General features: G+C 56.1%; 55 protein-coding genes, 1 tRNA gene and 1 riboswitch (2 of these 57 cut by a window edge). Of the genes, 37 read left to right on the forward strand and 19 right to left on the reverse strand.

Annotation, left to right across the window (positions count from 1 at the left end; all coding sequences use genetic code 11):
• Positions 1 to 234, reverse strand: the start of a protein-coding gene (gene nudF / locus DG357_RS19385; RefSeq protein ID WP_028014443.1) for an ADP-ribose diphosphatase. Its footprint begins 399 nt before the window's first position; the window shows 234 of its 633 coding nt (coding positions 1–234); its start codon is at positions 232 to 234; its stop codon lies off the left edge, out of view.
• A 204-nt stretch (positions 235 to 438) separates the two neighbouring features.
• Between nudF and tolC the strand changes: the two genes are divergently transcribed.
• The 3 genes from tolC to DG357_RS19400 all read left to right on the forward strand — a co-directional run bounded on the left by tolC (position 439) and on the right by DG357_RS19400 (position 3907).
• Positions 439 to 1917, forward strand: coding sequence for an outer membrane channel protein TolC (tolC, locus tag DG357_RS19390; RefSeq protein WP_028014444.1), 1479 nt, complete (start codon positions 439 to 441; stop codon positions 1915 to 1917).
• 161 nt (positions 1918 to 2078) lie between these two features.
• The gene (locus tag DG357_RS19395) at positions 2079 to 2744 is read left to right on the forward strand and encodes a DUF1190 family protein (protein WP_028014445.1); all 666 of its coding nucleotides are present in this window, start codon (positions 2079 to 2081) and stop codon (positions 2742 to 2744) included.
• A 2-nt stretch (positions 2745 to 2746) separates the two neighbouring features.
• Positions 2747 to 3907, forward strand: coding sequence for a glutathionylspermidine synthase family protein (locus DG357_RS19400; protein WP_047364600.1), 1161 nt, complete (start codon positions 2747 to 2749; stop codon positions 3905 to 3907).
• A gap of 37 nt (positions 3908 to 3944) precedes the next feature.
• On the opposite strand, the gene ygiD is transcribed toward DG357_RS19400, so the two are convergent.
• A complete protein-coding gene (ygiD, locus tag DG357_RS19405) occupies positions 3945 to 4733 on the reverse strand; it encodes a 4,5-DOPA-extradiol-dioxygenase (protein WP_048959959.1) in 789 nt (262 codons plus the stop codon).
• Between the two features lie 130 nt (positions 4734 to 4863).
• Between ygiD and zupT the strand changes: the two genes are divergently transcribed.
• The 5 genes from zupT to DG357_RS19430 all read left to right on the forward strand — a co-directional run bounded on the left by zupT (position 4864) and on the right by DG357_RS19430 (position 10857).
• Entirely contained in the window at positions 4864 to 5637 is a 774-nt protein-coding gene (zupT, locus tag DG357_RS19410) for a zinc transporter ZupT (protein ID WP_028014448.1), read from the forward strand.
• Positions 5638 to 5968: 331 nt separating this feature from the next.
• The gene (locus DG357_RS19415) at positions 5969 to 6529 is read left to right on the forward strand and encodes a fimbrial protein (RefSeq protein WP_045261131.1); all 561 of its coding nucleotides are present in this window, start codon (positions 5969 to 5971) and stop codon (positions 6527 to 6529) included.
• 73 nt (positions 6530 to 6602) lie between these two features.
• Positions 6603 to 9041, forward strand: coding sequence for a fimbria/pilus outer membrane usher protein (locus tag DG357_RS19420; RefSeq protein ID WP_088204282.1), 2439 nt, complete (start codon positions 6603 to 6605; stop codon positions 9039 to 9041).
• Positions 9042 to 9050: 9 nt separating this feature from the next.
• Positions 9051 to 9812, forward strand: coding sequence for a fimbrial biogenesis chaperone (locus DG357_RS19425; RefSeq protein WP_048959459.1), 762 nt, complete (start codon positions 9051 to 9053; stop codon positions 9810 to 9812).
• A complete protein-coding gene (locus DG357_RS19430) occupies positions 9796 to 10857 on the forward strand; it encodes a fimbrial protein (RefSeq protein ID WP_088204283.1) in 1062 nt (353 codons plus the stop codon). The genes DG357_RS19425 and DG357_RS19430 overlap by 17 nt, the downstream gene beginning before the upstream one ends.
• Positions 10858 to 10902: 45 nt before the next feature.
• Here DG357_RS19430 and ribB read toward each other — a convergent pair whose 3' ends face one another.
• Positions 10903 to 11556 carry a 3,4-dihydroxy-2-butanone-4-phosphate synthase gene (ribB, locus tag DG357_RS19435; protein WP_028017147.1) on the reverse strand — a complete coding sequence of 218 codons (654 nt, stop codon included), beginning with the start codon at positions 11554 to 11556 and terminating at the stop codon, positions 10903 to 10905.
• Between the two features lie 106 nt (positions 11557 to 11662).
• Positions 11663 to 11813: riboswitch (FMN riboswitch) on the reverse strand.
• Between the two features lie 121 nt (positions 11814 to 11934).
• Between ribB and ubiK the strand changes: the two genes are divergently transcribed.
• Complete coding sequence (gene ubiK, locus DG357_RS19440) at positions 11935 to 12231, forward strand: ubiquinone biosynthesis accessory factor UbiK (protein ID WP_028014454.1); 297 nt, start codon at positions 11935 to 11937, stop codon at positions 12229 to 12231.
• A gap of 63 nt (positions 12232 to 12294) precedes the next feature.
• On the opposite strand, the gene hldE is transcribed toward ubiK, so the two are convergent.
• From hldE to DG357_RS19455, 3 genes are read right to left on the reverse strand one after another with little or no spacing between them, the layout of a single operon-like run.
• Positions 12295 to 13725: a bifunctional D-glycero-beta-D-manno-heptose-7-phosphate kinase/D-glycero-beta-D-manno-heptose 1-phosphate adenylyltransferase HldE gene (gene hldE / locus DG357_RS19445; protein WP_003862540.1), complete on the reverse strand. Its 1431-nt coding sequence runs from the start codon at positions 13723 to 13725 to the stop codon at positions 12295 to 12297.
• A 40-nt stretch (positions 13726 to 13765) separates the two neighbouring features.
• Entirely contained in the window at positions 13766 to 16621 is a 2856-nt protein-coding gene (gene glnE / locus DG357_RS19450; protein WP_108780348.1) for a bifunctional [glutamate--ammonia ligase]-adenylyl-L-tyrosine phosphorylase/[glutamate--ammonia-ligase] adenylyltransferase, read from the reverse strand.
• Between the two features lie 21 nt (positions 16622 to 16642).
• Positions 16643 to 17944, reverse strand: coding sequence for a CYTH domain-containing protein (locus DG357_RS19455; protein ID WP_028014456.1), 1302 nt, complete (start codon positions 17942 to 17944; stop codon positions 16643 to 16645).
• A gap of 229 nt (positions 17945 to 18173) precedes the next feature.
• Between DG357_RS19455 and DG357_RS19460 the strand changes: the two genes are divergently transcribed.
• Both DG357_RS19460 and DG357_RS19465 read left to right on the forward strand, forming a co-directional pair.
• Positions 18174 to 18794: a TIGR04211 family SH3 domain-containing protein gene (locus DG357_RS19460; RefSeq protein ID WP_028014457.1), complete on the forward strand. Its 621-nt coding sequence runs from the start codon at positions 18174 to 18176 to the stop codon at positions 18792 to 18794.
• A gap of 60 nt (positions 18795 to 18854) precedes the next feature.
• A complete protein-coding gene (locus DG357_RS19465; RefSeq protein WP_088204306.1) occupies positions 18855 to 20096 on the forward strand; it encodes a multifunctional CCA addition/repair protein in 1242 nt (413 codons plus the stop codon).
• 13 nt (positions 20097 to 20109) lie between these two features.
• On the opposite strand, the gene bacA is transcribed toward DG357_RS19465, so the two are convergent.
• On the reverse strand, positions 20110 to 20931 hold the full coding sequence (gene bacA / locus DG357_RS19470) for an undecaprenyl-diphosphate phosphatase (protein WP_028014459.1): 822 nt from the start codon (positions 20929 to 20931) through the stop codon (positions 20110 to 20112).
• 107 nt (positions 20932 to 21038) lie between these two features.
• Complete coding sequence (folB, locus tag DG357_RS19475; protein ID WP_028014460.1) at positions 21039 to 21407, reverse strand: bifunctional dihydroneopterin aldolase/7,8-dihydroneopterin epimerase; 369 nt, start codon at positions 21405 to 21407, stop codon at positions 21039 to 21041.
• A 107-nt stretch (positions 21408 to 21514) separates the two neighbouring features.
• On the opposite strand from folB, the gene plsY reads away from it, so the two are divergent.
• Positions 21515 to 22129 (forward strand): glycerol-3-phosphate 1-O-acyltransferase PlsY, encoded by a 615-nt coding sequence (gene plsY / locus DG357_RS19480; RefSeq protein WP_088204286.1) that lies wholly within the window; start codon positions 21515 to 21517, stop codon positions 22127 to 22129.
• Between the two features lie 92 nt (positions 22130 to 22221).
• Entirely contained in the window at positions 22222 to 23688 is a 1467-nt protein-coding gene (locus DG357_RS19485; RefSeq protein WP_028014461.1) for an MFS transporter, read from the forward strand.
• A gap of 41 nt (positions 23689 to 23729) precedes the next feature.
• Here the strand turns inward: DG357_RS19485 and DG357_RS19490 are convergent, their stop codons facing one another.
• Entirely contained in the window at positions 23730 to 24152 is a 423-nt protein-coding gene (locus tag DG357_RS19490; protein ID WP_063943065.1) for a MarR family winged helix-turn-helix transcriptional regulator, read from the reverse strand.
• Positions 24153 to 24295: 143 nt separating this feature from the next.
• On the opposite strand from DG357_RS19490, the gene DG357_RS19495 reads away from it, so the two are divergent.
• The 9 genes from DG357_RS19495 (at position 24296) to ureG (ending at position 30956) form a co-directional block, all read left to right on the forward strand.
• The gene (locus tag DG357_RS19495; protein ID WP_028014463.1) at positions 24296 to 25309 is read left to right on the forward strand and encodes an alpha/beta hydrolase; all 1014 of its coding nucleotides are present in this window, start codon (positions 24296 to 24298) and stop codon (positions 25307 to 25309) included.
• Between the two features lie 137 nt (positions 25310 to 25446).
• Positions 25447 to 26274, forward strand: a complete 828-nt coding sequence (locus tag DG357_RS19500; RefSeq protein WP_088204287.1) for an urease accessory protein UreD — start codon at positions 25447 to 25449, stop codon at positions 26272 to 26274.
• A gap of 10 nt (positions 26275 to 26284) precedes the next feature.
• Positions 26285 to 26587, forward strand: coding sequence for an urease subunit gamma (locus DG357_RS19505; protein ID WP_003862556.1), 303 nt, complete (start codon positions 26285 to 26287; stop codon positions 26585 to 26587).
• 10 nt (positions 26588 to 26597) lie between these two features.
• Positions 26598 to 26912 carry an urease subunit beta gene (locus DG357_RS19510; RefSeq protein ID WP_088204288.1) on the forward strand — a complete coding sequence of 105 codons (315 nt, stop codon included), beginning with the start codon at positions 26598 to 26600 and terminating at the stop codon, positions 26910 to 26912.
• Positions 26905 to 28608: an urease subunit alpha gene (ureC, locus tag DG357_RS19515; RefSeq protein ID WP_088204289.1), complete on the forward strand. Its 1704-nt coding sequence runs from the start codon at positions 26905 to 26907 to the stop codon at positions 28606 to 28608. The genes DG357_RS19510 and ureC overlap by 8 nt, the downstream gene beginning before the upstream one ends.
• A 9-nt stretch (positions 28609 to 28617) precedes the next feature.
• The gene (ureE, locus tag DG357_RS19520; protein WP_088204290.1) at positions 28618 to 29106 is read left to right on the forward strand and encodes an urease accessory protein UreE; all 489 of its coding nucleotides are present in this window, start codon (positions 28618 to 28620) and stop codon (positions 29104 to 29106) included.
• Positions 29107 to 29115: 9 nt separating this feature from the next.
• Positions 29116 to 29655: a HupE/UreJ family protein gene (locus DG357_RS19525; RefSeq protein WP_063155320.1), complete on the forward strand. Its 540-nt coding sequence runs from the start codon at positions 29116 to 29118 to the stop codon at positions 29653 to 29655.
• Positions 29655 to 30329 (forward strand): urease accessory protein UreF, encoded by a 675-nt coding sequence (locus tag DG357_RS19530; protein ID WP_088204291.1) that lies wholly within the window; start codon positions 29655 to 29657, stop codon positions 30327 to 30329. Before DG357_RS19525 ends, DG357_RS19530 begins: the two co-directional genes overlap by 1 nt.
• 9 nt (positions 30330 to 30338) lie before the next feature.
• A complete protein-coding gene (gene ureG / locus DG357_RS19535; RefSeq protein ID WP_022651876.1) occupies positions 30339 to 30956 on the forward strand; it encodes an urease accessory protein UreG in 618 nt (205 codons plus the stop codon).
• Between the two features lie 47 nt (positions 30957 to 31003).
• Here ureG and tsaD read toward each other — a convergent pair whose 3' ends face one another.
• A complete protein-coding gene (tsaD, locus tag DG357_RS19540) occupies positions 31004 to 32017 on the reverse strand; it encodes a tRNA (adenosine(37)-N6)-threonylcarbamoyltransferase complex transferase subunit TsaD (RefSeq protein ID WP_041908060.1) in 1014 nt (337 codons plus the stop codon).
• 236 nt (positions 32018 to 32253) lie between these two features.
• Here tsaD and rpsU point away from each other — a divergent pair, with 236 nt between their 5' ends.
• The 3 genes from rpsU (at position 32254) to rpoD (ending at position 36328) form a co-directional block, all read left to right on the forward strand.
• Entirely contained in the window at positions 32254 to 32469 is a 216-nt protein-coding gene (gene rpsU / locus DG357_RS19545; protein WP_001144069.1) for a 30S ribosomal protein S21, read from the forward strand.
• 115 nt (positions 32470 to 32584) lie between these two features.
• Positions 32585 to 34330 (forward strand): DNA primase, encoded by a 1746-nt coding sequence (gene dnaG, locus DG357_RS19550; RefSeq protein WP_028014472.1) that lies wholly within the window; start codon positions 32585 to 32587, stop codon positions 34328 to 34330.
• 153 nt (positions 34331 to 34483) lie between these two features.
• Positions 34484 to 36328 (forward strand): RNA polymerase sigma factor RpoD, encoded by a 1845-nt coding sequence (rpoD, locus tag DG357_RS19560; RefSeq protein ID WP_028014473.1) that lies wholly within the window; start codon positions 34484 to 34486, stop codon positions 36326 to 36328.
• Between the two features lie 103 nt (positions 36329 to 36431).
• Here rpoD and mug read toward each other — a convergent pair whose 3' ends face one another.
• Positions 36432 to 36938, reverse strand: a complete 507-nt coding sequence (gene mug / locus DG357_RS19565) for a G/U mismatch-specific DNA glycosylase (protein WP_088204292.1) — start codon at positions 36936 to 36938, stop codon at positions 36432 to 36434.
• A gap of 124 nt (positions 36939 to 37062) precedes the next feature.
• On the opposite strand from mug, the gene DG357_RS19570 reads away from it, so the two are divergent.
• Together DG357_RS19570 and DG357_RS19580 are read left to right on the forward strand one after the other, a co-directional pair.
• Positions 37063 to 37138, forward strand: a tRNA-Ile gene (locus tag DG357_RS19570).
• 320 nt (positions 37139 to 37458) lie between these two features.
• A complete protein-coding gene (locus DG357_RS19580; RefSeq protein WP_088204294.1) occupies positions 37459 to 38628 on the forward strand; it encodes a coiled-coil domain-containing protein in 1170 nt (389 codons plus the stop codon).
• Here DG357_RS19580 and DG357_RS19585 read toward each other — a convergent pair whose 3' ends face one another.
• Positions 38629 to 39393: a siderophore-interacting protein gene (locus DG357_RS19585; RefSeq protein WP_088204295.1), complete on the reverse strand. Its 765-nt coding sequence runs from the start codon at positions 39391 to 39393 to the stop codon at positions 38629 to 38631.
• Between the two features lie 147 nt (positions 39394 to 39540).
• On the opposite strand from DG357_RS19585, the gene DG357_RS19590 reads away from it, so the two are divergent.
• A complete protein-coding gene (locus tag DG357_RS19590; RefSeq protein WP_088204296.1) occupies positions 39541 to 40035 on the forward strand; it encodes a PadR family transcriptional regulator in 495 nt (164 codons plus the stop codon).
• Here the strand turns inward: DG357_RS19590 and DG357_RS19595 are convergent.
• Together DG357_RS19595 and DG357_RS19600 are read right to left on the reverse strand one after the other, a co-directional pair.
• Positions 40032 to 41591, reverse strand: coding sequence for a methyl-accepting chemotaxis protein (locus DG357_RS19595; RefSeq protein ID WP_028014479.1), 1560 nt, complete (start codon positions 41589 to 41591; stop codon positions 40032 to 40034). The two genes, DG357_RS19590 and DG357_RS19595, sit on opposite strands and share 4 nt — an antisense overlap.
• 336 nt (positions 41592 to 41927) lie before the next feature.
• Complete coding sequence (locus DG357_RS19600; protein ID WP_088204297.1) at positions 41928 to 43448, reverse strand: methyl-accepting chemotaxis protein; 1521 nt, start codon at positions 43446 to 43448, stop codon at positions 41928 to 41930.
• A gap of 436 nt (positions 43449 to 43884) precedes the next feature.
• Between DG357_RS19600 and ygjG the strand changes: the two genes are divergently transcribed.
• The 9 genes from ygjG to DG357_RS19645 all read left to right on the forward strand — a co-directional run bounded on the left by ygjG (position 43885) and on the right by DG357_RS19645 (position 53290).
• Positions 43885 to 45264 (forward strand): putrescine aminotransferase, encoded by a 1380-nt coding sequence (gene ygjG, locus DG357_RS19605; protein WP_167401638.1) that lies wholly within the window; start codon positions 43885 to 43887, stop codon positions 45262 to 45264.
• 484 nt (positions 45265 to 45748) lie between these two features.
• A complete protein-coding gene (locus DG357_RS19610) occupies positions 45749 to 46291 on the forward strand; it encodes a fimbrial protein BcfA (RefSeq protein ID WP_028014482.1) in 543 nt (180 codons plus the stop codon).
• A gap of 153 nt (positions 46292 to 46444) precedes the next feature.
• The gene (locus tag DG357_RS19615; protein WP_028014483.1) at positions 46445 to 47152 is read left to right on the forward strand and encodes a fimbria/pilus periplasmic chaperone; all 708 of its coding nucleotides are present in this window, start codon (positions 46445 to 46447) and stop codon (positions 47150 to 47152) included.
• Between the two features lie 49 nt (positions 47153 to 47201).
• On the forward strand, positions 47202 to 49820 hold the full coding sequence (locus DG357_RS19620; protein WP_088204299.1) for a fimbrial biogenesis usher protein: 2619 nt from the start codon (positions 47202 to 47204) through the stop codon (positions 49818 to 49820).
• Complete coding sequence (locus tag DG357_RS19625; RefSeq protein WP_047367092.1) at positions 49821 to 50837, forward strand: fimbrial protein; 1017 nt, start codon at positions 49821 to 49823, stop codon at positions 50835 to 50837.
• 9 nt (positions 50838 to 50846) lie between these two features.
• Positions 50847 to 51389 carry a fimbrial protein gene (locus DG357_RS19630; RefSeq protein ID WP_049137051.1) on the forward strand — a complete coding sequence of 181 codons (543 nt, stop codon included), beginning with the start codon at positions 50847 to 50849 and terminating at the stop codon, positions 51387 to 51389.
• Positions 51390 to 51398: 9 nt separating this feature from the next.
• Complete coding sequence (locus DG357_RS19635; protein ID WP_028014487.1) at positions 51399 to 51929, forward strand: fimbrial protein; 531 nt, start codon at positions 51399 to 51401, stop codon at positions 51927 to 51929.
• Positions 51895 to 52632, forward strand: a complete 738-nt coding sequence (locus DG357_RS19640) for a fimbrial biogenesis chaperone (protein WP_074164169.1) — start codon at positions 51895 to 51897, stop codon at positions 52630 to 52632. Before DG357_RS19635 ends, DG357_RS19640 begins: the two co-directional genes overlap by 35 nt.
• Positions 52633 to 52663: 31 nt before the next feature.
• Positions 52664 to 53290 (forward strand): thioredoxin domain-containing protein, encoded by a 627-nt coding sequence (locus DG357_RS19645; protein ID WP_049137050.1) that lies wholly within the window; start codon positions 52664 to 52666, stop codon positions 53288 to 53290.
• A 45-nt stretch (positions 53291 to 53335) separates the two neighbouring features.
• Here the strand turns inward: DG357_RS19645 and lsrG are convergent, their stop codons facing one another.
• The 5 genes in view from lsrG to lsrC are tightly spaced (at most 11 nt apart) and all read right to left on the reverse strand, a layout consistent with a single transcriptional unit that may run on beyond the window.
• Entirely contained in the window at positions 53336 to 53629 is a 294-nt protein-coding gene (lsrG, locus tag DG357_RS19650) for a (4S)-4-hydroxy-5-phosphonooxypentane-2,3-dione isomerase (protein ID WP_063451107.1), read from the reverse strand.
• Complete coding sequence (lsrF, locus tag DG357_RS19655; protein ID WP_088204300.1) at positions 53626 to 54513, reverse strand: 3-hydroxy-5-phosphonooxypentane-2,4-dione thiolase; 888 nt, start codon at positions 54511 to 54513, stop codon at positions 53626 to 53628. Before lsrF ends, lsrG begins: the two co-directional genes overlap by 4 nt.
• 11 nt (positions 54514 to 54524) lie before the next feature.
• Positions 54525 to 55526, reverse strand: a complete 1002-nt coding sequence (gene lsrB / locus DG357_RS19660; protein ID WP_088204301.1) for an autoinducer 2 ABC transporter substrate-binding protein LsrB — start codon at positions 55524 to 55526, stop codon at positions 54525 to 54527.
• Position 55527: 1 nt separating this feature from the next.
• Positions 55528 to 56505 (reverse strand): autoinducer 2 ABC transporter permease LsrD, encoded by a 978-nt coding sequence (gene lsrD, locus DG357_RS19665; protein WP_047367088.1) that lies wholly within the window; start codon positions 56503 to 56505, stop codon positions 55528 to 55530.
• Positions 56506 to 56920 carry the 3' portion of an autoinducer 2 ABC transporter permease LsrC gene (gene lsrC, locus DG357_RS19670; RefSeq protein ID WP_048958740.1) on the reverse strand. Its footprint extends 617 nt past the window's final position, so only the last 415 of its 1032 coding nucleotides appear in the window; its start codon lies off the right edge, out of view; its stop codon occupies positions 56506 to 56508.

The raw sequence follows: 56920 nt of genomic DNA on the forward strand, positions 1-56920 counted from the left end.
GATCTGCTCCACCAGCACGACTTCGTCACGCACTGGGTCAAAGGGTAGCAAGACAGCCGCATGCCCGCGCTCAAAAATTTCACGTCTGATTTCGCCGCTCATTTCACCGTTGAACAGGCGATGCCTGAAACGGTAAAGATCCATCGAAAAAAAACCGCTATAAAGCGTTTCTCGTGCAATAATTTCTACATCGTTTTTGGCGAATGTCACGGGCAACTTTTCTGGTTTTTGCATGAGTCGAGTCCTGGTAGCAATGGTGATGAAATTGTGAATTTCAAGGCTGTTTGGCTGCCGTTTGTAAGGCTATATGGTAGATTGGTGCAAATTACCGCCAGATGGCACGTAACGCCAACCTTTTGGTGTGGATGATTCTGTTAGAATCGGCAATTATTTTTTAATTAGATCAGCGCTAATACTGCTTCACAACAAGGAATGCAAATGAAGAAATTGCTCCCCATCCTTATCGGCCTGAGCCTGACGGGCTTCAGTGCAATGAGCCAGGCGGAAAACCTGTTACAGGTCTACCAGCAGGCACGTCTGGGCAACCCTGATTTACGTAAATCAGCGGCCGATCGTGATGCTGCGTTTGAAAAGATTAACGAAGCGCGTAGCCCACTGCTGCCGCAGTTAGGTTTAGGTGCAGATTATACCTACAGCAACGGTTTCCGCGACGCTAACGGCGTTAACTCCAATGCTACCAGCGCCTCACTGCAATTAACACAGACGCTGTTTGATATGTCCAAATGGCGCGCCCTGACCCTGCAGGAAAAGAGCGCGGGCATCCAGGATGTGACCTATCAGACCGACCAGCAAACGCTGATCCTGAATACTGCCACCGCGTACTTCAACGTGCTGAGCGCCATTGACGCGCTCTCCTACACCGAAGCGCAGAAACAGGCCATTTACCGTCAGTTAGATCAAACCACCCAGCGCTTCAACGTGGGTCTGGTGGCGATCACCGACGTGCAGAACGCCCGTTCACAGTACGACACCGTGCTGGCCAACGAAGTGACCGCGCGTAACAACCTCGACAACGCGCTGGAATCCCTGCGCCAGGTGACCGGGAATTACTATCCTGAGCTGGCTTCCCTGAACGTCGACAGCTTCAAAACGGATAAGCCGCAGGCCGTTAACGCCCTGCTGAAAGAGGCGGAAAACCGCAACCTGACGTTGCTGCAGGCGCGTCTGAGCCAGGACCTGGCCCGCGAGCAAATTCGTCAGGCGCAGGACGGCCATCTGCCAACCCTGAGCCTGAGCGCGTCCACCGGCGTTTCTGACACGACCTACAGCGGCTCTAAAACCAATTCTGCCCAGTATGACGACAGCAATATGGGTCAGAACAAAGTGGGCCTGAGCTTCTCTCTGCCACTGTACCAGGGCGGTCAGGTCAACTCTCAGGTGAAACAGGCGCAGTACAACTTTGTTGGCGCGAGCGAGCAGTTGGAAAGCGCGCACCGCAACGTGGTGCAGACCGTGCGTTCGTCCTTCAACAACGTGAACGCGTCTATCAGTAGCATCAACGCCTATAAACAGGCCGTTGTGTCTGCACAGAGCTCCCTGGACGCGATGGAAGCCGGTTACTCCGTTGGTACCCGCACCATCGTTGACGTGCTGGACGCGACCACCACGCTCTACAACGCGAAACAGCAGCTCTCCAGCGCACGTTATCAGTACCTGATTAACCAGCTGAACATTAAGCAGGCTCTGGGTACGCTGAACGAGCAAGACCTGCAGATGCTGAACAGCGCGCTGGGCAAACCGGTCTCTACCTCGCCGGACAGCGTTGCGCCGGAGAACCCGGAGCAGGTTGCCGCCGTTGATAACTTCAACGCTAACGGCAGCGCCCCTGCCGCACAGCCAGCGGCCGCGCGTAGCACGGCACCTGCAAGCAGCGGTTCTAACCCGTTCCGTAACTAAGAGTGTTATCACGCCCTCTCTCACCGGGAGAGGGCGCAGCTGAATCACACCCGAACGTAAGCCAACGTAAAGATCCCCCTGATTCCGCCCCTCTTCGCTTCATTTTCAACCACTCATCCACTATCCTGAGCGTTATTACCACTGGGTCCTGGAAGACAAACATGAAACGGACAAAAACGATCAATCACGCGTCGTTCCGCAAAAGCTGGAACGCACGTCATCTCACCCCTGTTGCGCTGGCAGTAACCGCGGTCTTTATGCTGGCAGGCTGTGAGAAAAACGACGAAACGGTTTCGCTGTATCAAAACGCGGACGACTGCTCCGCAGCAACCGGCCAGGCAGCAGAATGTAAAACCGCCTACACCAACGCCCTGAAAGAAGCGGAACGCACCGCGCCGAAATACGCCTCACGCGAAGACTGCGTGGCGGAATTTGGTGAAGGACAGTGTCAGCAGACGCCAGCTCAGGCAGGTACTGCGCCGGAGAATCAGGCGCAGGCGCAGTCCAGCGGCAGCTTCTGGATGCCATTAATGGCAGGCTACATGATGGGCCGCCTGATGGGCGGCGGTGCGGGCTATCAGCAGCAACCGCTGTTTAGCTCGAAAAACCCGGCCAGCCCGGCTTATGGTCAATATACCGATGCCAGCGGCAAAGGCTATGGCGCAGCGACCCCGGGCCGCACCGTGACCGTCCCGAAAACCGCGATGGCACCGAAGCCTGCGACCACCAGCACCATCACCCGCGGTGGGTTCGGTGAGTCTGTGGCGAAACAGACCAGCATGCAGCGTAGTGCAACAGGCACTTCCACTCGCTCAATGGGCGGCTGATCATGGAACGAGTCGGTATTACCGAGCGCCCGGACTGGCGCGAAAAAGCCACTGAATACGGTTTTAACTTCCACACCATGTACGGCGAACCGTACTGGTGTGAAGATGCTTACTACAAACTGACGCTCGACCAGGTGGAAAAACTGGAAGAGGTGACGGCCGAGCTGCACCAGATGTGCCTGAAGGTGGTGGATAAAGTCATCGACAGTGACGAGCTGATGACTAAATTCCGTATTCCGAAGCACACCTGGAGTTTCGTCCGTCAGTCGTGGAAAACGAATCAGCCTTCGCTTTACTCTCGCCTCGATCTGGCGTGGGATGGCGTGGGTGAGCCGAAGCTTTTAGAAAACAACGCGGATACGCCGACCTCTCTTTACGAAGCGGCATTCTTCCAGTGGATTTGGCTGGAAGATCAGATGAACGCCGGAAACCTGCCGGAAGGTAGCGACCAGTTCAACAGCCTGCAGGAAAAGCTGATTGAGCGTTTCGCCGAACTGCGGGAGCAGTTTGGCTTCAATCTGCTGCATCTTGCCTGCTGTCGCGACACGGAGGAAGACAGGGGCACGGTTCAGTATCTGCAGGACTGCGCGGCCGAAGCGGAAGTGGCGACTGAATTCCTCTATATCGAGGATATCGGCCTGGGGGAAAAAGGTCAGTTTACGGATATGCAGGATCAGGTGATCAGCAACCTGTTCAAGCTCTATCCGTGGGAATACATGCTGCGTGAAATGTTCTCCACCAAGCTGGAAGACGCGGGCGTGCGCTGGCTGGAACCGGCGTGGAAGAGCATTATCTCCAATAAAGCCCTGCTGCCGATGCTGTGGGAGATGTTCCCGAACCACCCTAACCTGTTGCCAGCTTACTTTGCCGAAGATGAGTTCCCGCCGATGGAGAAATACGTCGTTAAGCCTATCTTTTCCCGCGAAGGCGCGAACGTCTCCATTATCGAAAACGGTAAAACGCTGGAAGCGGTTGAAGGGCCATACGGTGAAGAAGGGATGATCGTCCAGGAGTTTTATCAACTTCCGAAATTTGGCGACAGCTATACGCTGATCGGCAGCTGGCTTATTAACGATCAACCTGCCGGGATTGGTATTCGCGAAGATCGCGCGTTGATTACGCAGGATCTGTCACGGTTCTATCCGCATATTTTTGTTGAATAAAACTTGCCCGGTGGCGCTACGCTTACCGGGCATGTTTTTACCCCACCTGCACCGACAGCATACTCAAACTGCCCATCTCAATGCCGTCAACCGGAATGGTAACCGGCTCCTGACCGTCCCATGCACCTAACACATACAGCAGCGGCAGGAAGTGCTCCGGCGTCGGGTTAGAGAGCGAACCGCCTTCGTGATCCAGATAGTTCACTAACGGATGCTTCTCAACCGGGCCTTGCCAGGTCAGGTTCGCTTTGACGTAAGCGTTAAAAGCGCTCGCCCACGGGTATGGCGTGTTCTCACCGTGCCAGCGCGCCGTACGCAGGTTATGCACCACGTTGCCGCTTGCCACCAGCATGATGCCCTCATCACGCAGGGTCGCCAGTTTGCGGCCCATTTCCAGATGCCAGGCCGCCGGTTTAGTGCTGTCGATGCTTAACTGCACCATCGGAATATCTGCATCAGGGTACATCTTAATCAGCACGCCCCACGAGCCGTGGTCAAATCCCCAGGCTTCTTTATCCAGCGCCACTGGAACAGGTGCGAGCAACTCTACCAGCCGCTGTGCCAGCGCAGGCGAGCCGGGAGCCGGATAATGCGTATCATACAGCGCCTGCGGGAAGCCGCCGAAATCATGAATGGTTTTAGGCGCTTCCATGGCCGTCACGCCGGTACCACGGGTAAACCAGTGCGCAGACACCACCACAATCGCCTTCGGACGCGGCAATGTCTCCCCCAGATGACGCCAGGCGCGGGTATAAACGTTGTCTTCCAGAACGTTCATTGGGCTGCCGTGGCCTAAAAACAGTGCAGGCATACGAGAAGAAGACATGGTGGTATCCTTAGAGAAGGTGTCAATTTGATGGTTCTACATTACGCGCATTCAGGTGAAGATAAACGCAGATAACCGTGAAGATCATCATCAGGAAATTTGAACGTAAGATATCCCTTAAGGAGAGTGCATGTCAGTACCCTTAATTTTGACCGTGCTTGCGGGTGCCGCGACCTTTATCGGTGCGTTCCTCGGCGTGCTCGGGCAAAAACCGTCTAATCGTCTTCTGGCGTTCTCGCTGGGCTTCGCCGCTGGGATCATGCTGCTTATCTCGCTGATGGAGATGCTGCCAGCAGCGCTTCACACCGAGGGAATGTCTCCGGTTCTGGGCTACGGCATGTTCATCGTTGGTCTGCTGGGCTATTTTGCGCTCGACCGCATGCTGCCCCACGCCCACCCTCAGGATTTGATGCAAAAAAGCGTTACTCCAATCCCCGGCAACATCAAGCGCACGGCGATCCTGCTGACGCTGGGTATCAGCCTGCACAACTTCCCGGAAGGTGTCGCCACGTATGTCACGGCCAGCAGCAATCTGGAAATGGGATTTGGTGTCGCGCTGGCGGTAGCCTTACACAATATTCCTGAAGGACTTGCAGTGGCCGGGCCGGTTTATGCCGCAACGGGTTCAAAACGTACTGCCGTCTTCTGGGCGGGGATTTCCGGGATGGCCGAAATTCTCGGCGGTGTGCTGGCGTGGCTGATCCTTGGAAGCCTCGTCTCCCCTGTCGTGATGGCGGCGATTATGGCTGCCGTGGCCGGGATTATGGTTGCGCTCTCCGTAGATGAGCTGATGCCGCTGGCGAAAGAGATCGATCCTAACAATAATCCCAGCTACGGCGTGCTGTGCGGCATGTCGGTGATGGGGTTAAGCCTGGTGCTGCTGCAAACGGCAGGTATAGGCTGACACGGATGCCCTCATCGATGAGGGCAATTCTTTGATGCGCCCCAGCGCAGCCGTTGCATTTTACACTGTCTGCGGCTCTGTATTTACAATTGGAAATCAAGAGTTTTTATGAATATTTTAATCGCAATATTTCCCAATTAAATTGCGCTTAAAAAGCCGCTGCTGCATGAAATATTAATCGGTTACGATAATAATAAATTATATATTAACCTCCTCTAAAAATATCTTTAAGCCTCATTAATCGTAAAAGCCGCCCTCAACCCGTTATACTTTGCGAGTATTCTGAAAATTAATATTCAGATTATGAATTCAATTGAAAAAGGATATTTTCATGTATATGGGTAAAAAAGTATTGTTAGCGGTTGCGATGGCTGCCATCGTTTCGGGTTCTGCTTTTGCTGATGACCAGGGTTCCGGCAAAATCAAATTCAAAGGCGTGGTCATTGATGCACCGTGCAGCATTGCACCAGACAGCGTTGATAAAGAAGTGGACCTGGGTGAAGTTACCACTGCCGTGATCAACGCTAACAAAAAGTCTACCGCTGTTCCGGTTGATATCAATCTGGAGAACTGCCAGCTTGACGATCCGGCGGACGAAACGGATACGCCAGTGACCAAAGTTGACGTGACCTTCACCAGCGCAGCAACTGACGCTACTGACACCAGCCTGATGAGCAACACCTATGCAAGCGGTGCTCAGAACGTCGGTGTTCGTCTGCTGGACAACAACGAAGCCAACATCACCCTGGGTTCGGCTCAAACGGTCGATCTGCTGGCGGGTTCCACCACTCAGACTCTGCACTTCAAAGCATTAATGGAAGTTGCTCAGGGTAAAACTGCCACAGCGGGTCAGGTTGAAGCGACTGCCAACTATGTGCTGATGTACAAATAAGGCAATGCATCACGATAAAACCGGCTGGCATTATTTGCCAGCCGGTATGTGATATTATTTTGGTAACAGGATGATGACATATAAATTACAATCTAAAATCATCATTGCGTCCCTGTTAATGACGAAGATTGCCTCTGCCACCGAGTTTAATATCAATGCCATTGATAAAGACCAGCGGAGCAGCGTTGACCTCTCCCTTTTTAAAAATGAAATAGCGGTTACCCCTGGCAGCTATTTTGTTACCGTATCAATTAACGACACACCGCTGGCTAACGGCTGGCAGCTTAGCTGGAAAGAGGTAAATAATACGGTACAGGTGTGTATTCCTCCTGAACTGGCGGATACGTTTGCCCTGAAAGAGGAAGTCCGCGACGCCTTACCCGAAAAAGAAGGATGCGTCGACTTTTCCTCCAGACCGGATATCACCTTTAATTTTGAACAAGCGACCCAGACGCTGAAGGTCACCGTACCCCAGGCATGGTTGCAGTACCGCGCCGCCGACTGGATGCCACCCGCAACGTGGGACAATGGCGTACCGGGCGTGATTCTGGATTACAACCTGTTCGCCAGCCACTATCAGCCCAGCGACGGCAGCAGCACCAACAACGCCAACACCTATGGCACGGCGGGCGCGAATATGGGCGCATGGCGCCTGCGCAGTGATTATCAGTACAGCCAAACGCATACCGATGCAGGTTCGGATCATGACGGACGCTTTTCGCGCGTCTACATGTTCCGCCCTCTTCCTTCGCTTGGTGCTAAGCTGACGCTGGGTGAAACGGACTTCCAGTCCTCAATCTTTGACGCTTTTACCTATACCGGCGCCTCCCTGATCAGCGATGAGCGCATGCTCCCCTGGTCGCTGCGTGGCTATGCGCCACAAATTACCGGTATCGCGCAAACCAACGCGACCGTCACCGTCAGCCTGTCCGATCGCGTAATTTATCAAAGCAAAGTCCCGCCTGGCCCCTTTGTTATTCAGGATCTTAACCAGTCCGTTCAGGGAACGCTGGACGTAAAAGTGACGGAGGAAGACGGGCGCGTCAGCACCTTCCAGGTCTCGGCGGAATCGGTGCCTTTTTTAACGCGTAAAGGGCAGGTTCGCTACAAGCTGGCGGCGGGTAAAGCGCGTAAAGACGCCTCTCATGACGTCGAAGACACCGGTTTTATGAGCGGTGAATTCTCATGGGGAATGCTGTCAAACACCTCGCTCTATGGCGGGACGCTTGCCGACGGGGATCATTACCGTTCCATTGCCGCCGGGGTCGGGCAAAATATGGCGCATCTGGGTGCCCTCTCTTTTGACGTCACGCAGGCCACCAGCCAGCTCCCCTTCCAGGATAGCCAGACGGGTTACAGCTACCGTTTTAACTACAGTAAGCGTTTCGATACCACCGGCAGCCAGCTTACGCTTGCCAGCTACCGCTACTCCGATCGGAAATTCCTGAGCTATGCCCGCTTCCTTGATTATGACGACAACGATCGTCAGACAGAAAAGCAGACGCTGAGCGTAACCGCCAGCCAGTACATCAGCTCGTTATCGCTCAACCTCTACGTCAACGTACTGCGTCAGACCTGGTGGAACGAAGCCCCGTCCACGACCGGAAGCATTACCGCAGGCTATAACTTTGATCTGGGGCGCTGGAAAAACCTCGGCGTCACCCTCTCCTGGAGCAAGACGCATTACGAAGATGAAGACGACGATACGCAGTTTTATCTTTCCCTGAGCGTACCGATCGATCCGGATCATCGCCTCAGTTACGATCTGCACAACAGCGATAGCCTGAGCCAAAATGTCTCCTGGTACGACACGTCCGATCGCAATAATACCTGGGGCGTCTCCGCGGGGACGGAGAGTGAACACGCGGACGCGGGCGCACAGATGAGCGGCAACTATCAGCATTATTCACCGTTTGGCGATCTGAATATCTCCGGAAGTTATAAAGCTGATGAATATAACTCCCTGAGCGCCAGCTGGAATGGCTCGTTTACCTCAACGGCCAAAGGCGCGGCGCTGCACCGTCGCAGCTACGGAAACGAACCGCGCGTGATGGTCAGCACCGACGGCGTCGGCAACATTCCGCTGAACATGTCGCGGGATGAAACCAACCGCTTTGGTATCGGCGTTTTACCGTCGGTTTCCAGTTACTCTCCCGCCAGCGTACAGGTCAATCTGGATAACCTGCCTGACGGCGTCGATGTGGACAACCGCATCACGACCACCACCTGGACCGAGGGGGCGATTGGCTACCGCCAGATTGCCACGCGCGCTGGCAACGATATTGCCGGCATTATCCGTACGCCAGCCGGCACTCCGCCGCTGGGCGCGATTGTTCACCTGCTGGAAAGTGACCAGCAAATCGGCATGGTCGCCGACGAAGGCCACGTCTGGCTGGGAGCAGTCGAGCCTGAACAACAATTCCGGGTAACGTGGGGTGACAATCAGCAGTGTCGCTTCTCGCTGCCTTCACACCTTGAAAACAGTATGCAGTTGATACTGCCATGCCAGTAAGAAACCATGATGAAACTGACCTCATTCACTAGCCTGTGCCTGATGTTAATCGGCACCGCATTTACCACCCACGCCGCCGTTAACCTGGACCGCACCCGCATTGTGTTTCCGGAAAGCGATAAGGCCAGCAGCCTCAAGATTGATAACCAGAGCAAAACGTTGCCTTATCTGGCGCTCTCCTGGATAGAAGATGAAAACGGACGCAAGGAGGACAGCCATTTTATGGCGCTTCCGCCGATTCAACGTCTTGAAGCGGGCGCCTCGTCTCAGGTCCGGATTGTGAAGCAGGCCGCGACCGCCCGGTTGCCGAAAGACCGGGAATCGCTGTTTTATTTCAACCTGCGCGAGGTGCCGCCGAAAAGTTCCAGCGCGAGCGAGGAACGCAGCGTCATGCAGGTCGCGATGCAGAGCAGGATCAAACTGTTCTGGCGTCCCAAAGCGATCGCCAAAAAGGCAGGCGATCAGGCAGAAATGCGTATGGAAGTCACCGCAAACGCGAAAGGGCTCACCGTGCATAACCCTACGCCTTATTACATCACGCTGGCGTGGCTGAGCAAAAATGCGAAAACCATGCTGCCCGGTTTTGACAGCCTGATGATCGCCCCGTTTGCGACGGCGACAACCTCTACCGGTGACTATCATGGCAACTACTACAGCATTGGCTACATTGATGATTACGGTGCGCTGAAAAAGGTCGACGCGCAATGTTCAGGTACGGCGAAATGTACGCTCAGCGAGCATAAGGTCGATAAAGATGCGCAAGCTCGCTAATCTGCTGTTCCTGCTGCTGATATCCGCTCTGCCCGTAAGAGAAGCGCTGGCGCTGGACTGCTATCTTGGTGCTTCAGGCGGGCCGGTTGAAGAGACAAAAACCATCTCGCCCTTTGCTATCCCCAGCAACGCGCAGGTGGGGCAGAAAATCTGGGAATCAGATGACATTAAAATCCCGGTCACCTGCGATCACAACGTCAACGGCGGCTTTGAGCCGGAAGACGTATTCGCCTGGGTTAACCCTTATCCTGCCGCAACGGACCCTTACTATGAGCTTGGCGTAACCTACGAAGGGGTGGATTACGATGCCACGGGCCAGCCGAATGGCGTGGACACCCGCCAGTGTCTTGATAACAAGAATATCCTCATCTATACCCCGGATCAGATACGGCAGATGGGCTGGGAAAACCTGATCTGCTCCGGTAACCCGGATGACGTCCATACGACACGCACGTTTATTGCCCGCTTTCGCCTGTTTGTAAAAATTAAGGCGATTCCGCCTCACGGCTACGTGAGTTCGCTCGGCGATTACATCGTGGTGCAGTTTGACGGTAAAGGCGGGGTCAACCAGATGGCCGACGCGAAAAACCTGAAGTATCACATCAACGGCTTGCAAAACATTACCGTTCTGGACTGCGGGGCAACCTTCAGCATCTACCCTGAAAACCAGGAGATCGATTTTGGCACCTTCAGCGCTCGCGACATTGTGAACCAGAAAACGCGCGTTCGTGAATTTACGGTTAAAACCACCAAGGTGCAGGACGCGCAGTGCTCTGATGGATTCAAAATGGACTCGTCATTCTACACGAACGAAAAGCTCAGCGCTGACGATACGGCGCTGTTGATTGGCAACGGGCTAAAACTGCGTATTCTGAACGGAACGGATCCGTTTACCTTCAACCACTATCAGGAGTATGCCGACTTCACCGGGAGTACGTTGCAGTATGAGCAAAAGTACACGGCAGAGCTGTCGTGGGATGAGGGAAAAGCGATCCAGTCCGGACCGTTTGAAACCGTGGTGCTGTTTAAAATTAACTACCACTAGCGACAAAAAAAGCCGGGTTTCCCCGGCTTTTTCACATCAACGGTCTCAGCTGGCCTTGCGCTCGTGCGCCTGACGGTATTCCACCAGATCTTCAATTGTGACAACCGGCATGTTGTGCAGACGCGCAAAGGTGATGCACTCTGGCGCGCGGGCCATGGTGCCGTCATCGTTGGTCAGTTCACACAGCACGCCCGCAGGCTTAAAGCCCGCCAGTGTCACCAGGTCGATCGTCGCTTCGGTGTGACCACCGCGGGTCAGCACACCGCCCGCCTGCGCGCGCAGCGGGAAGACGTGGCCTGGACGATGCAGATCGGAGGGTTTCGCATCATCAGCAATGGCGGCACGCACGGTGGTCAGGCGGTCAGCCGCCGATACACCGGTAGTCACGCCATGCGCCGCTTCAATGGTCACGGTAAAGCCGGTACCAAAGGCGCTGGTGTTGTTCTCAACCATCATCGGCAGCTCGAGCTGCTTACGACGATCTTCGGTAATACACAGGCATACGATGCCGCTGCCGTGACGGATGGTCAGCGCCATCTGTTCAACGGTCATGTTTTCGGCGGCAAAAATCATGTCGCCTTCGTTTTCACGGTTTTCATCGTCAAGCACCATCACACCGCGGCCTTCGCGCAGTGCATCCAGTGCATGTTCAACACGTTGAGTTGAAGTGCCAAAAGAGGAAAGTAGCGTCTGATTCATGGTAAAAAAACCTCATTAACAATATGGTTACCAGAATCAGGGCAGTCTTAGGAGCGCCGTATAAGCGGCAAAAAGATAACGTGAGCGGGCCCATGCCCGACTGGATCGTTACTCTCTCCCATCCGGACTTTAACCGTCGGCCCCGGAATTACACCGGATCTGCTGACCTTTGAGAATTCACCCAAAGCGCTCGCGGGCTTTCAGCGTTAAGCTGATTTACCGCCGGTGGGGAATTTCGCCCCGCCCTGAGAATAAGCGAGATAACTATAACGCTATTGATTAACCTGGGCAATGCATAAGCTTCAAACAAATCTGCTTTATCCTGGGTCATGACGCGCTACAATGTTCATCAACACCGACTTATCAAGGGAAGCCATTATGATTGACCCGAAAAAAATTGAGCAGATCGCGCGTCAGGTTCATGAGTCCATGCCAAAGGGCATTCGTGAATTTGGTGATGACGTTGAGAAGAAAATCCGCCAGACGCTGCAGGCGCAGTTGGTTCGCCTTGATTTAGTCAGCCGCGAAGAGTTTGACGTGCAGACCCAGGTTCTGCTGCGCACCCGCGAGAAGCTGGCGCTGCTGGAACAGCGTCTGAGCGAGCTGGAAAACCGCAATGCGCCGGAAGAAGTGAAGCCGGCACCGGCCATTCCACCGGTGGACGACCAGGAGTAAGTGCGGCCTGATGCCCTCCCCCACAGGGAGAGGGTGAAAAAAACGGGCCAATTGGCCCGTTTTTTACTGACTGTCTTTCTGGATCTTCTTGATGATGTTGGTGGTTGAACACCCGTCCTCAAAATTGAGCACCATCACCTCACCGCCGTTGGCCCAGACCTCTTCGCTACCTGCGATTTGCTCCGGCTTGTAATCGCCGCCCTTCACCAGCAGGTCTGGCAGGATCCCGGCAATCAGGCGCTGCGGGGTATCTTCTTCAAACGACACCACCCAGTCCACCGCTTCCAGCGCGCCAAGCACAATCATACGTTGCTCGAGCGGGTTCACCGGGCGCGTTTCGCCTTTCAGACGTTTGGTCGACGCATCGCTGTTGACCGCCACAATCAGGCGATCGCCCAGCTTGCGCGCATTCGCCAGATACGACACGTGGCCCGCGTGCAGGATGTCAAACACGCCGTTGGTCATCACCACTTTTTCACCGCGCTTGCGCGCGGCGGCAACGGCCACCTTCAGCTCGTCTTCGGTCATGACGCCAAAACCGGTATCCGCACGCCCGCGCACCGCGTTTTCCAGCTCGATGGGCGAAACGGTTGAAGTACCCAATTTACCGACGACCACGCCCGCCGCGGCGTTCGCGAAGTAGCACGCCTCTTCCAGGGAGTTACCCGCCGCCAGCGTTGCCGCCAGCACGCCGATCACCGTATCACCGGCACCGGTCACGTCGTACACTTCCTGCGCCTGGGTTGGCATATGCAGCGGCGCCTTGCCCGGCTGCAGCAGCGTCATCCCCTGCTCGGAGCGGGTGACCAGCAGCGCGGACAGCTCGAAGTCAGCAATGATCTTCATGCCGCGCTCAACCAGTTCTTCTTCCGTTTTGCACTTGCCCGCCACCGCTTCGAACTCAGAAAGGTTTGGCGTCAGCAGGGTTGCGCCGCGATAGCGCTCAAAATCGGTGCCTTTCGGATCGATCAGCACCGGCACGCTGGCTTTACGCGCCAGCTGAATCATCGTTTGCACGCTCGCCAGCGCGCCTTTGGCGTAGTCAGACAGCACCAGCGCGCCGATGTTGCCCAGCGCCTGGTTAATGCGCTCGTGCAGCGGCTCGGGATCAACGCCTTCGAACCCTTCTTCAAAATCGAGGCGGATCAGCTGCTGGTTACGCGACAGCACGCGCAGCTTGGTGATGGTTGGGTGTGTCGGAACAGAAACGAAGTCGCACTTCACGTTCACGTCCGCCAGCGACTTGCTCAGCGCACGCGCCGCATCGTCGATACCGGTCAGGCCCACCAGACGCGAATGCGCGCCCAGCGAGGCTATGTTCATCGCCACGTTTGCCGCGCCGCCGGGACGCTCTTCAATGGTGTCGACCTTAACCACCGGTACCGGCGCTTCAGGAGAGATGCGGCTGGTCGGCCCATACCAGTAGCGATCCAGCATCACATCCCCGACAACCATTACTCCAGCACGTTCAAACTCTGGCAGTGTTACTTTCATTCCTGACTCCAGAAAGATTCACAATTTGCGCGCGATAATATCACACTTGTTTTGTTACGCACGGCTCCACCAGCCATTTCTGCCAGCTTGCCGTCACCTGGGCGCGCTCTGCGGTAAAACAGTCCAGCGCCACGTGGCCCGGCTGTTCCTGCAACGCCAGGTGATGAAGTTCATCGCGCAGCGTGGTGTAGGCGCGGGTTAAGGCCTGCGCCTCCTGCTCGTCCATAATGTCGTTTTGCGCCAGCAGTTCCAGAATGCGCACGTTATCGGACCAGCGCGTCAGCTTCGGCTTGTCGTGGGCATGCAGTAGCACCAGGTACTGAGTGATGAACTCAATATCGGTAATCCCGCCCTCATCGGCTTTGATATCAAAGCGATCGCGATGTTTGTTGCCCAAATGCGCGCGCATTTTCTCACGCATTTCGCGCACTTCAGTTTGCAGGGTGCTGCCCTCGCGCGGGGTTGTCATGACTGACTTGCGGATCGCATCGAACTGCGTTTTGAGCTGCGGATCGCCGTACACCACGCGGGCGCGCACCAGCGCCTGATGTTCCCACGTCCAGGCTTCGTTCTTCTGATAGTCAGCAAAAGCGTCCGTCGAGGTGACCAGCATGCCTGCCGCGCCGGACGGGCGCAGACGCGCGTCCACCTCGTACAGAATGCCCGACGAAGTGCGGGTGCTGAACAGGTGCATGATGCGCTGGGCCAGGCGCAGGTAGAACTGCCGCCCGTCAATCTCACGCTCGCCGTCGGTCATGACGTCCGCCGGACAGTCGTGCAGGAAAATCAGATCCAGATCGGAGCTGTAGCCCAGCTCCCAGCCGCCCAGCTTGCCGTAACCGACCACGGCAAACCCTCGCCCCTCGCGGTCAGCAAGGTGCTTCGGCTGGCCGTAGCGGGCCACCATCTGCACCCATGCCTGCTGAACTACCGCGTCGATGATCGCCTCCGCTAGCCAGGTTAAATGATCGCTCACTTTCATTACCGGCAGCGTACCGGCGATATCCGCCGCCGCCACGCGCAGCATCTGCGCCTGCTTAAACTGACGCAGCGCCTCGAGCTGTTGCTCTTCGTCCTCTTCCGGCACGCGCAGCAGATACTGGCGCAGCTCGTCGCGGTAGGCGTCCGTCGCCGTCGGCTGATAGAGCGTGTTCGGGTCGAGCAGTTCGTCCAGCAGCAGCGGGTATCGCGCCAGCTTGTTGGCTACCATCGGCGACGCGGCGCAGAGGGAAATCAGGTGTTTCAGCGCGCCGGGAAACTCGCTCAGCAGTTCAAGATAGGTGGTACGCGTGATAATCCCGCTCAGCAGCGGCATCATGCGCGACAGCGGCACCGGCGCATCCTCGCGGGAGCAGACCTCGCTCAGCAGGTGCGGCATCAGATGATCCAGCACCTGACGACCGCGCGGCCCAATGGCGCGCTTGTTCAGCTCAAGGCGGAAATCGGCAATCAAGGCCACCACGCGATGGCGGGCGTCGTCGCTTAAGTGCGCCAGCACCGGCGTGGTGTCATCTTCCTGGAGCGCGTCCTGCCACAGTTCGCGCCAGTGCTCGGAGAGCGCATCGTCCGGTGATTCACTTTCGTCGTCACCAATCAGATCGTTAAAGATGCGGCGAACGCCTGCCATATGGGCATCCAGCCGTTCGGTCAACGTTGACCAGTCATCCACCCGCATGCCCCAGGCCAGACGCGCCCGGTTAAGGTCATCCCCCGGCAGGGTCTGGGTCTGTTCGTCGTTAATGCTTTGCAGCAGGTTTTCCAGACGGCGCAGGAACAGATAGGCCTCGCGCAGGGTTTGCGCGTCGCCGTCCGGCAGCAAATGCAGTTGCTCAATGGCGCTCAGCGTCGGCAGCAGCGAGCGGGACTGCAGCGACGGCTCGCGCCCGCCGCGGATCAGCTGGAAGACCTGAACGATAAATTCGATTTCGCGGATGCCGCCCGCGCCGAGCTTGATGTTATCCTTCAGGCCGCGACGGCGCACCTCGCGGGCGATCATCCCTTTCATATTGCGCAGGGACTGGATCACGCTAAAGTCGATGTAACGGCGGAACACGAACGGGCGCAGCATGGCGCGCAGCTCATTGGCGTAAGCGTCGTCGCTGTCGCCCATGATCCGCGCTTTGACCATCGCGTAACGCTCCCAGTCGCGCCCCTGCTCCTGGTAATAATCTTCCAGCGCGGCGAAGCTCAGTACCAGCGGGCCGCTGTCGCCAAACGGGCGCAGGCGCATGTCCACGCGGTAAACAAAGCCGTCCTGCGTAGGCTGGTCCAGCGCCTTAATCAGACGCTGCCCGAGTCGGGTAAAGAACTGGGCGTTATCCAGCTCGCGACGACCGCCTCGCGTGGCGCCATTCTCCGGCCAGGCAAAGATCAGGTCGATATCCGAGGAGAAGTTCAGCTCGCAGCCGCCCAGCTTGCCCATCCCCAGAATCAACAGCGGCTGCGGAACCCCTTCTTCGCTGCACGGCGTGCCCCACTCTTTACAGCAGGCGGCGTAGAGCCAGTCCCGCGCGGCGACAATCAGCGTCTGCGCCAGCTCGCTCAACTGCTGCAAGGTGCTCTCTTCACTCACCAGCTCCAGCGCCTGCGCCCAGGCAATGCGCACCATCACCCGACGGCGGAACTGACGCAGAACGCGCATCAGCGTGGCTTCATCCGCCACATCTGCCAGCGCGGTTTGCAGCCAGCCAGCATAGTGGCGCCACTCATCAGCCTGCGGCGGCGCGCTTTCCAGCTCTGCCAGCCAGTCAGGATTGGCGCTGATGCTCTCCTGCACAAAATCACTGAACGTGAGCACGCTTTTCGCCTGCTCGCTTAACGATGACGCGGGTAACGACTCGGGCAGACGTTCGCAAACGGTTTGCCAGTGCTGCTGTAACTGCGAAGAAAGCGGCATATCAGGGGTTCCTTGCCAGAATTAACGTTTTCCGCTGTGCAGCCAGTATGGATCCTGCGAAATGGCTTCGTTGCGGAAATGCTCGATCTCAATCTGCTGACGGGTCTCAATGGCATGCTTAAGCCCCTGCCAGTTCTCCAGCCAGGCCTGCGCCTTCACGCCCTCGTACGCTCCCGACAGAAGCAACATGCTGTCGATATTACGCGCCAGGCGGGGAAGCTGGTCGCCATACTGGTCGCCCAGCGGATGCGCGAAGGTGGTTCTCAGCTCGGCGGCGTGGCGGGAAAGATGGATATCCGCGAAGCGTTTAAAGTTGTCCGCGATTTTGGTCTGCGCTTTTGCATCGAGGAAGACGCGCCAGCCGCGCGTCACCAGAAACTCGGTCAGCGCCAGTTTTGCCGCGGCATTTTGCGGGCTATAAAGCGCGGTTTGCGCCGACACGTCGGAAAGCAGCAGCGTTTCGGTCTGGGTCAGCAGATCGCGTAAGTGAGCGCTAGCTTTACGCGGTACGATACCGCCAAACAGCGTCAGGGTATGACGCACCAGTCCAATCGCGGCCAGCACCTGTTTTTTGGCATTTTTGACGTTACGCGCCCACAGTTCTTCATGGTACTGCCATTGGGAGAGCGCCAGCTCCAGCGCCGCTTCCATGCCCTGCTCAATGCTGGCTTTCGGGACGACGCGCAAAATCGGAGTCTCTCTCAGCACGCGTGGCGCATTTCCGGCAGCCAGGTGGTAGCCGCGCGCCGCTTTGCTCAAGCTGCCCTGACGTAAACCCGGCTGGCTTACCAGCTTGCGCGCCAGCTTCAGCACGTCGCTCGCATCCCCTTCCAGAAGTTCCAGCTCCAGCTCGCAGATCGGTTCCTGGAACTCACCCGCCTTCACCTCGCCTAAATCCAGCGCGATTTCAATGCGGCTCTTGCCTTCCGTCACCAGCCATTTCTCGCGAGCGAAATCGGTGCTGAACAGTGGCTGCACCTGCCCTGCCAGCGTGGCGGGCAGTTCGCCTTCCGGCCAGACTTCCGCCGGGAAACGTTCCAGCTCAAGTTCTGGCTTACTGATGTCGATATTGTATTCCGGGCGCTGATGCAAACCGCCGACCACGCGGCCGGCGATTTTCATCGTCATCTCGTAGCGTCCGTTCGCGCCGCGGATGCGCAGCCCCATATCGTGGTTGCGCAGCCAGTTGTCCGGCGTTTCGTAGTAGATGTTGAGCAACGGTACGGGTTCATGGTGCTCGCCGGAGAGCGTATTCAGATGCTGACGGAGCGCGTCAACGCTGTCTTTTTCGACGATAAATTTTAATTCGATTTCCTGAGCCATAGCCTTGTACTTTTGCGGGCGTCACAGACGCGTCAATGAGGGCGAACTTCCTCGCCATTTATTTGTCAGTACATAGTATTTTGCGCCAAATTGCCATGCAATGAGCAATTTGTCGGGCGTAAATGTGTAGAGTCGTGACACAGATGATTCTGATTGCTGATGAATGCTTTGCGTAGAGACACTGTTGCCACTACTATCGTTCCACTTTTTATGAAAATAACGACTAATGATGCTTAAATTACGCCTGATTGGACTTACTTTACTCGCTTTTAGCGCCGCAACCGCAGTGCACGCTGAAGAGAAGCGTTACGTTTCTGACGAACTTAACACCTGGGTGCGCAGTGGCCCCGGAGATAATTATCGCCTCGTGGGCACGGTGAATGCCGGCGAGGAAGTCACCCTGTTGCAGACCAACGCGGAGACCAATTACGGTCAGGTTCGCGACAGTTCCGGCCGTACCTCCTGGATCCCAATGAAAGAGCTGAGCACCGTGCCAAGCCTGCGCACCCGCGTGCCGGATCTGGAAAATCAGGTGAAGACCCTCACCGACAAGCTGAACAACATCGACGGGACCTGGAACCAGCGCACCGCTGAAATGCAGCAGAAAGTGGCGCAGAGCGACGGCGTGATCAACGGTCTGAAAGAAGAGAATCAAAAGCTCAAAAACGAGCTGATCGTCGCGCAGAAAAAAGTGAACGCCGCGAACCTGCAGCTTGATGACAAACAGCGCACCATTATCATGCAGTGGTTTATGTATGGCGGCGGCGTGCTGGGCGTTGGTCTGGTGCTGGGTCTGGTTCTGCCACATCTGATCCCAAGCCGTAAGCGTAAAGATCGCTGGATGAACTAATTCGTCTTCTCTGCCAGACTTACGTATCATTCTGGAAAAGAGAAAACGGGAGAGTTGGGCGTGAAGAGTTATCTGGTCGGTGGTGCGGTACGTGATGCGTTGTTAGGTCTGCCGGTCAAAGATAAAGACTGGGTGGTGGTGGGCGCCACCCCGGAAGAGATGCTCGACGCGGGCTACCAGCAGGTAGGCCGCGATTTTCCCGTGTTCCTGCATCCGAAAAGCCGGGAAGAATACGCCCTGGCGCGTACCGAACGGAAATCCGGTTCCGGTTATACGGGCTTCACCTGCTACGCCGCGCCGGATGTGACGCTGGAGCAGGATCTGCTGCGCCGCGATCTCACCATTAACGCCCTGGCCCAGGACGAAAACGGCCATATCATCGACGCCTACGGGGGGCAGGACGACCTGCGCGATCGTCTTTTGCGTCACGTCTCCCCGGCATTTTCTGAAGATCCGCTCCGCGTGCTGCGCGTGGCGCGTTTTGCCGCGCGTTACGCGCATCTGAGCTTCCGTATTGCGGATGAGACGATGGCGTTGATGACGGCCATGACCGAGGCGGGCGAGCTGGAACACCTGACGCCGGAGCGCGTCTGGAAAGAGACGGAAAATGCCCTCACCACCCGCAACCCGCAGGTCTTTTTCCAGGTTCTTCGCGACTGCGGCGCGCTGAAGGTGCTGTTCCCGGAAATCGACGCGCTGTTTGGCGTGCCCGCACCGGCGAAATGGCATCCCGAAATTGATACCGGCGTGCACACGCTGATGACGCTGAGCATGGCCGCCATGCTCAGCCCTGAGGTGGACGTACGTTTTTCCACCCTGTGCCACGATCTCGGCAAAGGCTTAACGCCGAAAGAGTTCTGGCCGCGCCATCACGGGCACGGTCCGGCGGGGGTAAAGCTGGTTGACGCGCTCTGCCAGCGTCTGCGCGTGCCGAATGACATCCGCGATCTGGCAAAGCTGGTCGCCGAGTTCCACGACCTGATCCATACCTTCCCGATCCTGAAGCCCGCCACCATCGTGAAGCTGTTCGATAATATTGACGCCTGGCGCAAGCCGCAGCGCGTGGAGCAGATTGCGCTCACCAGCGAAGCGGACGTGCGCGGTCGAACCGGGTTTGAAGCGTCCGATTATCCCCAGGGGCGTTTGCTGCGCGAAGCGTGGGAAGTCGCAAAAGCGGTGCCAACGAAAGACGTGGTTGAGGCAGGATTTAAAGGCCCGGAGATTCGCGAGGAGCTAACCAAACGGCGGATTGACGCGGTTACCGCGTGGAAGGAAAAGCGTTGCCCTCAGCCGAAAGAGTGAGGGCAATCGGTTATCAGAAGAAGACCACGTACACCGCAGCCGCGACGATAAAGCGGTAGATCGCGAACGGAATGAACGAGATACGCTTAATCAGCTGCAGGAAGGTTTTGATGGCAATCAGCGCCACGATAAAGGCGGTGATAAAGCCCACGGCAAACATCGGAATATCGCCTGTGGTCAGGAAGCCAATGCTTTTGTAAAGGTCCAGCGCGGTGGCGCCCATCATCATCGGCACCGCCAGCAGGAACGAGAACTCGGACGCCGCATAGCGGCTCACGCCCATCAGCATCCCGCCTGAAATGGTCGCACCTGAACGGGAGAAGCCCGGCCACAGCGCCAGACACTGGAAGCAGCCAATGATAAACGCCTGACGATAGGTCATATCGTCCAGGCCTTCCGCACGCGGGACTTTTGGCTTCAGCACTTCCGCGGCAATCAGCAGGAAACCGCCCACCACCAGCGCGTACATGACGTTAATCGGGTTAAACAGCGATTTAATGGTGTCGTGGAATACCAGCCCCAATACCACCGCCGGGATCATCCCGAGCAGGATGTGAATCAGCGTCAGGCGGCCTTTGCCCTCTCCTTCACGCTGCGGCAGACGGCCAAAATGGATGCCGATCAGGCCAAACAGGCGACGCCAGAACATCACCACCACCGCCAGAATCGAGCCCAGCTGAATTACCACCTCAAACGTCTTTGCGGTATCGCCTTCGAAGCCCAGCAGATGGCCAACGATAATCATATGGCCCGTACTGGAAACCGGCAAAAACTCCGTCAATCCTTCGACCACACCCAGAATTGCCGCCACCAGCAGCGAGTGCATATCGCTCATCTATAAACCCCTAAAAAAGATATAAAAAAACGGTCGCCCCTAACGGCTACCGTGAAAGATACAGCCTTAAGACCGATATAACCTAAAATGGTTTAGCAATTATGACGTTAAATCTTTCCTTTCAGATTTGTGCCACGCTCGATAATCACGCCTACGTTGGCCGCGCGCGCCACTGCCCCCGGCTTGCTCAGCTTAATGCGTACCCACGGTGAGTTGAATTTGGTCAGCAGCAGATCCGCCACCTCTTCCGCCACCCGTTCCACCAGCGCAAAACGCTGTCCTTCCACGTGGCCGATCACCGCTTCGCTGATGTCGGCATAGCTCAGACAGTCATTCACGTCATCGCTTTTTGCCGATTTGCGGTTATCCCATCCCATTTCGATATCGAACACCAGTTTCTGCTCGATGGTCTGTTCCCAGTCGTAAACACCAATTGTGGTGATTACCGAAAGTTGCTCTATAAATACAATATCCATCACGACCTGCCTGCTTTTTGGCTAAACCGGATACCACTTCCGGCGAATTATGCGTATTATCCACAGATGCTGAGAATACAGATACATTTTCAAAACGGAACAGCGTTATGAGTGCAATCGCGCCTGGAATGATCCTCCTCGCCTATCTTTGCGGCTCAATCTCCAGCGCCATTCTGGTCTGCCGCATTGCCGGGTTACCTGACCCGCGTGAAAGTGGTTCCGGGAATCCGGGAGCGACCAACGTGCTTCGAATTGGCGGCAAGGGAGCAGCCGTAGCGGTTTTGATTTTTGATGTTCTGAAGGGGATGCTACCCGTCTGGGGCGCGTATGCGCTGGGCGTCACGCCGTTCTGGCTGGGGCTCATCGCCATCGCCGCCTGCGTCGGCCATATCTGGCCCGTATTCTTCGGCTTTAAAGGCGGCAAAGGGGTGGCGACCGCCTTTGGTGCCATCGCGCCCATCGGATGGGACTTAACCGGCGTCATGGCCGGGACCTGGCTGCTGACCATTCTGCTGAGCGGCTATTCGTCGCTGGGTGCCATCGTCAGCGCGCTGATCGCCCCGTTTTACGTCTGGTGGTTTAAACCGCAGTTCACCTTCCCGGTATCGATGCTCTCCTGCCTGATCCTGCTGCGTCATCACGACAATATCCAGCGCCTGTGGCGACGCCAGGAAACGAAGATCTGGACGAAGCTCAAGCGAAAGAAAAAAGGTCCCGAGTAGGCGGTTAGTTATGCCTTATAACCAAATGTGATTTTTGTCACCTTCTGCCTGTGGTAACTGTTAGAGACACAACACAACCACACAAAAAGAAAATGGCAGAAATCACAGACACAACTCCCCTTTCAACGGCAGGAATTCCCCCTGATGGCGACATTCAGTGGGTGCGCAGTGCATCGGACGTTTCACGTCTCGTTAATGACGGCTCACAGGGCCGGGCAAATGCCCGGATCGTGGTGGGTATCGCTCTGGGCGGGATTTTCCTCGATGCCTACGATCTGGGCGCGCTGGCGTTCGGCATTAAAGACATTACCCGCGAATTTAACCTGACGCCCGCCGGTACCGGCATGGTGGCCTCGGCGATTACCTTTGGTGCCATTGTCGGGGCGCTGCTCGGCGGTTACCTCACGGATAAAATCGGGCGCTACCGCGTCTTTATGGCCGACATGGTATTCTTTGTCGTCGCCGCTATCGCCTGCGCGCTGGCCCCGAATGAATATGTGCTGGCGGGCGCGCGCTTTGTGATGGGCCTTGGCGTGGGGATCGACCTTCCCGTGGCGATGGCGTTCCTGAGCGAGTTTGCCAGGCTGAAAGGGCCGGGCAATAAGGCCTCCAGCGTCGCGATGTGGTGCCCTACCTGGTATGCGGCGATCAGCATCTCTTACCTTCTGGTTCTCTTTTTCTACGCAGTGCTGCCGGAAAGCCACAGCGACTGGCTCTGGCGTTTGATTCTCGGCTTTGGTGCAGTACCCGCACTGGTGATTATCGCCATCCGCAGCCGCTATATGAGCGAATCGCCGGTCTGGGCGGCGAATCAGGGCAACCTGAAAGAGGCGGCGTCCATTTTGCGGCAGTCGTACAATATTAACGCTCACGTCCCGCAGGATGCGCTCACCCAGCCTGCGCCTGTCGTGAATAAAGCCAAATGGTCGAACTATCTGAACCTGTTCCGCGGCATCTATCTGCGGCGTACCACGCTCGCCACGCTGCTGTCCGTCGTCTCCTCGTTCGCCTATAACGCCGTGGCCTTTGGCCTGCCGGTGATTATTTCAAGCTTCTTCGTGCAGTCTATGCTGACCACTATTGTGATCTCGCTGGCGCTGAACCTGCTTTTTGCGTTTATCGGCGGATTACTGGCGGTGCGCTACGTGCCGCGCTTCGGCGCGTGGCGGATGTCGCTGGCGGGTTACGCCTGTCAGCTTGTGGCGCTGCTGGGGCTGGCGCTGATTGGTCGACCGGACGGTGCCTCTGAAGGGGTGCTTGCCGTGGCGATGCTGGCGCTTTTCCTGTTCGGTCAGGGATTTGGCCCGGGCGCGCATACCATGACGTTCGCCTCGCTGAGCTACCCGACCTCGCTGCGCGGCGTGGGCGTGGGTCTCAACCAGACGCTGATGCGCAGCAGCTCCACGCTGTCGCTGTTCCTGTTCCCGCTGCTGGTCGCGTCTCTCGACACCGCCGTGTTCTGGGTGATTGCGCTGGCGCCGTTTATCGGTCTGGCATCATTGCTGGCGATCCGCTGGGAGCCGTCCGGGTATGATGTGGATGCGGAGGACTACCGGTAACGACACATCGCTTCGGTGGGTTGACCCCCACCGAAGTGCGCTTACAAATCTTCCAGCAGCGTTCGGGAGAGTTTTTTTAGCATTTCCAGCTCATCATCATTCATCCGCATGCTGCAACGAATCTGGTCCGGCAGCGCCATCACCTGCTTTTTCAGTTCATTCGCCTTATCGGTCAATACGACATTTTTCATCCTTTCATCCCCCACAACCGCGATACGGTTGAGAAAACCTTTTGCCTCAAGCTTCTGAACCAGCGGGGTCAATGTGCCTGAATCAAAATAGGTTTTATCGCTGAGATCGCGAAGCGGGATGTTGTCTTTCTCATAAAGAGCCATCAAAACAACAAATTGCGGATAGGTCAGATCCATCTCCTGCAGCAGGGGGCGATACTGGCGCACGAACGCATTGGTGACCGAGTACAGCGAGAAGCACAATAAATCATCTAGTGTTTTGTTTTCTTTCATTTTTCTATCAACCCTGAATCTGTTGTCTAAAAAAAATTATAAATAATGTTTGACTAAAAGTATCTTGCGCGCAAGTATTATATTAGCAACTAAGTAGCGCACTATTTAGTTATCCAATCAAATACGTTAAAAGGGGTACCACCATGAAAACATTAACCGCCATCCTGATTTCTTCCGTCTTCGCGTCAGCCGCGGCATCCGCTCAAACCACCAATACTCCAGCCCCGACCGCAGGCGTACAGGCATTTCTTGATGTCCTGAATGCTGGCAAAGGGAAACCGATGGAACAGATGACCCCGCAGGAGGCCCGCCAGGTACTGATCGGCGCACAGCAAGGAGCAAAATTGCCGCCCGCTCAGGTGACTGAAAAAACGATCCAGGTCAATGGCCAGACGATCGCCCTTAAAATTGTGAAGCCTGAACATGCTGCCGGTACGCTCCCGGTATTTATGTTCTTCCACGGTGGCGGTTGGGTGCTGGGTGATTTTCCAACCCACGAACGTTTAATCCGCGATCTGGTTCGTGCATCTGGTGCCGCAGCGGTTTACGTTGATTACACACCGTCACCTGAAGCCCATTTCCCGGTGGCAATCAATCAGGCCTATGAAGCGACAAAATGGGTAGCCGAGCACGGCCAGGAAATTGGCGTGGACGGCAGCCGTCTGGGCCTGGTTGGTAACAGCGTGGGCGGCAACATGGTGGCTTCAGTGGCGTTGCAGGCCAAACAGTTTAATGGGCCAAAAATTCGCTACAACGTGATGCTCTGGCCAGTGACGGACGCCAGCTTTGATACGGCTTCCTATCACCAGTTCGAAAATGGCTACTTCCTGTCAAAAAACATGATGAAATGGTTCTGGGACAACTACACCACCAGCGCTGCCGACCGTAACAATATCCTTGCCTCTCCGCTTCGCGCCAGCACTGCACAGTTGAAAGGCTTCCCGGAGACGCTGATTCAGACAGCTGAGCTGGACGTTCTGCGGGATGAAGGTGAAGCATTCGGGCGTAAACTGGATGCGGCTGGCGTCCCGGTGACCGTCACGCGCTATAACGGCATGATCCACGATTACGGCCTGCTTAACCCGCTGAGCCAGGAGCCAACGGTTAAAGTCGCCCTTGAGCAGGCAGGTGCAGCATTGCATGACCACCTGAAATAGGATCGTCATGCTTCACACAGAGCACGGCCCCGGGCCGTGCTTTTTAATTTCCTCTATCCATAAGCGACTCATATGACAGCCTTCATTTCCGCCAGGGCATACTGAAACGACCCCGATGATGCGCAGATGGAAGCAGCATGTTAGCAGCTCAGGTCACTGATAATACGTATAAAGGCTGGCAGGCGTCGCTTGCCCTGCAGTTTTGTCACGCCCCTGAGAAAACCCTCCTGCGTTCCGCTCGACACGTCGGGCCGCTCACCGTACAACGTCCGTTTTATCCCGAAGGAAAAACCTGCCACCTCTATCTGCTGCACCCGCCCGGCGGCGTCGTGGGCGGCGATACGCTGGATATTTCCGTTCGGCTCGATGCCAAAAGCCACGCGCTTATCACCATGCCCGGCGCCAGCAAGTTCTACCGCAGCAGCGGCCCGCAGGCGCGTCTGAGCCAGCACTTTTATCTTGATGAAAACGCCACGCTGGAGTGGCTGCCGCAGGACACCATTATCTTTCCCGGCGCGAACGCCGCGCTGCGTTCCGTCTTCCACCTTAAGGCTTCCAGCACGCTGCTGGCGTGGGAGCTGTACTGCCTGGGCCGCCCGGTAATCGGTGAGACCTTCAGCCACGGCACGCTGGAGAGCCGCCTTGAGGTGTGGGTGGATGACGAACCGCGCCTGATAGAACGCCAGCACCTCGGCGACGGCGATCTCACGCCCGTTGCCGGACACCCGTGGATCGGCACCCTGCTGTTCTATCCGGCCCGGGAAGATCATCTCGACACGGTGCGCGCGCTGCTCGCGCCTCTGGGCCATTTTGCGGAGGCAACGCTCACCGACGATCTGCTGTCGGTGCGTTTTCTCTCCCACGACAACCTGATTTGCCAGCGGGCGATGCGCGACATCTGGCAGTCGCTTCGCCCGCTTCTCACCACCAAAACCGCCTGTTCGCCGCGCATCTGGCAGACATAAGAGAAACGTTATGGAACTGACCCCCAGAGAAAAAGACAAGCTGTTGCTGTTTACCGCCGCGCTGGTTGCCGAACGCCGCCTTGCGCGCGGGGTAAAGCTCAACTACCCGGAATCGGTCGCGCTGATCAGCGCCTTCATCATGGAAGGCGCGCGCGATGGCGAAACCGTCGCCTCGCTGATGGAGGCGGGCCGCCACGTCCTTACGCGCGATCAGGTGATGGAGGGCGTGCCGGAGATGATCCCGGATATACAGGTGGAAGCCACCTTCCCGGACGGCTCCAAGCTCGTCACCGTCCACAACCCGATCGTGTAAGGAGCACGTGATGATCCCAGGTGAATACCAGATCCAGCCCGGCACTATTGCGATCAACGTCGGGCGAGACACTCAAAACGTGATTGTGGAAAACCACGGCGACAGGCCGATCCAGGTCGGATCGCACTACCACTTTTACGAGGTCAACCCGGCGCTGAAGTTTGATCGCGAAGCCACCAGGGGCTACCGGCTGAACATTCCGGCGGGTACCGCCGTGCGCTTCGAGCCAGGCCAGAAGCGAGAGGTGACGCTGGTGCAGGTGACGGGCGCGCAGCGCATTTTTGGCTTTCGCGGCGAGGTCATGGGCGAGGTGAAACATGGCTGAAATTTCACGTCAGGCGTATGCCGACATGTTCGGCCCCACTACCGGGGATAAAGTGCGGCTGGCGGACAGCGAGCTGTGGATCGAAGTGGAAAACGATCTCACGGTCTACGGCGAAGAGGTCAAGTTCGGCGGCGGGAAGGTGATCCGCGACGGCATGGGTCAGGGGCAGATGACCGCTGACAGCTGCGTGGATCTGGTTCTCACCAACGCGCTGATCGTCGACCACTGGGGGATCGTGAAGGCCGATATCGGCGTGAAGCACGGGCGGATCTTCGCCGTCGGCAAAGCCGGGAACCCGGACATTCAGCCCGGCGTGACGATCCCGATCGGCGCCGCGACGGAAGTGATTGCCGCCGAGGGGAAGATCGTCACCGCCGGCGGGATCGACACCCACATCCACTGGATCTGCCCTCAGCAGGCGGAAGAGGCGCTGGTCTCCGGGGTCACCACCATGATTGGCGGCGGCACCGGACCGGCGGCGGGCACCAACGCCACCACCTGTACGCCGGGGCCGTGGTATATCGCCCGCATGCTGCAGGCTGCCGATACGCTGCCGGTGAATATTGGCCTGCTCGGCAAAGGTAACGGCTCCAACCCGGATGCCCTGCGCGAGCAGATCGCCGCCGGCGCCATCGGGCTGAAGATCCACGAAGACTGGGGCGCGACGCCCGCGGCGATCAACTGCTCGCTGGAGGTGGCCGAAGAGATGGATATTCAGGTGGCGCTGCACAGCGACACGCTGAACGAGTCCGGTTTTGTCGAAGACACGCTGGCGGCCATCGGCGGGCGCACCATCCACACCTTCCACACCGAAGGCGCGGGCGGCGGCCACGCGCCGGATATCATCACCGCCTGCGCGCACCCGAATATTCCGCCCTCTTCCACCAATCCTACCTTGCCCTACACGGTGAACACCATCGACGAGCACCTCGACATGCTGATGGTTTGCCATCACCTCGACCCGGATATCGCCGAGGACGTGGCGTTTGCCGAATCCCGCATTCGCCGGGAGACCATCGCCGCGGAAGACGTGCTGCACGATATCGGCGCGTTCTCGCTCACCTCGTCAGATTCGCAGGCCATGGGCCGCGTCGGGGAAGTGATTATCCGCACCTGGCAGGTGGCGCACCGCATGAAGGTCCAGCGCGGCGCGCTGCCGGAAGAGACGGGCGATAACGACAACTTCCGGGTGAAGCGCTATGTCGCCAAATACACCATTAACCCGGCGCTGACCCACGGCATCGCCCATGAAGTCGGTTCGATTGAGGCGGGCAAGCTGGCGGATCTGGTGGTCTGGTCCCCCGCCTTCTTTGGCGTAAAACCCGCCACCATCGTCAAGGGCGGGATGATCGCCTGCGCGCCGATGGGCGACATCAACGCCTCGATCCCCACGCCGCAGCCAGTGCATTACCGCCCGATGTTTGGCGCGCTGGGCGCCGCACGTCACGCCACGCGGCTGACGTTTGTTTCTCAGGCGGCCCACGCGAACGGCATCCCGCAGCAGCTCAGCCTGCAGAGCGCCACGGCGGTGGTAAAAGGCTGCCGGACGGTGAAAAAGGCCGACATGATCCATAACGCTCTGCAACCGAACATCACCGTCGATTCGCAAACCTACGAGGTGCGCGTCGACGGTGAACTGATTACCAGCGAACCGGCTGACGTTCTGCCGATGGCGCAACGCTATTTCCTGTTTTGAGGAGTGAAGATGATCTATTTGACCCAACGTCTGGACCACGCGCATCCGACTACCGCCAGCGTCACGCTGCCGATTGACGTGCGGGTGAAAAGCCGCGCTCGCGTGGCGCTTAACGACGGCCGCGAAGCCGGACTGATGCTGCCGCGCGGCCTGCTGCTGCGCGGGGGCGACCTATTGACCACCGACGACGGCAGAGAAGTGATCGAAGTGATCGCCGCCCCGGAGTCGGTTTCCGTGGTGCGCTGCGCCGATCCGTTCCTGCTCGCCCGCGCCTGCTACCACCTGGGCAACCGCCACGTACCGCTGCAGGTCATGCCCGGCGAGCTGCGTTATCACCACGATCACGTTCTCGACGACATGCTGCGCCAGTTCGGGCTGGAGGTAACCTTCGCCAGCCTGCCGTTTGAACCGGAAGCGGGCGCTTACGCCAGCGATGCCCACAGCCATAGCCATAGCCATAGCCATAGCCATAGCCATTCTCACGCCCATTCACATTAAGGATCAATCATGCGTAAGTATTTACCGCTGTTACTGCTGGCTTTTTCCGTTCCCGCGCTCGCGCATCCCGGCCACGGCGCCGACAGCTTTCAGGCCGGTTTTCTCCATCCGCTGACCGGGCTGGATCACCTGCTGATGCTGACCGGGGCTGGCGTGCTGTCTGCCCTGAGCGGCCGCAAGCTCCTGCTGCCGTTTGCCACCCTCGGCATGATGCTTGTCGGCGCCGTTGCGGGCAGCCTGCTCGGCGGCTTTAGCGGCATGGAGATGCTGATTATCGCCTCGCTGGCGGTCTGCGGGGTGATGATGTTTAAAACTGAAAACCGCCTGCTGCTGGCGGTACCTGCCCTGGCGATGTTCCACGGCTGGGCGCACGGGGTGGAGATGTCTGGCCACAGCTTCTGGCTGTTCACCAGCGGTTTTATGCTGGCCAGCGCGACGGTGCTGTGCGCCAGTTTCGCCGCAGGCTTGCTGCTGCGCCGTCACGACGGGCTGCGTAAAACCTTCGGCGGCGGGCTGATTGTCTCCGCCCTGCTGGCGCTGATGAGCTGATGGAGCACGCCCGCCAGCGGCTGCGCCTGATGCAGCTCTCCAGCAGTAGCCTGCCGGTCGGATCGTTTACCTGGTCGCAGGGGCTGGAGTGGGCCGTAGAGGCGGGCTGGGTTACGAGCACCGACGCCTTCAGACGCTGGCAGATCCAGCAGATGGAGCAGAGCTTTTTCTGCGTCGATCTGCCGATGTTTATCCGGCTGTTCCGGGCCTGCGAACAGCAGGATGTCGCGGCAGCAAAACGCTGGACGACATATCTGCTCGCCTGCCGGGAAACGCGCGAGCTGCGCGAAGAGGAGCGCAACCGTGGTGCGGCCTTTACGCGCCTGATTAAAAGCTGGGAGCCGAACTGCCCGGCAGAGTGGCTGTCGCTGTTTGCACAGAGCCAGCTCTGCGGCATGGCGTGGCTCGGCGTGCGCTGGGGCATTGGCGCGCGCGAGCTGGCGCTGAGCCTCGGCTACAGCTGGATTGAGAGCGCGGTGATGGCGGGCGTCAAGCTGGTGCCGTTCGGGCAGCAGGCCGCACAGCAGCTGATTATCGACCTGAGCGACCATTTTGCCGCCGGGTTTGAACAGGCATTTTTACGTGGCGACGACGCGCTGGGGGCAGCTACGCCACTGTCGGCTATCGCCTCCGCGCGCCACGAAACACAATATTCACGACTATTCCGTTCCTGAGGAGTCAACATGGCTGATTACAAACATCCCCTGCGCGTTGGCGTGGGCGGCCCGGTAGGCTCGGGCAAAACCGCCCTGCTGGAAGCGCTCTGCAAGGCGATGCGCGACACGTACCATCTGGCGGTGGTGACCAATGATATCTACACCAAAGAGGATCAGCGCATCCTCACCGAGGCGGGCGCGCTTGAGCCGGAGCGCATCGTGGGCGTGGAGACGGGCGGCTGCCCGCATACCGCCATCCGCGAAGATGCCTCAATGAACCTCGCGGCGGTAGAAGCACTCAGCGAGAAGTTCGGTAATCTGGATCTGATCTTCGTTGAAAGCGGCGGGGACAACCTGAGCGCGACCTTCAGCCCGGAGCTGGCGGACCTGACCATTTACGTGATCGACGTGGCCGAAGGGGAAAAAATTCCGCGCAAGGGCGGACCGGGGATCACCAAATCCGATTTTCTGGTGATCAACAAAACCGATCTTGCGCCATACGTGGGGGCGTCGCTGGAGGTGATGGAGCGTGATACTAACCGCATGCGCGGCGAGCGCCCGTGGACGTTTACCAACCTGAAGGCGGGTGACGGTCTGGGGACGATTATTGCGTTTCTGGAAGAGAAAGGGATGCTGCGGGTGTAGTCGTAAATTTCCCTCTCCCCTGTGGGGAGAGGGTTAGGGTGAGGGGGTTACGCCTCAGGCAGTTCCGCCAGCGGCCAGCGCGGACGCACGGACACGCTCAGGTCGGACGTTGCCCCCGCATTCAGGCGCACCATCCCGGCGTAAGCGATCATCGCCCCGTTATCGGTACAGAATTCCGGACGCGCGTAGAACACTTCCCCGCGACGCTTTTGCATCATCTCCGCAAGCTTCGCACGCAGCGTGCGGTTGGCGCTGACGCCGCCCGCCATCACCAGGCGCTTAAACCCGGTCTGATCCAGCGCACGCTTGCACTTGATCATCAGCGTATCCACTACCGCATCTTCGAACGCGCGGGCGATATCGGCGCGGGTCTGCTCATCGTTGTCGTTATTGCGGATAGTATTCGCCGCGAAGGTTTTCAGCCCGGAGAAGCTGAAATCCAGCCCCGGACGGTCGGTCATCGGACGCGGGAAGACGAAGCGCCCTTCCGTTCCCTGCGACGCCATTTTAGAGAGCATCGGGCCGCCTGGGTAATCCAGACCCAGCAGCTTGGCGGTTTTATCGAACGCTTCGCCGGCGGCATCGTCGATCGACTCGCCCAGCAACTCGTACTTGCCAATACCCGTTACGCTAATCAGCTGGGTATGCCCGCCGGAAACCAGCAGCGCCACAAACGGGAACTCGGGCGGATTGTCTTCCAGCATCGGCGCCAGAAGATGCCCTTCCATGTGGTGAACCGGAATGGCGGGAACGTCCCACGCGAAGGCCAGCGAACGCCCTACCGTTGCGCCGACCAGCAGCGCACCGACCAGACCCGGCCCTGCGGTATAGGCTACGGCGTCAATATCGGTTGAGCTTAATCCGGCCTCTTTCAGCGCCGCCTGAATCAGGGGAACCGTTTTACGCACGTGGTCACGAGAGGCCAGTTCAGGTACGACGCCGCCGTAGTCAGCGTGCAATTTCACCTGACTATACAGCTGGTTGGCCAGAAGCCCTTTTTCGTCGTCGTAAATGGCGATGCCGGTTTCATCGCAGGATGTTTCAATACCCAGTACACGCATGACTTGTTTTACCTCGTTTCAATACCGCGCAGTGTAGAGCCTGGGCGGGTTGATGTAAAACTTTGTTCGCCCCAGGAAGAAGGCTCGTGTATACTCCTCACCCTTATTAAAGTCCCTTTCAAAATCGCATCGGTGCTTTACAAAGCAGCAGCATTTGCAGTAAAATTCCGCACCATTTTGAAATAAGCTGGCGTTGATGCCAGCGGCAAACCGAATTTATTAAAGGTGAGAGTTACATGCCGGTAATTAAAGTACGTGAAAACGAGCCGTTCGACGTAGCACTGCGTCGCTTCAAACGTTCATGCGAGAAAGCAGGTGTTCTGGCTGAAGTTCGTCGTCGTGAGTTTTATGAAAAACCAACGACCGAACGTAAGCGCGCTAAAGCTTCCGCTGTGAAACGTCACGCGAAGAAACTGGCTCGCGAAAACGCACGCCGTACTCGTCTGTACTAATCTGTTGAGGGCCAACGCCCTCAATTGACAGACAGAGTAGTAGTCGTAAGGCCGTGCTTCCGGAAGGAATGCGCGGCTTGTTTTCGTTTATAAGTCGCTTAAATTTTTGGGGCATATGGCCGGAAGAATCCCACGCGTTTTCATCAATGACCTGCTCGCCAGAACCGACATCGTCGATCTCATCGACGCGCGGGTAAAGCTGAAAAAGCAGGGCAAGAACTACCATGCGTGCTGTCCGTTCCATAACGAAAAAACCCCCTCCTTCACCGTAAACGGTGAAAAGCAGTTTTACCATTGCTTCGGCTGTGGCGCACACGGTAATGCCGTCGATTTTTTAATGAACTACGACAAGCTCGAGTTCGTTGAAACCGTCGAAGAACTGGCGGCGATGCATAATCTTGAAGTGCCGTATGAAGCAGGCAGTGGGCCAAGTCAGATCGAGCGCCATCAGCGGCAAACGCTGTATCAACTGATGGATGGCCTGAATTCGTTTTACCAACAGTCTCTTAAGCACTCTGCGGCTGAGCCTGCGCGTCAGTATCTGAACAAGCGCGGACTGAGCGACGATGTGATTGCGCGTTTCGCTATTGGTTACGCCCCGCCCGGCTGGGACAACGTGTTAAAGCGTTTTGGCGGCAATAGCGAAGATCGTAAATCCCTCATCGACGCAGGCATGCTGGTCACTAACGACCAGGGACGAAGCTACGACCGCTTCCGTGAACGGGTGATGTTCCCGATCCGCGACAAGCGTGGCCGGGTAATTGGTTTTGGTGGTCGCGTGCTGGGTGATGCCCTGCCGAAATACCTCAACTCTCCGGAAACCGATATTTTCCATAAGGGCCGCCAGTTGTACGGTCTTTATGAGGCGCAGCAGGACAATGCGGAACCTCCGCGTCTGCTGGTCGTCGAAGGCTATATGGACGTCGTTGCGCTGGCGCAGTACGACATTAACTACGCGGTTGCGTCGTTAGGTACGTCCACCACTGCCGATCATATTCAACTGCTGTTCAGGGTGACCAACAACGTCATCTGCTGTTACGACGGTGACCGAGCCGGACGCGACGCCGCCTGGCGAGCGCTGGAAACCGCGCTGCCGTATATGACCGACGGACGTCAGCTACGCTTTATGTTCCTGCCCGACGGTGAAGACCCGGATACGCTGGTGCGTAAAGAGGGCAAAGCGGCATTCGAAGCGCGGATGGAGCAGGCACAGCCGCTCTCCACGTTTCTGTTTAACAGCCTGATGCCGCAGGTGGATTTGAGTACCCCTGACGGGCGCGCGCAGCTCAGTACCCTGGCGCTGCCGTTAATCAGCCAGGTGCCCGGCGAAACGCTGCGCATCTACCTGCGTCAGGAGTTAGGCAACAAGCTCGGTATCCTGGATGACAGCCAGCTTGAACGTTTAATGCCTAAACAGGCTGAAAACGGCACGGTTCGCCCCGCGCCTCAGCTAAAACGCACAACCATGCGTATACTGATAGGGTTACTGGTGCAAAACCCCGAACTTGCTCCGCAAGTGCCGTCGCTGGCGGGTTTGAACCACGAAAAGTTGCCCGGACTTGGCTTATTTTCAGAACTGGTCAACACTTGTTTGTCTCAGCCAGGTCTGACCACCGGACAACTTTTAGAGCATTATCGCGGCACAAAAGAGGCCGCTACCCTTGAAAAACTGTCGATGTGGGACGATATAGCAGATAAGGAAATTGCAGAAAAAACGTTCACCGACTCGCTCAACCATATGTTTGATTCGATGCTTGAGTTGCGCCAGGAAGAGTTGATAGCTCGCGAGCGCACCCATGGCTTAAGCAGCGAAGAACGCCGGGAGCTCTGGATGATTAACCAGGAACTGGCGAAGAAATAAAAAATTTAACGGCTTAAGTGCCGAATATCGATCGGGAAGCCCCCGGCAGCCGCACTGAGAGGCAGCGGCAAAAATATAAGTACGCCCTCGCTTTAAAGGTTGGCAGCACCATCGCCGACACCAATCAAACGAATTAAGTGTGGATACCGTCTTATGGAGCAAAACCCGCAGTCACAGCTGAAACTTCTTGTCCAACGCGGTAAGGAGCAAGGCTATCTGACCTATGCCGAGGTCAATGACCATCTGCCGGAAGATATCGTCGATTCAGACCAGATCGAAGACATCATCCAAATGATCAATGACATGGGCATTCAGGTGATGGAAGAAGCACCGGATGCCGATGATCTGTTGCTGGCTGAAACCTCCAACAACACTGACGAAGATGCGGAAGAAGCTGCTGCACAGGTCCTGTCCAGCGTGGAATCTGAAATCGGGCGTACCACTGACCCGGTCCGCATGTACATGCGCGAAATGGGTACCGTTGAACTGTTGACCCGCGAAGGCGAAATTGACATCGCAAAACGCATCGAAGACGGGATCAACCAGGTTCAGTGCTCTGTTGCCGAATACCCGGAAGCGATTACCTATCTGCTGGAGCAGTACGATCGCGTTGAAGCGGAAGAAGCGCGCCTGTCTGACCTGATCACCGGTTTTGTCGACCCGAACGCTGAAGAAGATATGGCGCCTACCGCCACTCACGTCGGTTCTGAGCTGTCTCAGGAAGAGATGGATGACGACGAAGATGAAGATGAGGAAGAAGACGACGACAGCGCGGACGATGACAACAGCATCGACCCGGAACTGGCGCGCGAGAAGTTTGCCGAGCTGCGTACCCAGTACGAAGTAACGCGTGACACCATCAAAGCGAAAGGCCGCAGCCATGCCGCCGCTCAGGAAGAGATCCTGAAGCTGTCTGAAGTGTTCAAACAGTTCCGCCTGGTGCCAAAACAGTTCGACTACCTGGTAAACAGCATGCGCGTGATGATGGATCGCGTACGCACCCAGGAACGCATCATCATGAAGCTGTGCGTTGAGCAGTGCAAAATGCCGAAGAAGAACTTCATCACCCTCTTCACCGGCAACGAAACCAGCGAAACCTGGTTCAACGCGGCTATCGCGATGAACAAGCCGTGGTCTGAAAAACTGCACGACGTGAAGGACGATGTCTATCGCGGTCTGCAGAAGCTGCAGCAAATTGAAGAAGAGACCGGCCTGACCATCGAGCAGGTCAAAGACATCAACCGTCGCATGTCCATCGGTGAAGCGAAAGCCCGCCGTGCGAAGAAAGAGATGGTTGAGGCGAACTTGCGTCTGGTTATCTCTATCGCCAAGAAATACACCAACCGCGGTCTGCAGTTCCTGGATCTGATTCAGGAAGGCAACATCGGTCTGATGAAAGCGGTAGATAAGTTTGAATACCGTCGTGGTTACAAGTTCTCTACTTACGCGACATGGTGGATCCGTCAGGCGATCACCCGCTCTATCGCGGACCAGGCACGCACCATCCGTATTCCGGTTCATATGATTGAGACCATCAACAAGCTCAACCGTATCTCCCGCCAGATGCTGCAGGAGATGGGCCGCGAGCCGACGCCGGAAGAGCTGGCCGAGCGCATGCTGATGCCGGAAGACAAGATCCGTAAAGTGCTGAAGATCGCCAAAGAGCCTATCTCCATGGAAACACCAATCGGTGATGATGAAGATTCGCATCTGGGGGATTTCATCGAGGATACCACCCTCGAGCTGCCGCTGGACTCGGCTACTACCGAGAGCCTGCGTGCCGCCACGCACGACGTTCTGGCTGGCCTGACCGCCCGTGAAGCAAAAGTGCTGCGTATGCGTTTCGGTATCGATATGAACACCGACCACACGCTGGAAGAAGTGGGTAAACAGTTCGACGTGACCCGCGAACGTATCCGTCAGATCGAAGCGAAGGCGCTGCGTAAGCTGCGTCATCCAAGCCGCTCTGAAGTGCTGCGTAGCTTCCTGGACGACTAATCCTGGTAAACAGCAAAAAGCTCCCAATCGGGAGCTTTTTTTTTGTTTATTCCCTCTCCCCGTGGGAGAGGGTCAGGGTGAGGGCAACAGGCCGCAGAAGCCCCTAAAGCCCCCGCACCATCAGCGCCTCATCCAGCTCCCTGTAGGCCTCCACCAGCTTATCCAGCGTCGCTCTGTTGAGCCCGCTAGGATTCGGCAACACCCACACCTGCGTAACGCCAATGGTGATGCTCTGCTTACCCCACTTAGCCCCGCGCTGGCTAAACGCCTGCTCGTAGGCCTGCTTACCGAGGATCGCCAGCGCGGCCGGCTGATAGTCTTCAATCTTCTTCACCAGTTCCCGCCCGCCGCTGCGCAGCTCATGCAGGTTGACCTCGCTTGCCTGTACCGTCGGCCGCTCGACCAGCATGCTAATTCCGCAGCGCGTGTCCAGCAAATGCTGCTCCTCTTCAGGCTTGAGTAACCTGTCGGTAAACCCAGCCTGATAGATCACCTTCCAGAAGCGATTGCCCGGATGGGCGAAGTGAAAGCCGGTGTGCGCCGAGGACTTTCCCGGGTTGATTCCGCAAAACACCACCCGCAGGCCAGGGGCCAGAATGTCGTTGATCATCTTTACTCCCACTGATACGTCGTTATGGAAGTATAAAGGATTGATTATGCATTGTTTATAAAAACAGCAGGCAGGTGTGAATGGCTGGATTGCTGCGGGGAGTTACTTTATAATTCACCGCCACGGCCCCTTAGCTCAGTGGTTAGAGCAGGCGACTCATAATCGCTTGGTCGCTGGTTCAAGTCCAGCAGGGGCCACCAAATTTTAGTGTTAGAATCATATGATTAAGCCACTCTAGCGAGTGGCTTTTTTGTTGGCTGAATAACGGGTACCATCTTGTTGTCCCCTGAGTTTTCCCCCAAGCATTCGCCAGGCTGTATCCCTCCTTTGATTTTGCTGCCCCCTATGCAAGCACATACGGAATCAATCACACGTAGCCCGGCCTGCCGCTCACCCTCACAAACTGCAAATCTAAAGAAATCCCCCATCGCGCCGATCATCATCCGTGTGTATTATTTCCTGTAGCTTTTACAACAACTACCCTTAACTCAAATACTTAAGCGCCAAAGCGAAAGGCATCATGAGCACACCGATCAAACGGCTAGAAATCATTAAAAATGCCATTGAACTGGAAGATGACGACATCATCCAGAGCCAGCTGACACGCCTGAAAAATGAAGCGTTTGACGATGAGCTACAGGCAATCGTCGTGGCGCTTGAGGAAAAGAACTACACCGCGGCCATGGCGGCCATAACCGCCTGGCTGCAGGGCCAACGCGCCGTGACCCAGTGGCGTGACCCACAGGTAGCCGCCAGCAAGCTGGAGCTGAAGGCGCTGGAAGAGCGTCTGCGCGATCTGATTGACCACCGCAACGCGCGCGTGCAGCAGCTTGATGAGTTCAACGATCTCTATTTCTCCCGCCTCGGACCGCTGATGCAGCAGATCCTCGCCCTGCGTAAAACGCTGGCGGAGCTGAACCTGCGTCGTCAGCAGGCGGAGGCACGTCGTCGCGAGGAGGATTACCGCCGCTGTCAGCGCTATATGGCGCAGGCGGTGGAGGTGCTGGCGACGCTTACCCAGCGCTGGCGCGATCTCCCGGCTGACTCCGTCCAGGCCGCTCAGGCGCGTAAGCATCTGGAGCAGCAAAGCAATCTGATTACCAACCTGCTGGCCGAAGCGCTCGAACTGGAAAGCGGCTTAACGCGCGAAGAAGAGCCCGCGCGTCAGGCGCGCGACGAGGCCAACGAAGAGTACGAGAAGTATCGCGAACAGCATCACGATGCCGAAGTGCGGCTGCGCAAGGGCAAACATCTCTCGGAAGAAGATCAGAACGAACTCAAGCGCCTCTGGCGGCAGGCGAGCAAGCTCTGCCATCCGGATTTAGTCGCAGACGATCTGAAAGAGGAAGCCAACGCGATGATGGTGCAGCTCAACCAGGCCAAACAGCGCGGCGACGTCAAAACCATTCGCTCGCTGGTGGCCCGCCTGCAGCAGGGGTTCGAGCCATTGATGGCGAGCGACAGGCTGAACGATCTGGAGCGTATCCGCAAAAAAATGGCGCAGGTCCGCGAGCAAATCGACACCCTAGTGAACGAGCTGGCGGAGCTGGAAAAAGAGGAGTCCTGGCTGCTGGTATCGTCGCTGAGCAATATGGAAGCGTACTTTGCTCAGCAGGAGAAAGCGCTAAAAGAGGTATGCGCCTCGCTCGAACATCAGGTTAACGAAGCGCAGATGGATTCGGCAGCCTGATTATTTAGCGTGCCAGTATGCGCTGGCACGCACCAGATGCTGGTCAATCGCGTTGGTTTCAAACTGGCGGCTCAGGCTTTTTACCACCTTCCCTTCTCCGGTCAGCCAGATAAAGTAATCCTCCGCCGGCACGGCCAGCGCCGCCAGACGGTCAGCCACCGCCTGCTCGCTGTGGCCCACCACCCAGGTGATGTTGAAATCACTCAGGTGCGCCAGATAGTCCTTATAAGATTCATCACCTACGGTCACCACCGCGTGAATCTCCGGACAAACCGGCAGTTTAGCAATGCTCTCTAAACGTCGACGCAGCGCCGGCATGCCGGACTCGTCGCACACGTACAGCTGCCAGGCGTAATCCTCCGGCACTACCAGCGAACCGCGCGGGCCGCCGATCGTCAACCTGTCGCCCGCCTTCGCCTCGACTGCCCAGCCGCTGGCAATCCCGCCGTCATGAATGAAGAAATCGAGCGCCAGCTCATGATTTGCCTCATCGTACAGCGGCGTATAGTCGCGCGCCTGTGGACGTACGCCGTCGCCCCAGTCGATGCCTTCATCGGTGACCTTCGGCGGGACAAACGTGGTGCCAGGTGCAGGGAAAAAGACTTTGGTGTGGTCGTCGAAGCCGCGGGAGCTAAAGCCCTCCAGCGCCTCGCCGCCTAAAACAATGCGCTGAAAGCCTGCGCTAACGCGTTCAACGCGGCGCACCGTCAGCTCGCGAAAGCGCAGGTCATTACGCACGCGCTGTGGGTAACGGGTAGATGCCATTTTTAGCCTCTTCTCTGGTGAATACGATATATCGGAATTGAATTTTAAATGATAATGATTACTAATCAGTAAAAAAGCAAGATTTTTTAGATTGCATCTGAATATATCTTAGATATAGTTTAGATATATCAAATTAAGAGACATAACATGCGACATGAACACGACGGCGGTGGACGCCGACCGCGCTTTTTCGGCCACGGCGACCTGCGACTGGTGATTCTGGATATCCTGACCCGCAGCGCCAGCCACGGCTATGAGCTGATCAAAGAGATCGAGAACCTGACCCAGGGGAACTACACGCCGAGCCCCGGTGTGATCTACCCGACGCTGGATTATCTGCAGGATCAAACCTTTATCATTATTACGGAAGAAGAGAGCGGTCGTAAGAAGATTGCGATTACCGCTGAAGGACAACGCTGGCTGGACGAAAACCGGGAACAGCTGGAACAGATCCAGGTGCGTATTAAGGCGCGCAGCGTCGGCTTTGAGCTGCGCAAAAACCCGCAGATGAAGCGGGCGCTGGATAACTTTAAAGCGGTGTTAGACCTGAAGGTAAATCAGGGAGAGCTCAGCGACGCGCAGCTCAAGCAGATTATCGGCATAATCGACCGCGCGGCGCTGGAGATCTCCCAGCTGGATTAAGCCGGCGCGTGCTCGCTCACTCGGAATACGCGTACCAGCTCTTTCAGGTGCATCGCCTGCTCGTTAAGGGATGCCGCCGCCGCGACGGACTCCTCCACCAGCGCAGAGTTCTGCTGGGTGGTGGCATCAATCAGGCCAATCGCGCTGTTGATCTGCGAGATCCCCTCCGTCTGCTCGTGGCTGGCCTGGCGGATCTCGCGCAGGATCGTGTCCATCTCCTCCACGTTGCCGACCATGCCGTTGATCAACGCGCTCGCTTTTTCCACCAGATTCATCCCGTCCTGGGTCTGGCTAGTGGAGCTCTCGATCAGCTCGCGAATTTCACTGGCAGACGACGCGCTCTTCTGGGCAAGCTGGCGAACCTCACCGGCAACCACCGCGAAGCCGCGGCCGTGCTCGCCCGCACGCGCCGCTTCCACCGCCGCGTTCAGCGCCAGAATGTTGGTCTGGAACGCAATAGCGTCGATCAGGTCGATAATGTCGGACATCCGGTTCGACGTCTCGTTAATCAGGCGCATTTTGCTGGTCACCTGCTTCATCATCTCCCCGTTGTTTTTGACCACCGTGGCGGCATCTGCCGAGAGATTAGTCGCTTCCCCGGTGTGCGAGGCGGTGTTTTTCACCGTCGCGGTGATCTGCTCCATCGAGGCGGCGGTCTGTTCAACGGAACTTGCCTGCTCCTCGGTGCGCGCGGCAAGATCCTGGTTACCGGCGACAATCTGCGCGGCTGCGCTGGAGATATTCTCCGAGCCTGTTTGCACCTGCTGCACAATATCCAGCAGGCGGTTTTTCATCTCCATCAGCGCGTGCAGCAATAGGCCCGTTTCGTCTTTGCCGTGCGGCGTGATACTGCCCGTCAGGTCGCCCTCTGAAATGGCATTGGCAAAATTCACCGCCTCGCCGAGTGGGCGGGTAATAGCGCGCACGATAAACCAGCCAATCAGGCTGCCAGCGGCGACGCTAAAGAGGGTGATCAGGATCAGCAGCAGTCGGCTGGACCTGAAGTCTCCTTCCACCTGCGCCCCCGCGCTCTGCATCTCATGGTTCTGAATCGCAATCAGCTCCTGCACTTTAGCTTTATAGGCCTGCTGCACGGTGAGGGTATGGGTCATCATCTCCTGGATAGCACCCGCACGGTCATTATTCTGCACCGCCTGCAAAATGCGATAGCGCGAGTCCAGATACTGCTGACGAACGTCGCGGATCTCGGCAAGGACCTGCTGCGATTTCGGGTCCTGCAACACCGTATTCAGCTCGCCCAAAATCACCGTGATATGCTCGCTGATCTCTTTAAGATGCTGCTGCGACTGTGCCGTGTACGTTCCCTGTTCATCCAGCAGCATGAGCTGCTGAGTGCTAATAAATTCCTGGAAGTTGTCGATTAACTGGTTCGCTTTTACCGTGGTGGGATAATCATGGGTAATGATGGATTGCATCCCGTTGTTAGCCCGGTTCAGGCTCAGTAAGGACATACTGGCGCTGATCACCATCAGGACAATAAAGAATCCAAACGCCAGAAATAATTTCGTGCCGATCTTTACGTCATGTAAGAACATATTTACTCCATCGATGTGATTATTTCTCAGACGATCGCTGTTATCGGTAACGAATCCGCTAACTTTATGACTTTGATCGTTTTTTTATTTCATAACCATCACAATGGATAGGTAGAGGCTATTAATTCCGCCCCATCGATCGTTACCAGACCACCAGAACAGGGTTTTGCAAAATAGCATCGGGGAAAACTGACTTAGGCAGGAATAAATAACTGAGGCACTTTCTTTAGTTATTTAATATCTCATTAACAATAAAAAACATTAATAGTCACAACCACAAATAAAAAAGCCGTTTATTCCTTACGGCATAAACGACTTTTCCGGAACATTACTGGCTCAATGGAGCACCGTCACCGCATCCTTAAGACGCCCGGCGCGGTGTTTCACCATGGCAGAGATGTGCGCGCTCTCCTCGACCAGGTCGGCATTTTTTTGCGTAATGCTGTCCAGTTCCGCCACCGCGCGGGTTAGCTCTGACAACCCGGTCGCCTGTTCGGACGTCGAGTGGCTGATCTGCGCGATGAGCTGCGTGACGTTTTTCACCTGCTCGACAATGTCATCCATCGTGCGGCCTGCGGCGTGCACCTGCTCGGAGCCGGACTGTACCCTGCTGGCGCTGGCATCAATCAGCTTGCGGATATCGTTAGCCGCATTCGCGCTGCGGCTGGCAAGGTGGCGAACTTCCCCCGCGACCACGGCAAAGCCTTTCCCCTGCTCGCCGGCTCTTGCCGCTTCAACGGCCGCATTCAGCGCCAGGATATTGGTCTGGAAAGCGATGTCGTTAATCAGGGAGGTAATCGAGCCGATGCGCTGCGTGCTATCGGCGATGTCATCCATCGTTTTCACCACGGTCTGCATCGCGTTGCCGCCTTTCGTCGCCGCGCTGCTCGCGGCGACGGAGAGTTTGTCCACTTCGGCGGCGGTTTCTGAGTTGCTCTGAACGGAAGCGGCCATCTGGTTCATCGTTGCGACGGTCTGCTGCACGTTCGCCACGGTCTGACGCGTACGATCGTTCAGCGCTTCGTTCCCCTGCGCCAGCCTGTCGCTGCCGTCACGGACGCTCATCACCTGGCTTGAGACGTCATTGATGAGCCAGCGGCACATCAGCCCCAGCTGTCCTACCGCGCGCAGGGTCAGCCCCAGCTCGTCGCTGCGGTTCAGATGCTGCACGCTGTTGCGCTCGCCGGTCGCCACCTTCAGCGCCTGATGCGCGACGTTTTCGATCGGGCGGACAATTTGCTGCTCAAACAGCAGCGTTCCCAGCAGCGTTATCACGGCGGCCGCTGCGAGCGGCGCCCAGCCTGCGGAGGTGGTCACCAGGGTAGCGGCAAGCGCGGCAAAGAGCGCCGCCATCACGCTGCGTACGCGCCAGCGTAGCGGCATGGAAGGAAGTTTACCCAACCAGCCCTTACGCACCACCAGTCCTTTTTGGATGCGTTTTTTACAGCTCCCGTTATTCAGCGCCCGGTAGAGCGGCTCTACGGCAGCGATCTCTTCCTCCGTGGCTTTGGTGCGGATCGACATATACCCCGTCACCTGCCCATTCCGCACCATCGGTACCGCATTCGCACGCACCCAGTAATGATCGCCATTTTTACGCCGGTTTTTGACAATGCCGCTCCACGGCTCACCCTGCTGCAGGGTGTACCACATATCGGCAAACGCCGCTTTTGGCATGTCGGGATGGCGCACCAGATTGTGCGGCTGGCCCATCAGCTCATCAAGCTGATAGCCGCTCACCTGCACAAAGGTGTCGTTTGCATGGGTCATATAGCTGTGGACGTCGGTGGTCGACATTAAGGTGGTGTCATCGTCCAGAGGATAATTATTCTGGGTGACACAGGAAGGAGAAGACATGACGGGCATTCCTTGCAGGTTATTCGAATGTTAATTTTGTGGTTTATTGTTTTTTCGGCGGTAAACAATTTATCTTTAGTTGTTAAACTTGATGGAGATCGCAGATTTCACTTAAACCGCACTTTTTGTGAGATTTTATAATTCATTGATTCCAAATACTTTCGCAAAGAAATTACCTATAAAGCATGACCTGTTAACGCCCACTTAAGCCGCAAGCCATGCACTCCTTTAGTGCAATTGCCTTTTTGTGCACCTGAGAATGCGGGTTGCCCTGTCCCCCCTAAATCCCGTTTCGATTGCTCCGGCATAATTAAATATTGCGCAACATAATTTTAACCTGGCGTTTATCCCGATTTTCGTTAAGTCATCTGAAGTGGCGTAATCCCTGCAATACTTAACTCAGTATCATGTGATACGCGATCCCCGGGAGCATATTTTGAACAGGTTACCTTCCAGCGCCTCGGCTCTTGCCTGTACCGCGCACGCACTGAATCTCATTGAGAAGCGAACGCTCGATCATGAGGAGATGAAACAACTTAACCGAGAGGTCATCGATTATTTTAAAGAGCATGTGAATCCTGGTTTTCTGGAGTATCGCAAATCTGTTACCGCCGGCGGGGATTACGGAGCCGTAGAGTGGCAAGCGGGAAGTCTCAACACGCTTGTCGACACCCAGGGACAGGAGTTTATAGATTGCCTGGGTGGTTTCGGTATCTTTAACGTGGGGCACCGTAATCCAGTAGTGGTTTCCGCCGTACAGAATCAACTTGCGAAACAACCTCTCCATAGTCAGGAACTGCTCGACCCGCTTCGCGCCATGCTCGCGAAAACGCTGGCGGCCTTAACGCCCGGCAAGCTGAAATACAGCTTCTTCAGCAACAGCGGCACCGAGTCGGTCGAGGCGGCGATCAAGCTCGCCAAGGCGTACCAGTCGCCACGCGGGAAATTCACCTTTATCGCCACCAGCGGCGCGTTCCACGGGAAATCCCTGGGGGCACTGTCTGCGACCGCCAAATCCACCTTCCGCAAACCGTTTATGCCGCTGCTGCCGGGCTTCCGCCACGTGCCGTTCGGCGACATTAACGCCATGCGCACCGTACTAAGCGAATGCCGTAAAACCGGCGATGACGTGGCGGCGGTGATTCTCGAGCCGATTCAGGGTGAAGGCGGCGTGATTTTGCCTCCACAGGGCTACCTGCCCGCCGTGCGTCAGCTGTGCGATGAGTTTGGCGCACTGCTGATCCTCGACGAAGTCCAGACCGGGATGGGGCGCACCGGCAGGATGTTTGCCTGCGAGCACGAGAACGTTCAGCCGGACATACTGTGTCTTGCGAAGGCGCTCGGCGGCGGCGTGATGCCGATTGGTGCAACGGTTGCCACCGAAGAGGTGTTCTCGGTGCTGTTCGACAATCCGTTCCTGCACACCACCACCTTTGGCGGTAACCCGCTTGCCTGTGCGGCGGCGCTGGCCACCATCAACGTGCTGCTGGAGCAAAACCTGCCTGCGCAGGCGGAGCAGAAAGGCGACATGCTGCTGGATGGCTTCCGCCAGCTGGGGCGTGAGTACCCGGAGCTGGTGCAGGAGGCGCGCGGCAAAGGGATGCTGATGGCAATCGAGTTTGTCGACAATGAAATCGGCTACAGCTTCGCGAGCGAGATGTTCCGCCAGCGGGTGCTGGTAGCCGGCACGCTCAACAACTCGAAAACCATCCGCATTGAGCCACCGCTGACGCTGACCATTGAGCAGTGTGAGCAGGTGCTGAAGGCGGCGCGCAAGGCGCTGGCAGCGCTGCGGGTAAGAGTAGAAGAAGTATGATTTAATCCCTCCTCTTATGGAGGAGGGAGTTATATCCCCTCTAATTTCATTTCAATTTGTAATTAAACATGGCATATTGAAAATCACTCTTACATTGCCCTAAAGAACAATTCCCGTTTTAAATTAATATTTAATTTTAATAAAAGGATAGCGTTCAATAACAATGCAGAAATATCACTCTCGGCGATTGCACCTTACTGAATCAGGCTAAATAGCGCATCAATCATACCCTCCCATTCTAAAAACTAATAAATTTTTAATTAAAACCCATTTAAGAATTTCTAAGCAAAAATCAACCAGCAATAGATTGATATAATATGTCTCGCCTCATAAAATACGCTTTCGGAACATCACGAGAATGTGCAAAACACAGCGTACTGTATGATTCTGTATATTCATGATTTTTAATCTGAATAGTCTTGTATTAAGTCACCTTTAATTTTGTTTCAACTTGACAGAAAACTGTTTATTTAAAAGGATTTGTATGAAAAAGCATGTTTTAGCAATGGTTGTTGCTGCATCTATGGCAAGCGGCGTGATGATGAACGCACAGGCAGACACCACCACAGTAAGCGGCGGTACCGTTAATTTCGTCGGTCAGGTTGTTAACGCTGCCTGTTCAGTTGCTGCCGATTCTGTTGACCAGACCGTTATCCTGAGCCAGGTTCGTACCGTGAAGCTGACTCAAAGCGGAATGCTGGCGAATCAGAAAGAAGATTTCAACATTAAACTGGAAGATTGCGACACCACTGTCAGCCAGAACGCAGCGGTTATTTTCAACGCGCAGCAGGATGCAACTCAGCCGGGCGCTATGGCGAATACCGCAGGTGCAGGTTCCGCACAGAACGTGGCTCTGCAGCTGTTTGGACCGGACGGTAAAAACCTGGATCTGGGTACCACCTCTTCTGCAATCGGCCTGATCAACGGTGAAAACATTATCCCACTGAGCGTTGACTACATCGCTACAGGCGCAGCAACACCAGGTAACGTAGCATCCACCGCTACCTTCCAGATGGTTTATTCCTAATCGAATTAGGATGCTGTCATCCCTCCTTCGTACGCCTGTACGAAGGAGGGATTTTTAATATAACCGACCGTTTTATATAGATTAAATACATAGGCTTAAACGGCATGTTTTATTCTATGTATTTGATTATGTATTCAATGAAGTGATATATAAATGAAACGAATTAATACTGTATCTTTGATAACGAAGCTGATTACGCATTCTTTTTTATTCGCAGCTACGGTGCTGACTACGGCTCACGCTGGGGGGATAGGCCTGGGCGCAACGCGTATTATTTACCCTCAGGGTGATAAACAGATTTCGTTACCTATTACGAACTCGTCTCAAAGCAATGCTTTCCTGGTGCAATCGTGGGTTGCGAACGCCGATCAATCGAAGTCCACAGACTTTATTGTCACGCCTCCACTTTTTGTTATGCATCCTAAAAAAGAAAACACCATCAGGATTATGTACGCTGGCCCAGATTTGCCGAAAGACAGAGAAAGCGTTTTTTATTTCAACAGCAAAGCTATCCCGGCCGTGGATAAAAGTAAGCTGCAGGGAAATACATTGCAGATTGCGACGCAGAGCGTCATTAAGCTTTTTATTCGCCCAAAAAAATTGCCTACCCCGTCAATTGACGCGCCAAAGGCGCTGCGCTGCACGGTCAGTAACGGCAAGTTGACCATCAAAAACGCGTCGCCTTATTACGTGTCGCTGGTGCAATTCAAAGCGGGAAACGCAAAGTTAACCAATAACATGGTTCCGCCAATGAACAGCCTGGTCGTTGATCTACCTGCCGGTAGCGGGAGCCAGGTGACGTTCCAGACCGTTAACGATTTCGGTGCTACCACCCCTGTTCAGACATGCCCTGGAGCATAATTTTCCCGGAAAAATACCGAACATAGCGCGTTGAAGCAGGCAGAGAAAAATGAAGTTTCGCAAGTATCAGACAAGGATAGTCAATCATCGTTTGGCCCCTCTCACGCTGGCCATGCTCGGCGCATTCGCATCCGTTAATGCGGATGCGGGCTATTATTTCAACCCTGCCTTTCTTTCAAGCGATCCTGCGGCGGTTGCTGATTTATCACATTTTAGTAATGCTGGTCAGGCGCCAGGGGTCTATCGCGTGGACGTATGGCTGAATGACAATTTTTTAGCCACGCGCGACGTCACGTTTAACGTGCGCAAAAATTCAACACCTACGGATGACGATACGGGGCTGACGCCCTGCCTCTCGCGTAAGTCACTTGATGCGATGGGGGTAAATGTCGATGTCTTACCCGGTCTTAAGGACGAAAAAGCGGGCAACTGTGTCGATTTGCCGGCAGCCATTCCCGCTGCCACCACATTTTTTGATTTTGAACACCAGCGCCTGAATATCAGTATTCCGCAAGCGGCGCTGCGTAATAATGCGCGCGGGTACATTCCCCCAGAGCAATGGGACGAAGGCATTAACGCCCTTATGCTGAATTATGACTTTTCGGGTTCGCATAGTCACAATAGCGGTGATTACGGTTCGACGACAGACAACTATTTTCTGGGACTTAACAGCGGATTAAACCTGGGGCCGTGGCGGCTCCGGGATTTCTCTACATGGAGCTACAACAGCAGCGGCTCAGAGACCTACACCAACTGGGAACACATTAAAACCTATGTTGAACGTGCCGTTATCCCGCTAAAAAGCAAGCTAACAATCGGCGAGAACTATACCACTTCGGATGTCTTCGACAGCCTGCCATTCCGCGGGGTGCAGATCAATTCTGATGACAACATGCTGCCTGATAGTATGAAAGGTTTTGCGCCAACCATTCATGGGATCGCTAAATCCAACGCCCAGGTCACCATCAAACAAAATGGTTACACCATTTATCAAAGCTATGTGCCGCCCGGGGCGTTTGCCATTAACGATCTGTACCCCACCTCCTCCAGCGGTGACCTGAATGTAGAGGTCAAAGAATCTGACGGAACGATCAGCAGCTACTCTGTGCCCTATTCCGCGGTTCCGGTTTTGCAGCGTGAAGGCACCGTAAAATATGCCGCCACCGCGGCCCGCTATCGCAGTAACAGCGATCAGCAGGAGGACACAAACTTTGTCCAGGGAACGCTTATCTGGGGGTTACCAAAAGGATTTACCGTCTACGGTGGTACGCAGCTGACGGAAAAATACTCTGCCTTTGCGTTGGGTACCGGGGTGAACCTGGGGAATTTTGGCGCCGTATCGGCCGATCTCACCTCCGCACAAAGCGAACTGAGCGACGGTAGCTCACATAACGGGCAGTCAATACGTTTCTTATATGCAAAATCGTTGAACGGCATGGGCACCAATTTCCAGCTGTTAGGCTATCGCTATTCCACATCCGGTTTTTATACCCTGGATGAAACCACCTATAAGCAAATGAAGGGGTATGTGGGCCAGGACGATCCCAACGACCACACCGACGACAATCAGCCCGTGTGGACCGATTATTACAATCTGTACTACACCAAACGCGGCAAGCTGCAGGCCAATATTTCCCAACAGCTGGGCACTGCCGGGTCGATTTTCCTCAACGGCAGCCAGCAAACGTACTGGCATACCGATGAAAAAAATACGCTTATTCAGCTGGGTTATAGCGGAACGGTTGCGGGCGTAACCTATAACCTGACCTACAACTACAATAAATCCCCTGGCATGAGTGAAAGCGATCGTATTTATTCTTTAACGCTCTCCTTCCCGCTCAATCTGTGGCTTCATCCAGGTGGAGATGTGACCAAACGTTTAAACAGCATTTACGCCACATACGGCATGAGCACCGATAACGACGGCAGGGTCAATAATACTGCCGGCATCAACGGAACGCTGCTTGAAGACAATAACCTCAGCTACAGCGTTCAGCAGGGATACCAGAACCAACATACCGGTGCCAGTGGAAGCATCAGCACGGAATATGATAGCGCCTACGGTAATGCGAGCCTGGGGTACAACTACAGTAACAATGGCGATTATCAACAGATCAACTACGGCCTCAGCGGCGGTATCGTCGCGCATCGCAACGGCATCACCTTAAGCCAGCCGTTGGGGGATACCAATGTCCTGATCGCCGCGCCGGGCGCAAGCAACGTGAAGGTCGAAGACGGCCCAGGGATCCATACCGACTGGCGTGGTTATGCGATTGTGCCGTATGCCAGCGCATACCACCGTAACCGCATGGCGCTGAACACCAACTCGCTCAGCGACGATCTGGACATTGACGAGGCTGTAACCCACGTTGTTCCAACCCAGGGCGCCCTGGTTCGCGCCACCTTTAAGGCGCGCTCAGGAACGCGCGCGATGATTGCACTTATGCATAACGGGCGCCCTGTGCCCTTTGGCGCGGTTGTTACGCGCAGCGATGAAGGTGGGGACACCATCGTAGGCGATAACGGCGAAGCGTATCTGTCTGGGCTGGGCGAGACAGGGAGTCTGACAGCGCAATGGGGCGACACAGATGATAAAAAATGTGTTGCCGTTTACAAGCTAAGTGAAACAAAGCAGTCCCTCGTGCGTTTAAAAGCGGAGTGCCGATAAGTGAAAGTACGCATTATTTTTTTATTACTCAGCCTTACGGCTTCTACGCAAAGTCTGGCAGCGGTCTGTCATAACTTTGATCACAGCATTACGAATGTAAATTACGATCTGACGGCCACGCTGACAAAAGAACAAAACCAGCTGGGGCAGGCAGTTGAACTGGTTAAATCACAGGATGTGGGCGTAAACGCCATATGTGACTATCATCCAGATGGCGATTCTCGTACCTATCGCTCATACAGGAATACCTACCCGGTGATTTTCACGGAAGACCAGTGGCAGTATATGAATCTTGACCCGATCTATATTGCAGGGGCGATGCGGATAACCGATTCCGAAATTGGTGAATATTTTCCGCCTGGAGACTATATCCATATGGGTAAAGATTACAGGGTGGATAAAGAGGATATGAACATACCTTTCCCGGTATATGACTCCAACCTGGTATTCCGGTTAAAAATTATCAAACCTTTTATCGGCACGGTCATTATTCCCAGTAAAGTGATGTTTAATGTTTATATCACCACCGAAAATACCGACCCGTTGAATGATATTGTTTATCAAATAACATACAGCGGCGCGGTCACGGTGCCGCAAAACTGCATCATTAATGCGGGACAAATCATTACGGTTGACCTGGGAAAACTCAACAGTTCTTCATTCACGAAAGCGGGTGAGAAACCTTCTAACGCGCCGGTAAAAACCTTTAATGTTCCCATCGAGTGTAATGCGGACGTGATTTCGCCTGCGCATCTTACGCTTCGACTGGTCGCCAACGCAGACAGCAACGTCGGCCAGGCGATCGCTACGGATAATAAAGATGTCGGCGTGGTGGTAACCAACGAAAATGGCACCGTCATGATACCTAACGACGCCTCCAGCACCGCTGATTTTATTACTGATAGTTCAGGCCATGCTGATGTCACGTTAAAAACCTACCCCATCAGCACGACAGGGAAGGCCCCGGCAGAAGGTCTGTTTACTGCGTTGGCCTGTTTACGTATCGATTTTGCGTAAGGGTGAAAAATGAGAGTCTTGTATTTTGTCGCCCTGGCGACGCTGTTCTCTGGCATAGCAACAACGTACGCCGATGAGGGTTTTACAGTTAACCTCCAGATATACGGCACAATTATCGGCGAATCGTGTGAAGTTGATGTGAACAGTAAAGAACAAACGGTTGATTTAGGCGCATTCGATATATCTGAATTTCCCGCAACCGGAACAACGACGCCGGAAAAAGCGTTCACGATCGATCTTAAAAATTGTTCACGCGCCATTCAGGGGACAAAAATCTGGTTCAGCGGTATGCCGGATACCAATAACTCGGACCTGCTGGCGCTCAGCGACACGGGTAAAGGAACGGCTGGCGAAATGGCGACGGGCATTGGCGTAGAGCTTCTCAATGCCGGAATGAATCCGATTAAAATAAATAATACGGAATCCGAAATTTATCCCTTAAAGCAGGGAGATAATAGCCTGACGTTTAATTTACGGTACAAATCGACCCTGCCCGAGGTTACGACAGGGAATGCTACGGCCATCATGTATTTTGATCTGCTCTATCAGTAGGATGCGGAAATGAAAAAGTTTTTCACAATAATATTCACCGCGCTTTTTCTGGTGCCATTTTTTTCAGCGCGTACACTGGCGCACGACGGTACAATTTATATCACTGGCGTGATCCATAAAAAGACGTGCAGTATCGCGCCTGATTCTCAGAACCTGACCGTCACAATGGACAGCGTGCAAAGTAAATATTTCACCCAGTCAGGTATGGGCGCTGATTATCATCCGTTTGCTATTAATGTGGAAAACTGTGCCGGAACAGAAGGCTCAGTCAGTATTACCTTTGACGGCACACCCGATACAGCAAACCCGGATTTACTGACGCTCATCGGCGGTGAAGGCTATGCAACCGGTATCGGCGTAGGAATTTACAACCAGGACAAGTCGCTCATCTCTATGGGAAGTAAAAGCCAGAAGACGATGATTATTCCTAATCAAAGCGACGCGACTCTCCAGTTTTACGCCCGCTATGTTGCCACCGCAAACAAGGTCACCACGGGTACGGCAAATGCGACGACAACCTTTATTCTCAATTATGCGTAAGTGTGTTTATCCGGCGAAGATCCTGCTTCTCTTTTTTCTCTCCACCATCATGCTTCAGGCGCAAGCTGGCGTGGTGATCGGCGGAACGCGGTTTGTCTATCCGGAACGTGAGAAATCGATCAGCTTTTCCGTGCGTAACCCTTCTGACGAATCGTATCTGATCTACACCAAAGTCGAGCCGGGTGGCCTGTGGACTGGGGCGGATGCCCCACACGGGGTTCAATCCGCATTTGTGGCCACGCCGCAGCTGTTCTCGTTGCGTCCGCAACGCGAAAACACGATTCGGCTGATATTTACGGGGGGAACGTTGCCCAGAAATCGTGAAACGCTGTTCACGTTAAACGTTGCGGCGATCCCTTCCGCTAACCCGCACACCACGGGTGTGCAAACGGCGGTACGTTCACGCTTTAAACTTTTTTATCGGCCCACCGGGCTCACCGGCAATCCCGATGATGCTTATCAGGCCTTACGCTGGTCACGAAACAAAAAAAACGTCGTTGTGAATAATCCGACGCCTTACTACATCACGCTTTATCAGCTCAGCCTCGGCGGTAAGCACATCGCTGATGGCGGCCTTGTCGCCCCTTTTAGCGAGCGAGCGCTCGAGGGTTGTCCAGACCCAGGGGTATGCCAGGTGCGCTGGCAAGCGATTAATGACTATGGACGCATTATGCCTGTTCGTACACAGGCACTGGCGTCCTAGTCCCGTCTCTCTCTTTTACGGAATAACATCAATGGAAGTTTCAACCTCCCTTCGTCGCCTTTCGCTTCTGCTGGCTGCGACCCTGACTTTCTCAGCCGCAGCGCAGGCAGAGCAAGCAACGCCACAGCAGATTGAACAAACAGGAAAAGCCGCCGAAGCGTATTTCGCCGCCCATCCTGAAAAAATGGGTGAAATTGTCTCTACCTATCTCGCTGAACATCCTGAATTTCTAGTTGCGGCAGGGGAAAGCCTTCGCCAGCGTCAGGAGATAGCGCAGCAACAGGCCATGGTGCAAAATGTCATTCTCCATCGCGAGCAGCTGCTTGCTGGCGGCGATCCTGTTGTCGGGCCCGCCAACGCAAAAGTCGCCGTGGTGTCTTTTGTGGATGAGCAATGCGTGAACTGCAACGTCACAGAAACGCTTATCCATGCCAACCCGGATATCCGTTTTATCTTTAAAAAATTGCCTTCGGCCGGGTCGGCAAACAAAGTGTTACAGGACAATGTGAAGCTCGTGAAGCAGATCGGTTTTGCCAACGCGCCGGCGTTTGTGGTTTTACCTCAGGAAAAAGATCCGGTCATTCAGCGCATTAGCGTGATGTCAGGAAACGTCTCTTCCGATGCATTAATCATGGCGATCCAGAAAGCCAAAGGATAAGCAGGATGCCCGATGACGCGCATGAGTGCGTCATCGGGCATCGAATTACTCCGGCAACAGCCCCACAAAACTGCGTTTCTTACGCGGCTCCGACATCAGATCCTCAAGCTTATCCACGCACGCCAGATAGTGCGGGGTTTGCTTATGCGCCAGCACCGCCTCTTCGTCTTTGTAGGCCTCGTAGATAAAGAACCGGGTTTTCACCCTCGGGTCCTGCAACACGTCAAACCGCAGGTTTCCCGGCTCCCTGATGGCCCCTTCATGGTTGGCGCGAAACACCTCAAGAAACTCGTCCACCCGCTCGGGCTTGATGTTAATCTCAACCAGCGTCACGTTCATTTTGCTTCTCCCTGTTTCTCTTCCTGCCAGAACTGGAACGCCTCCCGGGCGCTCACGTTCTCGTGAACCACTTTTTTCACCGCTTTCAGCATGGCGAGCGGCGCGCTGGACTGGAAGATATTGCGCCCCATGTCCACGCCGGACGCCCCCTGATCAATCGCCCGCCAGCACATCTCCAGCGCCTCGAGCTCCGGCAGCTTTTTGCCCCCGGCGATAACGATCGGCACCGGGCAGCTGGCGGTCACTTTTTCAAAGCCCTCGTCCACGTAGTAGGTTTTGACGAACTGCGCCCCCATTTCGGCGGCGATGCGGCTGGCGAGCGAGAAGTAGCGCGCGTCACGCGCCATCTCCTTGCCGACGCCCGTTACCGCCAGCGTTGGCATGCCGTAGCGTGCGCCCGCGTCCACCAGCTTAATGATGTTGTTAATCGACTGATGCTCAAACTCGCTTCCGATATACACCTGCGCCGCCACCGCGCAGACGTTCAGGCGCAGGGCATCCTCCATCGCCACCGCCACGCACTCGTTCGACAGCTCGCCCAGAATCGAGTTACCGCCGGAAGCGCGCAGCACCACCGGTTTGTTTGTCGCGGCGGGCACCTGGCTTCGCAGAATGCCACGGGTACACATCAGCACGTCGGTTTCGCCAAACAGCGGGGAGATGGAGAGATCGATACGCTCAAGGCCGGTGGTCGGCCCCTGAAAGTAGCCGTGGTCAAAGGCCAGCATCACCGTGCGGTTGCTCTGCGGGTTAAAGATACGCGCCAGACGGGACTGCATGCCCCAGTCCAGCGAGCCGCAGCCCTTCAGCGTGAACGGCACATTCTGCTGCGGCGTGCCGATGCCAAAATCCTTGCCGTCTTTGATGTCGTCTAAATCAGCCATTTGCTCCCCCGTCAGAAATCGTATTTGCTGATGTTTTCTTTGGTGAACACCACCCGCTCCGGCAGCAGCACGATGCCGTTGCCCTTCGCCTCATACTGATAGCCCTGCACGCTGTTCGGCTCCACCTTCAGCGCGCCGATATCTTTTACGTCCACGCTGTCGCCAGGGTTAAGATCGCCTTTTTTCAGCAGACGATCGGCGACATTGACCGCAATTTTGCCCTGTTGTACGACATCCCACAGGCCGAAGGCTTTCACCGTCCCGCGCTCAACGTACGGACGCATGACGTTCGGCGTGCTGAAGCCGACAATCGCCACCCCTTCCCGCTTCAGGTTTTCCGCCGCCTGCGCCGCCGCCGGCAGGGCGTTGGCGTCCGGCGCGATGATCGCGTCCAGATCCGGATACGCTTTTAAGATCCCCTCGGCGGTCTGCAGAGATTTGGTTGCGTCGTTATAGCCAAACTGGGTGGTCACGATCTGCCACTGGGGGTGATCTTTCTCGATTTTGGCCTTCGCCTCTTTCACCCACTGGTTCTGGTCGGTGACGGTGGGGCTGGAGTAGAAGAACGCCACTTTGGCATTCGGTTTGGTGACCTGCTTGCCCGCCATCTCTACCAGCAGGCCGCCGAGCTGTTCCGGCGTCCCCTGGTTGATATAAATGCTGCGGCACTCCGGTTTGGTGTCGGAATCCCAGGTCAGCACCTTCACGCCGCGCTGCATCGCGCGCTTCAGCGCCGGGCAGAGACCGTCCGGCGACACGGCGGAGACGATAATGGCGTTATAGCCCTGGTTGACGAAGTTGTTGATGAGCTGCACCTGGCCGGAAACGCTCGGCTCTGTCGGGCCGTCGTAGGTCACGTCCACGCCAAGATCTTTCCCCGCCTCTTTCGCGCCGTTGCCGCCGCTGGTGAAGAAACCCACGCCCACCAGCTTGGGGATAAAGGCAATGCGGTCCGCCGCCTGCGCCGAAGCGAAGCTGAGGGCCATTGCCAGGACGAGCAGTTTTGTTTTCATCTTACGCTCCGGATAGTTTTCTGAAGAGAGATCGCACCCATTCGCGGTGCAGACTTAGCGAACGTCCCATCACCACCACAACCAGCAGCGCCCCCGACAGCGCGCTCGACACCTGGTTGGGGATGCCGACCATCTGTAATCCCTGCTGGAGATAACCCACCAGCAGCGCCGCCAGCGCCGTACCCAGCACCGACCCTGAACCCCCGTAAATATTTGCCCCGCCGAGTACGGCGGCGGTGAGCGCGGGCATCAGCAAATCGCGCCCCAGATCCGAACGCGCAGAGCCGAAATAGGAGACCATCACCAGCGCGGCCACCGCCGACGCCACGCCCACCAGACCGTACAGCGCGTAGGGCATGCCGTTCACCGACAGCGCCGCATAGCGCGCCGCGCGCGGATTCTGGCCGATTAAAAACAGATGGCGGCCAAAGCGCCCGCGATGGGTAATCAGCCAGAAGAAGGCGGTAATCACCGCGAACAGCACCAGCGGGATCGGCAGCCCCAGCACCGTGAGGTTAGCGAACGCGGTAAAACCGTCCGGGAAGCCGCCGATGCCCTCGTAGCCCGTCGCCCCCGCCATGCCGGAGAGCAGCAGCGCGCCGCCGCCGTAGAGGTAGAGCGTGCCGAGGGTAATAACTAAAGGGCTAATGCCGGTGTAGTGGATCAGCGCCGCATTCACCAGCCCACACAGCAGGCCAAGCAGCAGCGTCAGCGGAACGGCGATCGTCATGGGCCACCCCGCCTGCATCATCACCCCCAGCGCGATGGCGCACAGGCCGATGGTGGAGCCCAGCGAAATGTCGATCCCGCCGCTGATAATCACCAGCGTCAGCGGCAGCGCCACGATGCCGATGCAGATGAAATCGCTGGTGCTGAACAGCAGCATGTTAACGTCGAGCATGCGCGGGTTAATGGCGCCGAAGAGCAGGATCTCCAGCACCAGCAATATCAGCAGCGCGCTTTCCCAGTTGAGCCTCATTTACGCCACCTCTTTGTTGCGTTTGGGAAACGGGGTGACGTGCTTTCCCCCTCTGTTGCCAGGCTGGAACCGGCCGTACTTCAGCGCCCGCTGATGGCGTGACAGCGCCTGGCGCAGCCGCCCGTCGAGCACCAACACGCCCAGCAGCACCAGCCCGGCGATGAAGTCGTTCCACCACGCCGGTAGCCTGAACAGCACCAGCACGGTGTCGATTTGGGTCAGGAAGAACGCGCCGAGGAACGCACCGACCAGCGTGCCGGTGCCGCCCAGCAGCGAAATGCCGCCGAGCACGCAGGCGGCAATGGCTTTCATTTCCAGCCCGCTGCCGGTCTGGTTGGGCACAAAGCCGATCTGCGCGGCAAAAACAATCCCGGCGCAGGCCGCCAGCATGCCGTTGAGGGTGAAGGCGATCATG

Origin of the sequence: Enterobacter bugandensis (assembly GCF_900324475.1) — a bacterium.
Lineage (GTDB): Bacteria > Pseudomonadota > Gammaproteobacteria > Enterobacterales > Enterobacteriaceae > Enterobacter > Enterobacter bugandensis.

Excerpts from the sequence above, each read along its gene's own strand:
- tolC (WP_028014444.1), top strand. The coding sequence starts at position 439 with ATGAAGAAATTGCTCCCCATCCTTATCGGCCTGAGCCTGACGGGCTTC.
- DG357_RS19395 (WP_028014445.1), top strand. The coding sequence starts at position 2,079 with ATGAAACGGACAAAAACGATCAATCACGCGTCGTTCCGCAAAAGCTGG.
- DG357_RS19400 (WP_047364600.1), top strand. The coding sequence starts at position 2,747 with ATGGAACGAGTCGGTATTACCGAGCGCCCGGACTGGCGCGAAAAAGCC.
- ygiD (WP_048959959.1), bottom strand. The coding sequence starts at position 4,733 with ATGTCTTCTTCTCGTATGCCTGCACTGTTTTTAGGCCACGGCAGCCCA.
- zupT (WP_028014448.1), top strand. The coding sequence starts at position 4,864 with ATGTCAGTACCCTTAATTTTGACCGTGCTTGCGGGTGCCGCGACCTTT.
- DG357_RS19415 (WP_045261131.1), top strand. The coding sequence starts at position 5,969 with ATGTATATGGGTAAAAAAGTATTGTTAGCGGTTGCGATGGCTGCCATC.
- DG357_RS19420 (WP_088204282.1), top strand. The coding sequence starts at position 6,603 with ATGACATATAAATTACAATCTAAAATCATCATTGCGTCCCTGTTAATG.
- DG357_RS19425 (WP_048959459.1), top strand. The coding sequence starts at position 9,051 with ATGAAACTGACCTCATTCACTAGCCTGTGCCTGATGTTAATCGGCACC.
- DG357_RS19430 (WP_088204283.1), top strand. The coding sequence starts at position 9,796 with ATGCGCAAGCTCGCTAATCTGCTGTTCCTGCTGCTGATATCCGCTCTG.
- ribB (WP_028017147.1), bottom strand. The coding sequence starts at position 11,556 with ATGAATCAGACGCTACTTTCCTCTTTTGGCACTTCAACTCAACGTGTT.
- ubiK (WP_028014454.1), top strand. The coding sequence starts at position 11,935 with ATGATTGACCCGAAAAAAATTGAGCAGATCGCGCGTCAGGTTCATGAG.
- hldE (WP_003862540.1), bottom strand. The coding sequence starts at position 13,725 with ATGAAAGTAACACTGCCAGAGTTTGAACGTGCTGGAGTAATGGTTGTC.
- glnE (WP_108780348.1), bottom strand. The coding sequence starts at position 16,621 with ATGCCGCTTTCTTCGCAGTTACAGCAGCACTGGCAAACCGTTTGCGAA.
- DG357_RS19455 (WP_028014456.1), bottom strand. The coding sequence starts at position 17,944 with ATGGCTCAGGAAATCGAATTAAAATTTATCGTCGAAAAAGACAGCGTT.
- DG357_RS19460 (WP_028014457.1), top strand. The coding sequence starts at position 18,174 with ATGCTTAAATTACGCCTGATTGGACTTACTTTACTCGCTTTTAGCGCC.
- bacA (WP_028014459.1), bottom strand. The coding sequence starts at position 20,931 with ATGAGCGATATGCACTCGCTGCTGGTGGCGGCAATTCTGGGTGTGGTC.
- folB (WP_028014460.1), bottom strand. The coding sequence starts at position 21,407 with ATGGATATTGTATTTATAGAGCAACTTTCGGTAATCACCACAATTGGT.
- plsY (WP_088204286.1), top strand. The coding sequence starts at position 21,515 with ATGAGTGCAATCGCGCCTGGAATGATCCTCCTCGCCTATCTTTGCGGC.
- DG357_RS19485 (WP_028014461.1), top strand. The coding sequence starts at position 22,222 with ATGGCAGAAATCACAGACACAACTCCCCTTTCAACGGCAGGAATTCCC.
- DG357_RS19490 (WP_063943065.1), bottom strand. The coding sequence starts at position 24,152 with ATGAAAGAAAACAAAACACTAGATGATTTATTGTGCTTCTCGCTGTAC.
- DG357_RS19495 (WP_028014463.1), top strand. The coding sequence starts at position 24,296 with ATGAAAACATTAACCGCCATCCTGATTTCTTCCGTCTTCGCGTCAGCC.
- DG357_RS19500 (WP_088204287.1), top strand. The coding sequence starts at position 25,447 with ATGTTAGCAGCTCAGGTCACTGATAATACGTATAAAGGCTGGCAGGCG.
- DG357_RS19505 (WP_003862556.1), top strand. The coding sequence starts at position 26,285 with ATGGAACTGACCCCCAGAGAAAAAGACAAGCTGTTGCTGTTTACCGCC.
- DG357_RS19510 (WP_088204288.1), top strand. The coding sequence starts at position 26,598 with ATGATCCCAGGTGAATACCAGATCCAGCCCGGCACTATTGCGATCAAC.
- ureC (WP_088204289.1), top strand. The coding sequence starts at position 26,905 with ATGGCTGAAATTTCACGTCAGGCGTATGCCGACATGTTCGGCCCCACT.
- ureE (WP_088204290.1), top strand. The coding sequence starts at position 28,618 with ATGATCTATTTGACCCAACGTCTGGACCACGCGCATCCGACTACCGCC.
- DG357_RS19525 (WP_063155320.1), top strand. The coding sequence starts at position 29,116 with ATGCGTAAGTATTTACCGCTGTTACTGCTGGCTTTTTCCGTTCCCGCG.
- DG357_RS19530 (WP_088204291.1), top strand. The coding sequence starts at position 29,655 with ATGGAGCACGCCCGCCAGCGGCTGCGCCTGATGCAGCTCTCCAGCAGT.
- ureG (WP_022651876.1), top strand. The coding sequence starts at position 30,339 with ATGGCTGATTACAAACATCCCCTGCGCGTTGGCGTGGGCGGCCCGGTA.
- tsaD (WP_041908060.1), bottom strand. The coding sequence starts at position 32,017 with ATGCGTGTACTGGGTATTGAAACATCCTGCGATGAAACCGGCATCGCC.
- rpsU (WP_001144069.1), top strand. The coding sequence starts at position 32,254 with ATGCCGGTAATTAAAGTACGTGAAAACGAGCCGTTCGACGTAGCACTG.
- dnaG (WP_028014472.1), top strand. The coding sequence starts at position 32,585 with ATGGCCGGAAGAATCCCACGCGTTTTCATCAATGACCTGCTCGCCAGA.
- rpoD (WP_028014473.1), top strand. The coding sequence starts at position 34,484 with ATGGAGCAAAACCCGCAGTCACAGCTGAAACTTCTTGTCCAACGCGGT.
- mug (WP_088204292.1), bottom strand. The coding sequence starts at position 36,938 with ATGATCAACGACATTCTGGCCCCTGGCCTGCGGGTGGTGTTTTGCGGA.
- DG357_RS19580 (WP_088204294.1), top strand. The coding sequence starts at position 37,459 with ATGAGCACACCGATCAAACGGCTAGAAATCATTAAAAATGCCATTGAA.
- DG357_RS19585 (WP_088204295.1), bottom strand. The coding sequence starts at position 39,393 with ATGGCATCTACCCGTTACCCACAGCGCGTGCGTAATGACCTGCGCTTT.
- DG357_RS19590 (WP_088204296.1), top strand. The coding sequence starts at position 39,541 with ATGCGACATGAACACGACGGCGGTGGACGCCGACCGCGCTTTTTCGGC.
- DG357_RS19595 (WP_028014479.1), bottom strand. The coding sequence starts at position 41,591 with ATGTTCTTACATGACGTAAAGATCGGCACGAAATTATTTCTGGCGTTT.
- DG357_RS19600 (WP_088204297.1), bottom strand. The coding sequence starts at position 43,448 with ATGTCTTCTCCTTCCTGTGTCACCCAGAATAATTATCCTCTGGACGAT.
- DG357_RS19610 (WP_028014482.1), top strand. The coding sequence starts at position 45,749 with ATGAAAAAGCATGTTTTAGCAATGGTTGTTGCTGCATCTATGGCAAGC.
- DG357_RS19615 (WP_028014483.1), top strand. The coding sequence starts at position 46,445 with ATGAAACGAATTAATACTGTATCTTTGATAACGAAGCTGATTACGCAT.
- DG357_RS19620 (WP_088204299.1), top strand. The coding sequence starts at position 47,202 with ATGAAGTTTCGCAAGTATCAGACAAGGATAGTCAATCATCGTTTGGCC.
- DG357_RS19630 (WP_049137051.1), top strand. The coding sequence starts at position 50,847 with ATGAGAGTCTTGTATTTTGTCGCCCTGGCGACGCTGTTCTCTGGCATA.
- DG357_RS19635 (WP_028014487.1), top strand. The coding sequence starts at position 51,399 with ATGAAAAAGTTTTTCACAATAATATTCACCGCGCTTTTTCTGGTGCCA.
- DG357_RS19640 (WP_074164169.1), top strand. The coding sequence starts at position 51,895 with ATGCGACGACAACCTTTATTCTCAATTATGCGTAAGTGTGTTTATCCG.
- DG357_RS19645 (WP_049137050.1), top strand. The coding sequence starts at position 52,664 with ATGGAAGTTTCAACCTCCCTTCGTCGCCTTTCGCTTCTGCTGGCTGCG.
- lsrG (WP_063451107.1), bottom strand. The coding sequence starts at position 53,629 with ATGAACGTGACGCTGGTTGAGATTAACATCAAGCCCGAGCGGGTGGAC.
- lsrF (WP_088204300.1), bottom strand. The coding sequence starts at position 54,513 with ATGGCTGATTTAGACGACATCAAAGACGGCAAGGATTTTGGCATCGGC.
- lsrB (WP_088204301.1), bottom strand. The coding sequence starts at position 55,526 with ATGAAAACAAAACTGCTCGTCCTGGCAATGGCCCTCAGCTTCGCTTCG.
- lsrD (WP_047367088.1), bottom strand. The coding sequence starts at position 56,505 with ATGAGGCTCAACTGGGAAAGCGCGCTGCTGATATTGCTGGTGCTGGAG.